The organism is Flavobacterium pectinovorum (genome assembly GCF_022802975.1).
GTDB lineage: Bacteria > Bacteroidota > Bacteroidia > Flavobacteriales > Flavobacteriaceae > Flavobacterium > Flavobacterium pectinovorum_B.
The window spans coordinates 115,344-161,612 of the sequence record NZ_JAFEVZ010000012.1 but is presented as its reverse complement, the minus strand read 5'-3'; the positions used below and the strand labels follow the sequence as shown (position 1 = coordinate 161,612).

At 33.5% G+C, this 46,269-nt stretch carries 48 protein-coding genes, 3 tRNA genes and 1 rRNA gene (1 of these 52 cut by a window edge); 26 read left to right on the top strand and 26 right to left on the bottom strand.

The features are described 5' to 3' along the window. Positions 1-203 precede the first annotated feature (203 nt). The 4 genes from rrf to pafA all read left to right on the top strand — a co-directional run bounded on the left by rrf (position 204) and on the right by pafA (position 2,570). A 5S ribosomal RNA gene (gene rrf, locus FLV_RS16440) occupies positions 204-313 on the top strand. A gap of 52 nt (positions 314-365) precedes the next feature. After that, positions 366-438 (top strand) — tRNA-Phe (locus FLV_RS16435). 9 nt (positions 439-447) lie between these two features. Further along, a tRNA-Leu gene (locus tag FLV_RS16430) sits at positions 448-533 on the top strand. Between the two features lie 420 nt (positions 534-953). Next, on the top strand, positions 954-2,570 hold the full coding sequence (gene pafA, locus FLV_RS16425) for an alkaline phosphatase PafA (RefSeq protein WP_243235303.1): 1,617 nt from the start codon (positions 954-956) through the stop codon (positions 2,568-2,570). A 116-nt stretch (positions 2,571-2,686) separates the two neighbouring features. On the opposite strand, the gene ald is transcribed toward pafA, so the two are convergent. Then, positions 2,687-3,805, bottom strand: coding sequence for an alanine dehydrogenase (ald, locus tag FLV_RS16420; RefSeq protein WP_243235302.1), 1,119 nt, complete (start codon positions 3,803-3,805; stop codon positions 2,687-2,689). A gap of 201 nt (positions 3,806-4,006) precedes the next feature. Between ald and FLV_RS16415 the strand changes: the two genes are divergently transcribed. Then, complete coding sequence (locus tag FLV_RS16415) at positions 4,007-4,465, top strand: Lrp/AsnC family transcriptional regulator (protein WP_163394545.1); 459 nt, start codon at positions 4,007-4,009, stop codon at positions 4,463-4,465. Between the two features lie 61 nt (positions 4,466-4,526). Here FLV_RS16415 and FLV_RS16410 read toward each other — a convergent pair whose 3' ends face one another. Together FLV_RS16410 and FLV_RS16405 are read right to left on the bottom strand one after the other, a co-directional pair. Next, positions 4,527-5,975, bottom strand: coding sequence for a glyceraldehyde-3-phosphate dehydrogenase (locus FLV_RS16410; protein WP_243235301.1), 1,449 nt, complete (start codon positions 5,973-5,975; stop codon positions 4,527-4,529). A 184-nt stretch (positions 5,976-6,159) separates the two neighbouring features. Then, on the bottom strand, positions 6,160-7,560 hold the full coding sequence (locus FLV_RS16405; RefSeq protein ID WP_243235300.1) for a trypsin-like peptidase domain-containing protein: 1,401 nt from the start codon (positions 7,558-7,560) through the stop codon (positions 6,160-6,162). Between the two features lie 323 nt (positions 7,561-7,883). Between FLV_RS16405 and dapF the strand changes: the two genes are divergently transcribed. The 5 genes from dapF to FLV_RS16380 all read left to right on the top strand — a co-directional run bounded on the left by dapF (position 7,884) and on the right by FLV_RS16380 (position 11,940). Beyond that, positions 7,884-8,666: a diaminopimelate epimerase gene (gene dapF, locus FLV_RS16400; protein WP_243235299.1), complete on the top strand. Its 783-nt coding sequence runs from the start codon at positions 7,884-7,886 to the stop codon at positions 8,664-8,666. A gap of 23 nt (positions 8,667-8,689) precedes the next feature. Beyond that, positions 8,690-9,223: a GNAT family N-acetyltransferase gene (locus FLV_RS16395; RefSeq protein ID WP_243235298.1), complete on the top strand. Its 534-nt coding sequence runs from the start codon at positions 8,690-8,692 to the stop codon at positions 9,221-9,223. Positions 9,224-9,233: 10 nt separating this feature from the next. Continuing rightward, positions 9,234-10,274 carry an endolytic transglycosylase MltG gene (gene mltG, locus FLV_RS16390; protein WP_243235297.1) on the top strand — a complete coding sequence of 347 codons (1,041 nt, stop codon included), beginning with the start codon at positions 9,234-9,236 and terminating at the stop codon, positions 10,272-10,274. Positions 10,275-10,276: 2 nt separating this feature from the next. Then, positions 10,277-11,194 (top strand): DUF2279 domain-containing protein, encoded by a 918-nt coding sequence (locus FLV_RS16385; RefSeq protein ID WP_243235296.1) that lies wholly within the window; start codon positions 10,277-10,279, stop codon positions 11,192-11,194. A gap of 98 nt (positions 11,195-11,292) precedes the next feature. Beyond that, positions 11,293-11,940 (top strand): peptidoglycan-binding protein LysM, encoded by a 648-nt coding sequence (locus FLV_RS16380; RefSeq protein WP_243235295.1) that lies wholly within the window; start codon positions 11,293-11,295, stop codon positions 11,938-11,940. Between the two features lie 60 nt (positions 11,941-12,000). On the opposite strand, the gene scpA is transcribed toward FLV_RS16380, so the two are convergent. The 12 genes from scpA to dnaA all read right to left on the bottom strand — a co-directional run bounded on the left by scpA (position 12,001) and on the right by dnaA (position 22,709). Further along, positions 12,001-14,139 (bottom strand): methylmalonyl-CoA mutase, encoded by a 2,139-nt coding sequence (gene scpA, locus FLV_RS16375; RefSeq protein ID WP_262916465.1) that lies wholly within the window; start codon positions 14,137-14,139, stop codon positions 12,001-12,003. A 12-nt stretch (positions 14,140-14,151) separates the two neighbouring features. Further along, a complete protein-coding gene (locus FLV_RS16370; RefSeq protein ID WP_243235294.1) occupies positions 14,152-14,442 on the bottom strand; it encodes a type II toxin-antitoxin system RelE/ParE family toxin in 291 nt (96 codons plus the stop codon). Further along, a complete protein-coding gene (locus FLV_RS16365; RefSeq protein ID WP_243235293.1) occupies positions 14,432-14,668 on the bottom strand; it encodes a hypothetical protein in 237 nt (78 codons plus the stop codon). Before FLV_RS16365 ends, FLV_RS16370 begins: the two co-directional genes overlap by 11 nt. A gap of 42 nt (positions 14,669-14,710) precedes the next feature. Then, positions 14,711-16,075 carry a methylmalonyl-CoA mutase subunit beta gene (locus FLV_RS16360; protein ID WP_243235292.1) on the bottom strand — a complete coding sequence of 455 codons (1,365 nt, stop codon included), beginning with the start codon at positions 16,073-16,075 and terminating at the stop codon, positions 14,711-14,713. Between the two features lie 11 nt (positions 16,076-16,086). Next, positions 16,087-16,416 (bottom strand): FtsB family cell division protein, encoded by a 330-nt coding sequence (locus FLV_RS16355; RefSeq protein ID WP_243235291.1) that lies wholly within the window; start codon positions 16,414-16,416, stop codon positions 16,087-16,089. A 148-nt stretch (positions 16,417-16,564) separates the two neighbouring features. Further along, positions 16,565-17,173 (bottom strand): uridine kinase, encoded by a 609-nt coding sequence (gene udk / locus FLV_RS16350; protein ID WP_110344667.1) that lies wholly within the window; start codon positions 17,171-17,173, stop codon positions 16,565-16,567. A 249-nt stretch (positions 17,174-17,422) separates the two neighbouring features. Next, on the bottom strand, positions 17,423-18,304 hold the full coding sequence (locus tag FLV_RS16345) for an SDR family oxidoreductase (RefSeq protein ID WP_243235290.1): 882 nt from the start codon (positions 18,302-18,304) through the stop codon (positions 17,423-17,425). A 74-nt stretch (positions 18,305-18,378) separates the two neighbouring features. Next, the gene (locus FLV_RS16340; protein WP_243235289.1) at positions 18,379-19,506 is read right to left on the bottom strand and encodes a methionine aminotransferase; all 1,128 of its coding nucleotides are present in this window, start codon (positions 19,504-19,506) and stop codon (positions 18,379-18,381) included. A 34-nt stretch (positions 19,507-19,540) separates the two neighbouring features. Continuing rightward, on the bottom strand, positions 19,541-19,993 hold the full coding sequence (locus FLV_RS16335; RefSeq protein ID WP_243235288.1) for an energy transducer TonB: 453 nt from the start codon (positions 19,991-19,993) through the stop codon (positions 19,541-19,543). Between the two features lie 23 nt (positions 19,994-20,016). Further along, complete coding sequence (locus FLV_RS16330; protein ID WP_243235287.1) at positions 20,017-20,730, bottom strand: SAM-dependent methyltransferase; 714 nt, start codon at positions 20,728-20,730, stop codon at positions 20,017-20,019. Between the two features lie 74 nt (positions 20,731-20,804). Continuing rightward, on the bottom strand, positions 20,805-21,272 hold the full coding sequence (locus FLV_RS16325) for a low molecular weight protein-tyrosine-phosphatase (RefSeq protein ID WP_243235286.1): 468 nt from the start codon (positions 21,270-21,272) through the stop codon (positions 20,805-20,807). A gap of 9 nt (positions 21,273-21,281) precedes the next feature. Further along, positions 21,282-22,709, bottom strand: a complete 1,428-nt coding sequence (dnaA, locus tag FLV_RS16320; protein WP_041517015.1) for a chromosomal replication initiator protein DnaA — start codon at positions 22,707-22,709, stop codon at positions 21,282-21,284. Positions 22,710-22,885: 176 nt separating this feature from the next. Between dnaA and FLV_RS16315 the strand changes: the two genes are divergently transcribed. Further along, positions 22,886-23,290: an acyl-CoA thioesterase gene (locus tag FLV_RS16315; RefSeq protein WP_243235285.1), complete on the top strand. Its 405-nt coding sequence runs from the start codon at positions 22,886-22,888 to the stop codon at positions 23,288-23,290. A 31-nt stretch (positions 23,291-23,321) separates the two neighbouring features. Here the strand turns inward: FLV_RS16315 and FLV_RS16310 are convergent, their stop codons facing one another. The 3 genes from FLV_RS16310 to ribD form a co-directional block, all read right to left on the bottom strand. Continuing rightward, complete coding sequence (locus tag FLV_RS16310) at positions 23,322-23,954, bottom strand: IMPACT family protein (protein ID WP_243235284.1); 633 nt, start codon at positions 23,952-23,954, stop codon at positions 23,322-23,324. 232 nt (positions 23,955-24,186) lie between these two features. Continuing rightward, entirely contained in the window at positions 24,187-24,789 is a 603-nt protein-coding gene (locus tag FLV_RS16305; protein WP_243235283.1) for an HAD family hydrolase, read from the bottom strand. Next, a complete protein-coding gene (gene ribD / locus FLV_RS16300; RefSeq protein ID WP_243235282.1) occupies positions 24,782-25,831 on the bottom strand; it encodes a bifunctional diaminohydroxyphosphoribosylaminopyrimidine deaminase/5-amino-6-(5-phosphoribosylamino)uracil reductase RibD in 1,050 nt (349 codons plus the stop codon). The genes FLV_RS16305 and ribD overlap by 8 nt, the downstream gene beginning before the upstream one ends. Before the next feature lie 107 nt (positions 25,832-25,938). On the opposite strand from ribD, the gene FLV_RS16295 reads away from it, so the two are divergent. Both FLV_RS16295 and prmC read left to right on the top strand, forming a co-directional pair. Next, on the top strand, positions 25,939-26,424 hold the full coding sequence (locus FLV_RS16295; RefSeq protein ID WP_243235281.1) for a GNAT family N-acetyltransferase: 486 nt from the start codon (positions 25,939-25,941) through the stop codon (positions 26,422-26,424). An 81-nt stretch (positions 26,425-26,505) separates the two neighbouring features. Then, positions 26,506-27,363, top strand: coding sequence for a peptide chain release factor N(5)-glutamine methyltransferase (gene prmC / locus FLV_RS16290; RefSeq protein ID WP_243235280.1), 858 nt, complete (start codon positions 26,506-26,508; stop codon positions 27,361-27,363). Between the two features lie 129 nt (positions 27,364-27,492). On the opposite strand, the gene FLV_RS16285 is transcribed toward prmC, so the two are convergent. After that, the gene (locus tag FLV_RS16285) at positions 27,493-28,737 is read right to left on the bottom strand and encodes an ABC transporter permease (protein WP_243235279.1); all 1,245 of its coding nucleotides are present in this window, start codon (positions 28,735-28,737) and stop codon (positions 27,493-27,495) included. A 251-nt stretch (positions 28,738-28,988) separates the two neighbouring features. Here FLV_RS16285 and hisS point away from each other — a divergent pair, with 251 nt between their 5' ends. The 12 genes from hisS to FLV_RS16225 all read left to right on the top strand — a co-directional run bounded on the left by hisS (position 28,989) and on the right by FLV_RS16225 (position 39,916). Then, a complete protein-coding gene (hisS, locus tag FLV_RS16280) occupies positions 28,989-30,416 on the top strand; it encodes a histidine--tRNA ligase (RefSeq protein WP_243235278.1) in 1,428 nt (475 codons plus the stop codon). A 333-nt stretch (positions 30,417-30,749) separates the two neighbouring features. Further along, a tRNA-Trp gene (locus tag FLV_RS16275) sits at positions 30,750-30,820 on the top strand. Positions 30,821-31,119: 299 nt separating this feature from the next. Next, positions 31,120-31,698, top strand: a complete 579-nt coding sequence (locus tag FLV_RS16270) for a nucleotide exchange factor GrpE (protein WP_243235277.1) — start codon at positions 31,120-31,122, stop codon at positions 31,696-31,698. An 82-nt stretch (positions 31,699-31,780) separates the two neighbouring features. Further along, a complete protein-coding gene (dnaJ, locus tag FLV_RS16265; protein ID WP_243235276.1) occupies positions 31,781-32,890 on the top strand; it encodes a molecular chaperone DnaJ in 1,110 nt (369 codons plus the stop codon). A 162-nt stretch (positions 32,891-33,052) separates the two neighbouring features. Further along, positions 33,053-33,997, top strand: a complete 945-nt coding sequence (locus tag FLV_RS16260) for an ABC transporter ATP-binding protein (RefSeq protein WP_243235275.1) — start codon at positions 33,053-33,055, stop codon at positions 33,995-33,997. Positions 33,998-34,073: 76 nt separating this feature from the next. Beyond that, on the top strand, positions 34,074-35,390 hold the full coding sequence (locus FLV_RS16255; RefSeq protein ID WP_243235273.1) for an ABC transporter permease: 1,317 nt from the start codon (positions 34,074-34,076) through the stop codon (positions 35,388-35,390). A gap of 107 nt (positions 35,391-35,497) precedes the next feature. Next, on the top strand, positions 35,498-36,661 hold the full coding sequence (locus FLV_RS16250) for a sigma-54-dependent transcriptional regulator (protein ID WP_243235272.1): 1,164 nt from the start codon (positions 35,498-35,500) through the stop codon (positions 36,659-36,661). Positions 36,662-36,762: 101 nt separating this feature from the next. Then, positions 36,763-37,425 (top strand): DEAD/DEAH box helicase, encoded by a 663-nt coding sequence (locus FLV_RS16245; protein WP_243235270.1) that lies wholly within the window; start codon positions 36,763-36,765, stop codon positions 37,423-37,425. A gap of 23 nt (positions 37,426-37,448) precedes the next feature. Beyond that, a complete protein-coding gene (locus FLV_RS16240) occupies positions 37,449-38,258 on the top strand; it encodes an alpha/beta hydrolase (RefSeq protein WP_243235261.1) in 810 nt (269 codons plus the stop codon). A gap of 30 nt (positions 38,259-38,288) precedes the next feature. Then, the gene (locus FLV_RS16235) at positions 38,289-38,507 is read left to right on the top strand and encodes a putative signal transducing protein (protein WP_243235259.1); all 219 of its coding nucleotides are present in this window, start codon (positions 38,289-38,291) and stop codon (positions 38,505-38,507) included. 66 nt (positions 38,508-38,573) lie between these two features. Continuing rightward, complete coding sequence (locus tag FLV_RS16230) at positions 38,574-39,377, top strand: Cof-type HAD-IIB family hydrolase (RefSeq protein ID WP_243235258.1); 804 nt, start codon at positions 38,574-38,576, stop codon at positions 39,375-39,377. A gap of 11 nt (positions 39,378-39,388) precedes the next feature. After that, the gene (locus tag FLV_RS16225) at positions 39,389-39,916 is read left to right on the top strand and encodes a GNAT family N-acetyltransferase (protein WP_243235257.1); all 528 of its coding nucleotides are present in this window, start codon (positions 39,389-39,391) and stop codon (positions 39,914-39,916) included. Between the two features lie 59 nt (positions 39,917-39,975). Here the strand turns inward: FLV_RS16225 and FLV_RS16220 are convergent, their stop codons facing one another. Next, on the bottom strand, positions 39,976-40,497 hold the full coding sequence (locus FLV_RS16220; protein ID WP_243235256.1) for a hypothetical protein: 522 nt from the start codon (positions 40,495-40,497) through the stop codon (positions 39,976-39,978). Between the two features lie 488 nt (positions 40,498-40,985). On the opposite strand from FLV_RS16220, the gene mtaB reads away from it, so the two are divergent. Beyond that, positions 40,986-42,320 (top strand): tRNA (N(6)-L-threonylcarbamoyladenosine(37)-C(2))-methylthiotransferase MtaB, encoded by a 1,335-nt coding sequence (mtaB, locus tag FLV_RS16215; RefSeq protein ID WP_243235255.1) that lies wholly within the window; start codon positions 40,986-40,988, stop codon positions 42,318-42,320. Positions 42,321-42,478: 158 nt separating this feature from the next. Here mtaB and FLV_RS16210 read toward each other — a convergent pair whose 3' ends face one another. The 6 genes from FLV_RS16210 to FLV_RS16185 form a co-directional block, all read right to left on the bottom strand. Next, positions 42,479-42,988 carry a hypothetical protein gene (locus FLV_RS16210; protein WP_243235254.1) on the bottom strand — a complete coding sequence of 170 codons (510 nt, stop codon included), beginning with the start codon at positions 42,986-42,988 and terminating at the stop codon, positions 42,479-42,481. Between the two features lie 93 nt (positions 42,989-43,081). Continuing rightward, positions 43,082-43,798 (bottom strand): 3-ketoacyl-ACP reductase, encoded by a 717-nt coding sequence (locus tag FLV_RS16205; protein WP_243235252.1) that lies wholly within the window; start codon positions 43,796-43,798, stop codon positions 43,082-43,084. A 115-nt stretch (positions 43,799-43,913) separates the two neighbouring features. Then, on the bottom strand, positions 43,914-44,501 hold the full coding sequence (locus FLV_RS16200; RefSeq protein WP_243235251.1) for a phospholipid scramblase family protein: 588 nt from the start codon (positions 44,499-44,501) through the stop codon (positions 43,914-43,916). A 152-nt stretch (positions 44,502-44,653) separates the two neighbouring features. After that, positions 44,654-45,061: a TonB-dependent receptor plug domain-containing protein gene (locus tag FLV_RS16195; protein WP_243235250.1), complete on the bottom strand. Its 408-nt coding sequence runs from the start codon at positions 45,059-45,061 to the stop codon at positions 44,654-44,656. A gap of 35 nt (positions 45,062-45,096) precedes the next feature. Further along, on the bottom strand, positions 45,097-46,044 hold the full coding sequence (locus tag FLV_RS16190) for a hypothetical protein (protein ID WP_243235249.1): 948 nt from the start codon (positions 46,042-46,044) through the stop codon (positions 45,097-45,099). Between the two features lie 2 nt (positions 46,045-46,046). Further along, positions 46,047-46,269, bottom strand: the final stretch of a protein-coding gene (locus FLV_RS16185) for an RNA polymerase sigma factor (RefSeq protein ID WP_031456157.1). The gene runs 278 nt beyond the window's last position; 223 of the gene's 501 nt are visible here — the last part of the coding sequence; the start codon falls outside the window, past its right edge — the gene reads right to left on this strand; its stop codon occupies positions 46,047-46,049.

Below are 46,269 nucleotides of genomic sequence, written 5' to 3'. Positions count from 1 at the left end.
GTACTAATAATCCGTAAGCTTATGTACACCCTTTTCTCCCGACTACGGTCGGGAGAAGAAACTTTCTAAAATATAAAAACTTTCTTTATCTCAGTATGTTAAGATATTTGCTCGACGCAAGAGCAGTCTTTTAGTCGAAAGATTAAAGTCAAAAGTCAAAAGACTTTTAAACTTTAAGACTTATGACTTTAGACTAACAACCTTAAGGTGGTTATTGCGGCGGGGCTCACCTCTTCCCATTCCGAACAGAGTAGTTAAGCCCGCCTGCGCAGATGGTACTGCATTATTGTGGGAGAGTATGTCGTCGCCTTTCTTTTAAGAATCCTTCCTGATATTTATCGGGAAGGATTTTTTGTTTAAAGTGAGGTACCTTAGCTCAGATGGTAGAGCAATGGACTGAAAATCCATGTGTCCCTGGTTCGATCCCTGGAGGTACCACTATGCAATGCTCGGATGGTGAAATTGGTAGACACGCTGGACTTAAAATCCAGTGAACAGCAATGTTCGTGCGGGTTCAAGTCCCGCTCTGAGTACTAAACAAAAAGCGTAATTACAAATGGTAATTACGCTTTTTTTATTAATCTTTTTTGGGATATTTAGCCAGTTTTGCAAAACCAATAATCTTATTGGTTGTTTTTCAAAAATAGTACGCAATTCCTTTGTGAAATTATATGCCTTTTGAATATGAGAGTATAATTTAAAGATCAAATACGTCTAGTTACCCAAAATTGCGTTAGGGATGGAAGCGGCATCCTTTTGCGGGATTCGTTTTTTCTATTATTCTAAAAAGTTCTATCGCAAAAGATACAGCGCACAGCCCGGCCCAGAGGGAAACGCCATAAGTGTTTTTATACTTTTGTTAAATTAAAGTCAATTCTGTTTTTAAATATAAGCTCGGTTAGCCTTTTTGGATTCGAATCTGTATTTTTGTTTTAAATATTTATAAGTTAACTATGAAAAAAAGTATTGTATTGTTGATGCTGTTTGTTATCTCAAACTTAATTGCTCAGCAACGTCCTAAGCTGGTTGTTGGAATTGTAGTTGATCAGATGAAAATGGAGTATTTATATCGATTTTCGGATGATTTTTCTGCAAATGGATTTAAAAGATTAATGAATAATGGATATACCTTTCAGAATATGCATTATAATTATGTGCCCACTTATACGGCTCCGGGACATGCATCAATATATACGGGGACTACACCTGCAACACATGGAATTGTAGGAAATGAATGGTTTAGCAGAACTCTTGGAAAGCAAATGTATTGTACAGATGATGCTTCAGTAAAGACTGTTGGAGACGGAACTGCAGATGAAGGAGAAATGTCTCCAAAAAACCTGCAAAGTACAACCATTACTGACGAAGTTAGAATGGCTACTAATTTTCAGGGAAAAGTTATAGGAATGAGTCTTAAAGATCGTGGTGCGATTTTGCCAGCCGGGCATTTTGCGAATTGGGCTTTTTGGTACAGTAAAACAGGTTCTTTTATTTCCAGTACTTTTTATGGAGAAAAATTGCCAGAATGGGTGTCAGAATTCAATAATGAGAAAAATTATCTGAAATACATAAATAAGGGTTGGGATTTATATAAGCCTGCTTCAACTTACAATGAAAGTCTTCCGGATAATAATCCTTATGAAGGGAAATTATATGGCAGTTCTGCTCCTGTTTTTCCGTATGATCTGAAAACAATGTATGAGAAAAATGATGCCGGAATTTTGAGAGCTACTCCTTATGGAAATGATTTATTAGCGGATTTTGCAAAAAAAGCAATTGAAAAAGAAGAGTTGGGGAAAGATAATATTACGGATTTCCTGACGGTAAGTTTTTCTTCTACAGATTATGTTGGACATTTATTAGGGCCACGGTCTATGGAGCTTCAGGATACTTATTTGCGATTAGACCAAACTATAGCTGATTTTTTAGCTTATCTGGATAAAACAGTTGGAAAAAATAATTATTTACTTTTTTTAACAGCTGATCATGCAGGAGCGGAAAATGTTATTTATTTGAAAGACCGCAAATATGATGTTGATAATTATCCATCAAAAGATTTTAGAAAGAGTTTACAGGATTTCTCAATTAAAACATTTGGAGTAGATTTACTTTTGAATTATTCTAATTTTAATATCTTTTTCAATAAACAAATTATTAAAGACAAAGGTTTAGACTTAGCGAAAGTGAAACAAGAATTTAAAGATTTTTTAATTTCTTTGCCTCAGGTAAAAAAAGCATATACAGAAGAAGAAATTTTGGCTAATTCAGGAAATGATTATTATTTGAATTTCGTGGCAAAAGGATATGATGTAACGCAGGATGGTGATATGGTTGTAATTGGTAAACCAGGTGTTATTGAATATTTGCCAACTGGTACTTCACACGGAACGGCTTATACTTATGATACTCATGTGCCGGCAATTTTTTATGGCTGGCATATTAAAAAAGGCGAATCTTATGATAAAAAGGCGATTACTGAAATTGCACCAACCATTGCTCAAAAAATAAAAGTTACTTTCCCAAATGGAACAGAAGCTAAAGTAATGCAGGAAGTATTGGATGAAAAGTAATATTTTAGGATTATAAATTTAAACCTGTCTTTTGAGGCAGGTTTTTTATATAAAAAAGGCTTTTCAATTACTGAAAAGCCTTTTTGCTGTGAATTATAAATATTATTTTAGTATAACTATGCGTTGGTTAATACTAATTCTTCATTGAAAGGAAGATTCCATGCTTCGGCAACTCCTTTGTAAAGGATTTTTCCGTTAGCAATGTTTAAACCTTTTTTCAATTCTTCGTTTTCATTACAAGCTTTTTCCCAGCCTTTATTTGCTAATTGTACAGCGTAAGGCAAAGTAGCATTCGTTAAAGCTAAAGTAGATGTATAAGGAACAGCTCCAGGCATATTTGCTACGCAGTAGTGAACAATATCATCAATAATGAAAGTTGGATTTTCGTGAGTTGTTGGAGTACAGGTTTCGATGCAACCTCCCTGATCTACAGCAACGTCAACGACAACCGTTCCAGGACGCATTAATTTTAGCATGTCACGGGTAATTAAGTGCGGTGCTTTTGCTCCCGGAATTAAAACTGCTCCAACAATTAAGTCTGCATCTTTAATTGCTCTGGTAATGTTGTAATGGTTAGACATTTCTGTGTTTACGTTTGCCGGCATAATATCGTCTAATTGACGTAAACGTGGCAAACTTAAATCCATAATGGTTACCTGAGCACCTAAACCAGCAGCCATTTTTGCAGCCTGAGTTCCTACAATTCCTCCACCTAAAACTAAAACTTTTGCAGGAGGAACACCAGGTACGCCGCCTAAAAGAATTCCTCTTCCTTTTAATGGTTTTTCAAGATATTTTGCTCCTTGCTGAATCGCCATACGACCTGCTACTTCAGACATTGGAACTAATAATGGTAAACTACGGTCTGTTTTTTCTACAGTTTCATAAGCTAAACAAACAGCACCTTTTTCTAACATTGCGTGAGTTAGTTCTTCTGAAGAAGCAAAATGGAAGTAAGTAAAAAGCAATTGATCTTTTTTAATTAAAGGATACTCAGAAGCAATTGGTTCTTTTACTTTGATAATCATTTCTGCAATTGCATAAACGTCTTCAATTGTTGGTAAAACTAAAGCACCAGCTTGGGTATATTCTTCATCAGCAAAACCACTTCCTAAACCGGCAGTAGACTGAACGTAAACTGTATGTCCGTGTTTTTTCATTTCAGAAACTCCTGCAGGAGTTAAAGCCACACGGTTTTCATTATTCTTAATTTCTTTTGGAACACCTATTATCATAATGTTATGTATTTTGTTTTTTTTATAGAGTTATGTTACAAATGTATTAATAGAGAATATATTATTGATAATTAGGGTTTAAATAAGAAAATATTATTTTATGTTGTATTTTTACAGAAAATTATTCTTTTTGGATTCCTTTTTATTTCCTTAAAAAGAAAAAATGACTGATTTTGATTAACTATAGAAAACGTTTTCGTTATGGCTTTAGATGAAATTGATAAAAAAATCTTACGTCTTTTACAGGAAAATGCTCATTACACACTGAAAGACATCGCAAACAAAATAAATTTGTCATTAACACCTGTTCATGATAGGGTTAAACGTCTTGAAAAAGAAGGTGTTATAGAGAAATATGTTTCCATTTTAAATAAGAAGAAATTAGGGAACAATCTAACTGTTTATTGTCAGGTAACTTTAACAAAACAGACCTATGATACATCTGAAGGTTTTAACCAGTCGATTTTAAATATGCCTGAAGTTGTAGAATGCAATTATGTTTCTGGAAATTTTGATTATATGTTGAAAATTATCATTCCGGATATGGAAAGTTATCATCATTTTCATCAAAAGAAATTATCGGTTTTGCCTGAAGTTTCTCTAATTAATACTGTGTTTGTGATTTCTGAAGTAAAGAGCACAACCGTACTTCCTATTTAAAATAAAAAACCACCAGAAGAATCCTGATGGTTTTAAAAAATGGTTGGTTTTGGTTTTTATATTAATAGTAAGTGAATCTTCTAACTTTGGCAATATACTTTGCTAAACGAATAACCTGATGACTATAACCATATTCATTGTCATACCAAATGTAAAGTATGATGTTTTTTCCGTCTTTAGAAACGATAGTTGCATTACTGTCATAAATTGCAGGTGCAGAAGTTCCAACAATGTCAGATGAAACGAGTTCGTTATTTAATGAATATTTAATTTGTTCTACCAATTCGCCTTCTAAGGCATATTTCTTCATTATTTTATTTACAGCAATTATTGAGGTTGCTTTTTTAACTTCTAAGTTTACTATTACCAAAGATCCGTTTGGAACCGGAACTCTAATAGCATTTGAAGTTAGTTTTCCTTCAAGTGACGGAATTGCTTTTGAAACTGCATTTCCTGCTCCTGTTTCTGTAATAACCATGTTTAAGGCAGCAGCTCTTCCGCGACGGTATTTTTTGTGCATATTGTCAACCAGATTCTGATCGTTTGTATAGGCGTGAATCGTTTCCAGATGGCCTTTTGCAATTCCTAAACTATCTTCAACAACCTTTAAAATTGGAGTTATTGCATTTGTAGTACATGATGCTGCCGAAAAAATAGCTGTCTCATCCGGATTGTATTCATTATGGTTTACGCCATATACAATATTTGGAACCCCTTTTCCGGGTGCTGTCAATAATACTTTACTGACTCCTTTTGAAATTAAATGTTTTTTTAAAGCTTCTTCAGATGTAAAAGCACCGCTGTTGTCAATAACCAGTGCGTCATTAATTCCGTATTGTGTATAATCTATTTCTTCAGGCGAATTTGCATTGATTATGTTTACTGTAGTTCCGTTAATAATCAAAGTATTGTTTTTGGAGTCTGCTGTCACTGAACCCTGGAAATTTCCATGAATTGAATCGTGTCTCAATAAAGAAGCTCTTTTCTCTAAAAGCACTGCATCTATTTTATCCCGGGTTACAATTGCTCTCAGGCGCAACTGGTTTCCTTTTCCGGTTTTTGACATTAGTTCTCTTGCCAATAAACGTCCAATTCTACCAAAGCCATATAGAACGACATCTTTAGGCTGAATTTCTTTAGATGATTTGGCTTTTTTAAGTTTATCCATTACAAAATATCTTGCATCCGGATATTTTTCTTCTTCCAGCTGATATTCATAAGTTAGTTTTCCAAGATCTAATTTAGCAGGTGGAAAATCTAATGATAAGATGACCTTTGCAATTTCAACAGAATCAAAAATGCTGATTGGCTTGCCGACAAATTCTCCTGCATATTGATGCAAATTGATAATGTCACTGACATTTTTATCCAGTAATTGATTCTTAAATAAAACCATTTCGATGGATTTGTCATACCATAGATCACTGATGACTTTAATTAATTCGACTCCGGCTCTTCTTCGGTCGACTTGTAGGGATACTTCTTTTTGGTACAATGTTTTGTTACTCATAATTGACTGAATTAAAAAAATAAAATGCTCACTATTTTAAAATTTTTGCGCAAAACTACTTATTTCAATCGATTTCGTAAGCTATTTTGTGATTTATTTTTGAAAACAAAAAAGCCATCTTAATTTTTTTAAGATGGCTTTCGGTAATTTTAGTTTCAGTTGGAAACTTATATGTGATTATTTTTTAAATGATAATTCTAAAGATTTCTCCGTTTTTATTAATCATTTCAATTCGGATACTTTGACCTTCATCTTTTTTGTTTAGAAGTTTTGAAACAGTTTCAACATTTGTTGCTTTTATGTTGTCTATGCTTAAAATAATATTCCCCTGCAATTCATTTTGATATTGCATCAAATTCTCATTGGTTATGTTTTTAATTTTTACTCCATAATCAATTTTGAATTTCTTTTTGTCAACAGCATCAATATTTTCTAATTCGATTCCTTTAAACTCGGTACTAAAAAACTCATTTTTGCTTAATGTTACGGGAACCACTTTTGATTTTCCTTCTCTCATGTAAGTCACCTGTACCACATCATTTGGTCTTTTGGTGTTGATGTATCCTGAAAGATCGGCAAAAGTCGAGATATTCTGATTGTCTAATTTTACAATGATGTCACCTTTTGTAAGACCCGCTTTTTGAGCTCCGGATTTAGGGGTAACCTTATTGATATAAAAGCCCTGTGTTTCAGAAATACCTAATTCTTTGGAAGCATTGCTATTTAATTCGCCACCTTCAACACCCAAAATTCCTCTTTGTACATTTCCGAATTCCATAATATCTTCAACAATTTTACGGGCATTGTTTGATGGAACAGCAAAAGAATACCCTACATATGATCCGGTCATGGAAGAAATCATAGTGTTAATCCCAATTAATTCTCCACGGGTATTAACTAATGCTCCGCCACTATTTCCAGGGTTTACGGCGGCATCGGTCTGAATAAAAGACTGGATTCCGCTGGTGTCTAAATTTCTGGCTTTCGCCGAAACAATCCCGGCTGTAACAGTTGAAGTTAAATTATAAGGATTTCCAACGGCTAAAACCCATTCTCCAACTTTTACGCTGTCAGAATTTGCAAAAGCAGTGTAAGGCAATTTTTCGTTGGCATCAATTTTCAATAAAGCAATATCCATTTTGGAATCTGTTCCAATTAGTTTTGCTTTATATGATTTTTTATTATTTAATGTAATTTCAATTTCGGTTGCGTCTTTAATAACGTGATTGTTGGTTACAATATAACCGTCTTCAGAAATTATAACTCCGGAACCTGTTCCAACCTGTTCTTGCTGTTGTCCTCCACCGTAGCCATAGAAAAATTCCATCATAGGATTACTAACTGTTCTGCGGGAAACATTTTTAACGTGAACAACAGTATGAATTGTTTTATCAGCAGCTTCAGTAAAATCTACTGTTTCGGCAGCCAGACCAACGTTTCTGCCAAATGAATTCGGGGCAAGAGTAACAACAGAATTTTCTCTTCCCAATAAAGAACTGCTGCCGTCAAATAATAATTTGTAAGCACCAAGAGTAGTAGCACCACTCAATAATGACACTAAAAATAAGCTTGAAAATCTTTTCATAATTAGGATTTATGTTTAAGTTACTAACGTAAAATTAAAGGAAAAAATTATTTTGAAAAATGGTTTAACGCTCTTTAACAGTGATTAACATTTTATTAATTAATAGTGTGTTAAAAATGATGCTATTTAACATATTGAGTCTAAAATTATAGGGTTTAAATGAGATGATTTGTTTTATAATTTTAAAATTGTGATATTGGAGTAAATAATACTAAAATTTTAACATTAAATTTTTCAAAGTCATTTAGTGCAAGATGATTTCATAAAATACAATAAATGGTTAATTAATAGTTCGTACTTTTGTACTTTATAATCCAACAGAAATGCAAATAGAATTTTATAAATATCAGGGCACCGGAAACGATTTTGTAATGATTGATAACCGTTCAGGTTTCTTTCCAAAAGAAGATATAAAACTTGTGGAACGTTTATGTGACAGACGTTTCGGAATTGGTGCTGACGGACTTATTTTACTTGAAAATGATGCTGAAACTGATTTCAGAATGGTTTATTACAATTCAGATGGAAACGAAAGTTCAATGTGTGGTAACGGAGGCCGTTGTCTAGTGGCGTTTGCTAATCAATTAGGTGTTATCGAAAATAAAACCACTTTTATTGCTACAGATGGTTTGCATCATGCAACAGTAAATAACGATTCAATTGTTTCATTGCAGATGATTGATGTTGATGAAGTTCAAAAGAAAGATTCCTATACTTTTTTAAACACCGGTTCTCCTCATCATGTACAAATTGTAGATGATTTGGAACACTATAATGTAAAAGAAAACGGAGCAGCAATTCGTTACGGAGAATTGTACGGACAAAAGGGAAGCAATATTAATTTTGTAAAAAAAATAAATGATTCTGAATTTTCACTTCGAACTTACGAAAGAGGAGTTGAAGATGAAACTTTAGCTTGCGGAACTGGTGCTACAGCAGTTGCAATCGCTATGAATGCAACAGGTCAGACAGATAAAACTTCCATTGATATAAATGTCGAAGGTGGAAAACTAGCCGTTTCTTTTGATAAGTTAGGAGAACATTTTACGAATGTTTTTTTAATTGGTCCTGCAAAATTTGTTTTTAAAGGAACTATAGAGATTTAATTTTCCAGAAAACTGAAGTTGTAATGATAACTCTCAAAGGCAAAACTATCTATCTACGAGCATTAGAACCTAATGATTTAGAGTTTGTATATGCTATGGAAAATGACCAGAATATTTGGGAAGTCAGCAATACGCAAACACCCTATAGCCGTTTTTTGGTTCGTCAATACCTTGAAAATGCCCAACAGGACATTTATGAAGCCAAACAATTGCGTTTGGCAATTTGTCAGGATGAAGATTTTCCGGCGATTGGTCTGATTGATTTATTTGATTTTGATCCCAAAAATAACAGGGCTGGAGTTGGTATTGTAATTCAAAATAAGGAAAACAGAAATCAAAATATTGGTTCTGAGGCTTTAGAGTTATTAATTAAGTACTCTTTTTACAATTTGAATCTGCATCAATTGTATGCAAATATTAGTGTAAGAAATGGAGCAAGTATAGCTCTTTTTACTAAATTTGGCTTTGAGCAAACAGGAATTAAAAAAGATTGGATCTTGCTAAATGGACACTATCAGGACGAAGCAATTTTTCAGTTAATTAACAAACAAATTTAAATTTTAAACTTTGAACTTAAAAAAGATTATCACGATAGTTGCCGTAGCCGTTATTTCAGTTTTAATGATTTACGGATTTATTTTAATTAGCAGAATTTTCAGCGCCAATACAAAATTTGAAGAAAAAGAACTTTACGTATATGTTCCTACAGATGCTACCTATACAGATGTTAAAAAAATATTAGAACCTTATATTAAGAATTTCGACAATTTTGAAATGGTAGCCAGTAAACGCAGCTATCCTGAAAATGTAAAATCAGGTCGTTTTTTATTGAAAAAAGACATGAACAATATTGATTTAGTTCGTGCAATGCGTTCTAATGTTCCGGTTAAACTGGCTTTTAATAATCAGGAACGCTTAGAGAATTTTGCCGGAAGAATAGGTTCTCAAATAGAAGCTGATAGTTTATCACTTTTGAAAGCAATTAAAGATTCTACTTTCTTAAAAGAAAATGGTTTTAATGAAGAGAATGTTTTTGCCATGTTTATTCCGAATACTTATGAAGTGTACTGGAATACTTCTGCAGTGAAATTCCGTGATAAAATGATTAAGGAATGCCACAATTTTTGGACAGCTGAAAGAATCGAAAAAGCTAAAAAACAAGGTTTAACACCAGTTCAGGCAACAATTTTAGCTTCTATTGTACATAAAGAATCCGTTAAAAAAGATGAAAGACCTCGTATCGCCGGGGTTTATTTAAACAGATTACGTTTAGAAATGCCCTTGCAAGCAGATCCAACTGTGATTTACGCTTTGAAATTACGTGACAATAATTTCGATCAGGTTATTAAAAGAGTTTTTTATAATGATTTAATTATGAGATCCCCTTATAATACTTATGTAAATATCGGACTCCCTCCGGGACCAATTGCAATGCCTGATATTACGGCTGTTGAAGCGGTTTTAAATCCTGAAAAACATGATTATATTTATTTCTGTGCCAGTATAGATCGTTTTGGTTATCATGAATTTGCGTCAAGTTATGAACAGCACACAATTAATGCAAAAAAATATTCAGACTGGATTGCCGGTCAGGGAGTAACAAGATAGTTTTGAATTTTAAATTTTCCCTTTTATTATCGGTTTTATTTCTGAGTTTTCAATTAATCGAAGCACAGAATAAAACTGAGAATTTTTTAAAGCCTTCAGATACTTTAAATAAAAAAAGACAAAATACAGTTATTATAACTGAGGCTGCTCTGGCCTCAGTTACTTTAATTGGTTTGAATCAGATTTGGTATGCCGATTATCCAAAATCTAATTTTCATTTTATAAATGATAATGACGAATGGCTCCAAATGGATAAAATTGGGCATCTTTATTCGGCTTATCATTTAGGAAGATTTGGTGCTGAAGCCCTGAACTGGAGTGGTGCGAGTAAAAAAAATCAATTAATTTACGGTGCAGGTGTAGGGTTCGCCTTTCTTACTGCTGTTGAAGTTTTAGATGGATATTCTGCAGAATGGGGTGCATCTTCTGGTGATTTAATTGCTAATGCAGCCGGAACTGCTTTATATGTTTCTCAGGAATTACTTTGGAATGAACAGCGAATTACACCTAAATTTTCCTTTCATACTACTCATTACGCAAAACAAAATCCTGATAAATTAGGAAGTTCTCTAAATGAACAGATTTTAAAAGATTATAATGGGCAGACTTATTGGCTATCTGTAAACCTGCATTCTTTTGCTAAGGAAACAAAAATTCCGAAGTGGTTAAATCTTGCTTTTGGATATGGAGGCGATGGAATGTTATCCGGAAATAATAAAACAGAAATTCTTGATTTTGGTCGAAATCCAGAAAATTTTCGTCAGATTTATCTTTCTTTTGATGTCGATTTAGCTAAAATTAACACAAAATCACATTTTTTGAAAACTATTTTTTCCGTTTTTAATACAATTAAAATTCCGGCTCCAACGCTTGAATATACCGCCAATAAAGGGCTTAAAGGGTATTTGATTTATTTTTAAAAACCATAAATACTTGATTATCAGTATTGTTTTGAATTTATTACCTTTGCGTCGTAGAAATTTCAAAAAGGTGACAGCGTTTTGAAGAAAAACAATTTATGATAAAGAAATGGTATTTTTATGCGGGTTTAGTCGTTATTATTACATTTTTAAGTTTGGGTTTTAAACCCTTTAATCGGGAGACCAAGTCCTGGTTTTTAACAGAAAAAACAGATGGATCAGAATACATTTTTCCATCACAAGAAGAGGATGATTATCCTGCCTTACACAAGTTAAATGTTCCATTTACAGGAAATCGTTTTATTGGTTTCAAAGAAGCAGTAGCTTTTAAAGAATCTCAGGGAAAATACCGAAAAGTAAATTCTATCGGATACATGGGAAAATACCAATTCGGATCTAAAACTTTAAGATCTGTCGGTGTTAACAATCAAAAAGCCTTTTTAAAAAATCCGGCTTTACAGGAAAAAGCTTTTATTGCGTTATTATCTAAAAATAAATGGATTTTACGTAATGAGATTGAAAAGTATGAAGGGAAAGTTATCAACGGAGTTGAAATTACCGAATCAGGAATTTTAGCAGCAGCACATTTAGGTGGAGCTGGTTCTGTAAAAAACTTTTTTAAAAACAAAGGGAACAGACATTTTAGAGATGCTTATGGAACATCTTTAAGAAGTTACATGAAAGCCTTTGGCGGTTATGATCTTTCTTATATTGAAGCAGACAGTAATGCTACAATTAACGATTAAGAATTAAATGCATAAAAAATCCCGATATGATTTCGGGATTTTTTATGCATTTAATTCTCTTTAATCAATTAGTATTTCTAAGATTTTGATTGCTGCTTCACTAATTTTTGTACCAGGCCCAAAAACGGCAATTGCTCCGGAATCAAATAAAAACTGATAATCTTGAGCCGGAATTACACCTCCAACAATAACCATAATGTCTTCACGACCATGCTTTTTTAGTTCTTCGATGACTTGCGGAACTAATGTTTTGTGACCTGCGGCTAATGAAGAAATACCTAAGATATGTACATCATTTTCAACAGCTTGTTTGGCAGCTTCAACCGGAGTTTGAAACAGTGGGCCGATATCCACATCAAAACCTACATCAGCGTAACCTGTTGCTACTACTTTTGCGCCCCTGTCATGCCCGTCTTGTCCCATTTTGGCAATCATGATTCTTGGTCGTCTTCCTTCTTGTTTTGCAAAAACGTCAGCTAGCTGCTTTGCTTTTTCAAAATTCTCGTCGTTTTTAATTGCTGCACTATACACGCCACTAATTGATTTTATTTGTGCTTTGAACCTTCCAAAAACACTTTCGAGAGCATCACTGATTTCGCCTAAAGTTGCTCTGTTTCTCGCAGCTTCAAGAGCTATTTCCAGTAAATTTCCCTGACCGGTTTTAGCACAATGAATTAATTTTTCGAGTGATTGGTTTACTTTTTCAGTATTTCTGGTTGTTTTTATTGTTGAAAGACGATCAATTTGCTGTTTGCGAACCATTTGGTTGTCTATATCTAAAATGTGCAAAGGGTCTTCTTTTTCTAATCTAAATTTATTTACACCTACGATAATATCTTGTCCGCTGTCTATTCTTGCTTGTTTTTTTGCAGCAGCTTCCTCAATTCTAAGTTTTGGAATTCCGGTTTCAATGGCTTTCGTCATTCCGCCCAATTCTTCTACTTCTTCAATAAGTTTCCAGGTTTTCTCTACCATTTCATTGGTAAGGCTTTCGATATAATAACTTCCTGCCCATGGATCGACCGTTTTGGTTATTTTGGTTTCTTCCTGTAAAAAAATCTGAGTGTTACGCGCGATTCTTGCAGAAAAGTCTGTTGGTAAGGCAATTGCTTCATCCAGCGCATTGGTGTGTAATGATTGTGTTCCTCCAAAGACAGCTGCGGAAGCTTCGATACAAGTTCGTGTCACATTATTAAAAGGATCCTGCTCTGTTAAACTCCAGCCGCTTGTCTGGCAGTGTGTTCTTAAAATTAATGATTTATCGCTTTTTGGATTAAATTGTTTTACCAATTTTGCCCAAATCATTCTTCCGGCCCTCATTTTGGCAATCTCCATAAAATGATTCATGCCAATAGCCCAGAAAAATGAAAGTCTTGGAGCGAATTCATCAATGGTCATTCCTGTCGATAATCCGGTTCGGATGTACTCTAAACCATCTGCCAGCGTATAAGCCAGTTCGATATGAGCGGTGGCACCCGCTTCCTGCATGTGATACCCTGAAATTGAGATAGAATTGAATTTTGGCATTTTTTTGCTGGTAAATTCAAAAATATCAGCAATAATTTTCATCGAAGGGGTTGGCGGATATATGTAGGTATTACGAACCATAAACTCCTTTAAAATATCATTTTGTATGGTTCCTGAAAGTTTTTCGGTTGTAACTCCCTGTTCTTCTGCAGCAACGATATAAAAAGCCATGATGGGTAAAACAGCGCCATTCATAGTCATGGATACCGACATTTCATCCAATGGAATCTGATCAAAAAGGATTTTCATGTCTTCAACAGAATCAATGGCAACTCCCGCTTTTCCTACATCTCCCACAACTCTTTCATGATCTGAGTCGTAGCCCCGATGTGTTGGTAAATCAAAAGCAATGGATAATCCTTTTTGTCCGGCGGCTAAATTTCGTCTGTAAAAAGCATTACTTTCTTCGGCAGTTGAAAATCCCGCATATTGACGAATGGTCCACGGTTTTCTAACATACATAGTTGCGTAAGGACCTCTCAAGTTTGGTGCAAAACCTGCCCCAAAATCTAAAAAATCCAATTCTTCAATATCTTTTTCAGAATAGTTTTTTTTGATTTCGATTCCTTCTGCTGTGGTAAATTTTTGAGTTATAGGTTCAGGGTTATGCGTCAGTTCGTCTAACGTTTCATTTTTAACTTCTAACTTTATGTGTTTAAGGTCTTTTCTCAATTGTTAAGGCATTTAAAAATGATTCAATTCACTATTCCTTGATGTGTGAAAAATGGATTTTATTACGATGCAATTTTCGTAAATCGAATAATGTATGGCGTATGGAAAAGTTTTGAAAAATATGATTCTTATATTGTCATATTTTATTTGAAATAAAAATGGATCTGTCTTGATGATAGCTAAGCTTTTTTTAAAGGAATCATTAAATCTGATTGCTAATTTTGGGTGTATGTTTCGATACCATAACAATGATTTTTTATAATCTATTTTAGCTTCTTCAAGGATTACTATTTTATAATTCATTTTCAATTTCTTTTAAAAAATCGTCAATGTCAGTAACATTATTAGGGTTTTTTAAATAGTTCTCAGTTCTTTCCCTAACCTGATCAATTTGCCATTGAGGGATTTTGTATTCGTCATTTTGAACAGGTAAAATAATTACTTCTACTTCATTTGCAGTGAAATCATCAGGTAAAATAACAGTTACAGAATGGTTTTTTACTGAGATTATTCGTCTTATTGCTTCCATAATTATTTAGTTTTTATCAAATATAACTGTTTCAAATTAGTCTTACTCAAATTCTAAACGTTCTTGTTCCAGTTTTTCGGCTAATCTTTTTTCTATAATTGGAGTAATTAATGTTTTTCTAGGCTTTATTTTTACAAAAGGAAACAATTCTAAATCGTGTTTCATTTTGTCTTCCGGGTTTGGATATTTATTCGTGCCTAATAAAACTTCTTTTTGAGTATCAAATAATTCCTGTTCTTTATTGGCACTTTCCTGAATTTTCTTTTTGATGGTTCCATCATTCAAAAGTTTTAAAAAACCTCCATTGGCTTCAATATCTTTAAATAAAGCAAGACTTTTTTCGGCTAGTTGAATGGTTAAACTTTCAATATAATAACTTCCATCAGCAGGATTATCCACTTTGTCAAAATAACTTTCATGTTTTAAAATCAATAATTGATTTCTTGCAATCCGGTCGCCAAATTCATTGTCTTTATGGTACAGGGAATCGTAAGGTAAATTGGCAACAGCATCAGCACCTCCTAAAATTGCCGACATACATTCTGTAGTCGTACGAAGCATGTTAACATTGTAATCGTATAGGGTTTTATTGCGTTTGGTTGGTGTAACCAATAAATGACATTCTAAATCGGGATTGTATTCGGCTGCAATTAAGTTGAAAAGCATTCGCAAGGCACGAAGTTTTGCAATTTCAAAGAAATAATTTGTTCCTACAGCTACCTGAAATACAATTGGTTTTGTCAAGTCCGAAAAGCGATTCAGATACTCGTTTGCATGTGTCAGACTGTATGCAATTTGCTGGGTTATATTAGCTCCGGCATTTTGGTACAATCCTAAATCAACGCTTAGTAAACCAAGATTAGTAGTTGCTTTTGAAATTTTTTCGAGTGTTTCAAAATTATTTTTATCAGATGTTGCAAACCAGTTTCCTTCTCTGGCTAAATGGCCAATTGGGTCTAAATTGCAATAAAAAACAGCTTTTTTTTGAATTGAAATAGTATTCAGTTTTTTTACGAAATCGATTGAAATAAAATTCAAATTAAAGTAAACGATTCGGTTTTCTAAAGGAAGATTTTCTAATAATTTTTGAATATCAGTTTTTTCGTTTTCAATCGTAAAACGTAAACTTTCAGCTCCTCTTTCAAGTGTATCTATAGCTTTTTGAATCGATTTATCTACATCGTAAACAAATATGTTTTGACAGATTTTAAAATTGGAAACCTGTGTTTTTACAGAAGCAGTGTTGAAATCTTCATCATAATGGTAAAATGGTTTTACCTGAATATCTTCGGGAGAATTCCAGATTACGGTTTTGTTGTAATCGGCTCCATCCAATTCAAACTGAATTTTTTGTTTCCATTGTTTGGATGAAATCGGACTAAAATCGTCGAATAGGGTAGTAGCCATTGGATGTTTTTCTAATTATTCTTTTCCTGAATTGTATCTCCTTCAAATTTGATAATGTATATGTCTTCGCTGTCTTTTTTCATGAAGTACTTTTCGCGGGCATATTTTTCTATTTGTTCAGGATTTTTAAGTTGTTTGATCTGTTCCTGATCTTTCTTTATTTCTTCCTGATAATAGGTTTTATTGTCTTCCAGTTCGTTAATCTGATTGTTTAAAAAACGGTGGTCGAAATACGAATAATTATCTAAAAATAGCATCCATACTATAAAAAACAGCAAAACCCAAACATATTTATTGCTTAGGAATTTGAACCAGGATTTATTTTTGTACGGATTTTTCATTTCAGTTTTATTTTTTAGCCCCGATGGATCCGGTATCCTTTTTATGACTTTTTCTGCCATAAAAAGATAAAGGCTAGAGCGGGACACGAGCGAAGCGAACTGGCAAAGCAAACAGCTCCTTATTTTTGGAATAAATTTACAATAAAAATTATGAAATTCTCTGATTAATTACGGCGCGCACTACATCTATTGCTACGGTATTGTATTTGTCGTTTGGAATTATAATGTCGGCAAATGCTTTTGATGGTTCTATAAATTGCTCATGCATAGGTTTTAAGGTGTTTTGATAACGTGTCAAAACCTCATCAATATCACGTCCGCGTTCTGAAATATCACGTTTTAGACGGCGAACTAATCTTTCGTCAGAATCGGCGTGAACGTAAATTTTAATATCAAAAAGCTCTCGTAATTCGGGATTTGTTAAAATCAGGATGCCTTCAACAATCATTACTTTTCGGGGATGTGTTGAAACAGTGTCATCAGTCCTGTTGTGTTGAATAAAAGAATATACCGGCTGATCAATCGTTTCGCCTGCTTTTAAAGCTTTAAGATGTTTTTCTAATAATTCAAAATCAATAGATCTTGGATGATCAAAATTAATCAGGGCTCTTTCATCAAACGACAAATTGTGGGTTTCTTTGTAATATGAATCCTGAGAAATTACACCTACTTCTGTATCTGGTAATTCGTTCATGATTTGGTGTACTACCGTTGTTTTTCCACTTCCTGTTCCTCCTGCAATTCCAATAATGAGCATAATTTGATGTTATAAATTTGTTTAGCAAAAATAATAATTTAACTGAATAGCGAAACATTTAATATAATTTAACCATATAAGTAATATAAGTAAATTTAAGCTGGAAAATGTTTAAACAAAATGTTACTTCACTGAATTTATATTGCTTATATGGTAAAAAACATAAAAAATCCCGAAAGTAAACCTTCGGGATTTCGTGCAATCAGTATAGATTTGATAAAATATTCTGAATTTAGTAAGCACTTGTAATTATTTATTCTTTTTTGCTTTTATCATCATTTCAAGCTGGTCCCATAGTTCTTCAGGGATTGCTTCCAGTAAATTGAATTGTCCTGCACCTTTTAGCCATTCGCCTCCATCAATTGTAATAACGTCTCCGTTTACATAAGCTGAAAAATCAGATACTAAATAAGCTGCTAAATTGGCCAGTTCCTGATGATCGCCAACACGTTTCAATGGCACTTTTTTGGCCATGTCAAATTTCTCTGCCAAATCTCCCGGTAACAATCTGTCCCAGGCACCTTTAGTTGGGAAAGGTCCCGGAGCAATCGCATTAGAACGGATCCCGTATTTTGCCCATTCTACAGCCAAACTTCTGGTCATAGCCAAAACTCCTGCTTTTGCCGTAGCACTCGGTACTACATAAGCCGATCCTGTCCAGGCATAAGTTGTTACGATATTTAAAATCGTAGCCGATGTTTGTTTGGAATCAATCCAGTGTTTTCCAAAAGCAAGTGTACAGTTTTTGGATCCTTTAAGTACAATATCTATAACAGTGTCAAATGCATTTGCTGATAAACGTTCAGTTGGAGAAATGAAATTTCCGGCTGCATTGTTCAAAAGAACATCTACTTTTCCAAAAGTTTTTAAAACTTCCTGAAGCATGTTTTCAACCTCTTCATAATGACGAACATCGCATTGAAGCGGTAAACACTTTCCACCGGTTTCAGTTTCCAGTTCTGCTGCAGTCGTTTTAAGCTTTTCTAAATCTCTTGAAGTAATCGCTACCTGAGCTCCTAATTCTAAAAAATATTTGGTCATCGCTTTTCCTAAACCGCTTCCACCGCCTGTAACCACAATGACTTTACCTTTTAAAGCATCGTCACGTAACATTTTATCTGTATAGCTCATACTTTTTATTTTTACAAAATTAATTAATTTAAATAGGATGCATGCATAATAATGTTATAAATTTTTGAAAAACTTTATATTACGCATATTTTTTTTGCTGCTGACTCGAGTGTGAAGTTGTCTTTGGCGAAACAAAAACGTATTAATTTTTGATCTTTATGGTCAGAATAGAAGGTTGAAATTGGAATGGCAGCAACACCATGATCTGTGATTAGTTTTTTACAAAAAGTAATATCATCATCATTGGAAATTGAAGCATAGGAAGCAACCTGAAAATAAGTGCCTTCACAGGGTTTTAATTCAAACCGGCTGTTTTGAAGGAGTTTTTGAAAATAATCTCTTTTTTCCTGATAGAATTTTCCAAGTAAATTAACATCGACAACATCTAAATATTCGCTTATGGCAAACTGTGAAATGCTGTTAACGCTAAAAACCAAAAACTGATGGACTTTTTTGATTTCTTTCATCAGATGTTCAGGAGCAATGGTGTATCCAATTTTCCAGCCTGTAATATGAAATGATTTCCCGAAAGAAGAAACCATTATACAGCGGTCTAAAAGGAAACTTTTGGTATGTGCCGAAATATGTTTTTCTTCGAAAGTAATGTATTCATAAACTTCGTCTGATAAAACTACAATGTCAGGATATTTTTCAAGAAGATTTTGTAGCTGAACAAAATCCGATTCGGTTAGAATTTTTCCTGTTGGATTATGCGGATTGTTGATGATCATCATGCTGCTTTTTGCAGAACAGGCTTTTTCTATTGTTTCCCAATTTGGAGTGTAATCATCATTTAGTGCCACCCGCACTGGTTTGGCTTTGCAAAGTAAAACCGGAGATTCATAAGAATCATAACTTGGATCCAGAATAATAACTTCATCGTTTTCTTTAACTAAGGCTAGAATCGTAGTAAAAATTCCCTGAGTCGCACCGGCTGTAATTAAAAGTTCTGTTTCAGGATTTATAATTCTGTTATAGGAACTCAGAACTAATTTTGCAATCTTATTCATTAATGGCGGATAACCAGCCATTGGTGTATATTGATGTACATTTTCTTTTGCTAATCGCGCTACAATATCCGTCAGTATTTCATCAACAGGGGAATTTGGAAATCCCTGCGAAAGATTAATTGCATTATATTCGGCAGCCATTTTAGACATTACCGTAAAGATGCTAGTAGTTACGTTTGGGAGTTTACTCATAATTAGATTAAAGAAAAAGGCGATAATTATAGTCTTATTTTGGTAAATAAAATACAAGTGAATATAAAGTTCTAACTTCTTTGTTATTTTGTTTTCCAGGTTTCCATTTAGGAGACAATTTTAAAACACGTAAAAGTTCATCTCCTGTACCAAAACCAATGTCGTAGACAATTTTTATATCATTTAAAGTTCCATCCTTTTCAATAATAAAAGTGGCAAATATCTTTCCTTGTAGAGATGGTTGCTTGTTTGGTTTTTTATATTTTTTACTAATAAATTGATGAAACTTAAATGTTCCTCCAGGAAAACTCGGCAGAATTTCTAGTCCGGCAGTATTATAGATATGATTTTCATCAAGAATAATTTCTTCCTCTTTGTAATTTTTTAAGTTGTCTCTTAAATCATCCGGGGACTTCTTAACTTCTTTGTGTTGAGAAGATATATTTTGTGCAAAACAAATTAAAATCAGGATTAAAAACTTTTTCATGACAACGAGATTTATAAGTAAACTTACATTTTATGAATAATAAAAATCGTAGGTCTGTTATGTAAATCTACTTTTAATTTTTTCCAATCAGAAATTTTCATCGTTTTAATGAATTCTGTTGGCAACGTAATATCAGTGGCAATACATAAATGCGTTGAAGGATTTACAATTTGTAAAATATCCTCAACTAATTTATTGTTTCTATAGGGAGTTTCAATGAAAATCTGCGATTGGTTTTTATCGTGAGATAATTTCTCAAAATGTCTCAATGCCGATTTTTTCTCGTCTTTATCGATTGGTAAATAACCATTAAAAGTAAAACTTTGACCGTTCATTCCTGAAGCCATCATAGCCAATAAAATAGAAGAAGGGCCAACTAAAGGAATAACCTGAATTCCTTTTTCATGTGCCAGTTTTACAATCACAGCACCTGGATCGGCAACGCCAGGACATCCGGCCTCGCTCATTAATCCCATGTTTTTTCCTTCTAATAAAGGTTTTATGAAATCTAAATGCTCGCTTGGTTCGGTACGTTTGTTTAAGGTAAAAAGAACTAATTCCGATTGTTTTTTCTCTGGTAAAACTGCTTTTATAGATTTTCTGGCTGTTTTGTCATTCTCAACAATATAGTGGTCAATAAGTTCTATTGTTCGTCTTACGGTTTGTGGTAAAACATCCATCGGATCGCTTTCGCCCATTGTGGTTGGAATTAAGTATAGTTTTCCGAGAAGTTTCATTTTATGATATTTTATAAATTAAAACAAAAAATGTATTTCAATTATAATTTAGGCATAATTGAAATACAAATTAGTTATGAATGTTTTTCGATAAGTTTTTGGGCAATAATTTCAGAGACTTCGTCCAGCATTTGATAAACATTATCAAATCCGTTAGCGACTCCGTAATAAGGATCTGGAACATCTACATTTTCGTCTGGGAATAATTCGTTTAGAATAAGACGAACTTTATTTTTATGTTCTGTAGTTTTGGCAAGATGAAGGACGTCGCGTAAATTCGAACTGTCCATAACATAGATGTAATCGAACTCATCAAAATCAGAAGTTTTGAATTGTCTTCCTTTTTGGTTGTCAATACATAAACCATTTTTTTGAGCTACAGCAATTGAACGTTTGTCCGGAGCGTGACCAATGTGCCAGGATCCGGTTCCGGCTGAATCAACTATAAAATTGTCTTTTGGTAATTTGGATGCTAAAATTCCTTCGGCTAAAGGTGACCTGCAAATATTTCCCAAACAAACCATTAAGATTTTTATTGGCATGATGCGCGTTTATAGCGTTAGTTTTTTGTTGATGTCTTCGACAAATTTTTTGAATTGTTTGTCTGTAGAAACTAAGTTGTCAACTGTTTTACAAGCATGTAATACAGTAGCATGATCGCGATCTCCAATTTGTGAGCCTATGTTTGCCAAAGAAGCTTTTGTGAATTTTTTAGCAAAAAACATGGCCAATTGTCTCGCCTGAACCACATGTCTTTTTCTGGTTTTTGATTGAAGGGTTTCAATATCCAACTGAAAATAATCAGACACAATTTTTTGAATATAATCGATAGAAATTTCTCTCTTTACATTTTTAACAAATTTCTCTACAACGCTTTTTGCTAACTCGATTGTTACTTCTTTTTTATTGAAAGAAGACTGAGCGATTAATGAAATAATTGCGCCTTCAAGTTCACGAACATTAGATTTAATGTTACGGGCAACATATTCAATAATATCTTCCGGCATTTCAACACCATCACGGTACAAAATGTTTTTTAAGATAGAAATTCTGGTTTCATAATCCGGTTGGTGTAATTCGGCAGATAATCCCCATTTAAAACGAGATAATAAACGCTGCTCGATATCCTGCATGTCAACAGGTGCTTTATCCGAAGTTAGGATTACCTGTTTTCCGTTTTGGTGCAGATAATTGAAAATATGGAAGAAAACGTCCTGAGTTCCTGATTTTCCGGATAAAAACTGAACGTCATCAATGATTAAAACATCGATTAACTGGTAAAAGTGAATGAAATCATTACGATTATTCTTTTTTACAGAATCGATATATTGCTGTGTGAAAATTTCGGCAGAAATATATAGAACCGTTTTTTCAGGATATTTATCTTTTACTTCAACACCAATAGCGTGTGCTAAGTGTGTTTTTCCTAAACCAACTCCTCCAAAAATCAATAACGGATTAAAGGATGTTCCTCCTGGTTTGTTGGCAACGGCCATACCGGCAGAACGGGCTAAACGGTTTGAATCTCCTTCTAAGAAATTGTCAAAACTGTAGTTTGCATTTAACTGCGATTCAATTTTTAGGTTTCTAATTCCGGGAATTACAAACGGATTTTTAAGTTCAGGATTTAAGTTTTTAAACGGAGCATCAACCTCTTGCGGTTTCATTGGTACTCTGTTGGCACTTGGCAGCTGCTCGGTAAACGGCTGTTTGTTGCCATAAGTGTTCTCCATTTTAATTTTATAGAGTAACTTTGCGTTTTTTCCCAGTTCTTTGGTAAGCGCAACTTTCAATAGTTTTACGTAATGCTCTTCGAGCCATTCGTAGAAAAATTTACTTGGTACTTGAATATATAATGCGTTATCGGTTAGCTCAACTGATTTGATTGGTTCAAACCAAGTTTTGTATGCTTGATCTTGAATATTGTCTTTTATAAAGGACAAACAGTTTTCCCATACCGATTGAGCAGTTTTAGTCATAGATTCAAATAAATTTTTTTATTATTGATAAAGATTCTCCTAATAAAAGGGAGCAATTTTATTCCGTATTTCGGGATAACAAATATGTGAACAAATTTCTGTAAAAAAAAATATTTTGATGTCTAATTTTATAAAAAAATATTGTAAGGCAACTTAACTTATCTAATCTTTAAACAATGAAAAATCATCAAACGCAAGTGCGTGTTCGTTACTCTGAAACAGACCAAATGGGAGTTGTATATCATGGAAATTATGTGCCTTATTTTGAAATAGGACGCGTGGAATGGCTTAGAAATAAAGGGATTTCGTATAAAAGCATGGAGGAAAGCGGAATTGGGTTGCCAATAGTTTCAATGCAGATAAATTATAAAAAATCGGCGCGTTATGATGACCTTTTAACAATTCATACCACTTTCAAAAGTCAGTCTTCTGTCAAGATCGAATTTGACTGTGCGATCTATAATGAAGCGAATGAGTTATTAACAACAGCGGTGTTTATTTTAGTATTTATTTCGTTAAAATCAGGTCGTCCAACAGCCCCTCCGGATTATATTTTAGAATTATTTAAAACACTGATATAATTGTTAAAATGAGGTGTGTTTTTATATCAAATTATATAATTTTGATATCGATTTCAAACATTAAATCAAAAATGTCGAATACTGATTCGGCATTTTTTTTTCGTGTTTTGGTCATTATTTTGCCAATTGGTAGTCCGGAATCTTCGTTGATTTCCATTTCCTGAGAAGTTATTTTCAGCTTTTTTTCCTTAATTACCCGCATCACTTTGTTCATGTTTTTATAATCAAAAGAGATTAAAAAATGTACGTCGATCGTTTTTTCGACAATTTGGCAAACTTCAAGTGTCATTTGAGCGGTAGTTTTATAAGCAGCTATTAATCCGCCTACACCTAATTTTATTCCGCCAAAAATTCGAACTACGACAACAAGAATATCGGTTAATCCAAAAGATTGTATTTGTCCGTAAATTGGTACTCCGGCGGTATTGCTGGGTTCTCCGTCATCATTTGCTCTATAGGAAATTTTTGGGGCAGTACCTAATTGATAAGCATAGCAATAATGAACCGCATGCGGATGCTGTTTTTTTAAGTTTTCGATGATTGGTTTTACTTCGTCTTCATTTTCTATCGGGAAAGCATAGCCAAAGAACTTGCTGCCTTTTTCTTTAAAAAGGATTTCTTCTGATTCAAAAGTAATGGTTTGATACGTATCTGGATATTCCAAAGTAAAATTCTTAATTATGCTTACTATTTTTTTGTCATTCCCTGTAGTTTGGAATAAAAAGATTACATCGATTTTTGTTTCTTCTTTTTTAAATTTAGGGTTGCGCTTTTTCTCCCGCAGATTCTGCAGATATTATAAATGAGTTCTAAAACAAATCTGATTGATCTGCAGCATCTGCGAGAAACAAAAAAACATTTTAATCTATAAATCTGTGGCAAAAATAATAAAGTGACTACAATATTTTTTTATCAAATAAATCGACAACATCTTCCTGTCCAACTTGTAGGTTCCAGACATGAAAGCCCAAAGAAGCTGCTGAATCGGTGTTTTCTTTTTTGTCATCTACAAACAATGTTCGTTTTGGGGACAGTTCATGCTTGTTGATTAAGTATTGAAAAGCATTAGCGTTTGGTTTTCGCATTCCGATTTCAAATGAAAAATAAACTTTTTCAAAGCATTGGTAAAAATCGCTGTAAAATGAAATCCCGCTTTTATTTTCGAAAGTTTCAATATGAATTGAATCAGTATTGCTTAATAAAAATAAACGGTATTTTTTAGAAAGCATTTGAAGAAATTCTAATCGATAAAGTGGGAAATCTGCCAAAATAGCATTCCATGCTTCCAGAATTTCTTCTGTTGAAGCGTTTGGAAGTTCTTTTTGAAAACCGCTTATAAAATCTTCATGCGAAATATCTCCGGTCTCGAATAAAAGATTCAGTCGGTCAAATTCGGCATTCCATTCCGTCATGCCTAATTTTTGTAATCCTGAAATGGTGGCTTGTTTGTCTAAATTGATAAAAATATCGCCAAAGTCAAAAATTATAGTATCAATCATGATTTCTAACGTATATTAATTCGTCGTTTTGAATGTAGGTTTTGCTTGCGTTTTTCTTTTGAATAACCGGGGCTTTTGTTCCTTTGTTAAAAGTGGTTTTTCCTGTAAAAATACGGGCTTCATCCCAAATATTCTGGTCAATGAAAGTTTGTAAAGTTTTTGAACCGCCTTCTATAATAATCGACTGAATTTGATTTTGATACAAAACAGTCAAAATTTGCGGTATAGTATTTTGATTAAAATTAATTACTTCAAAGGTAGTGTTTTCTGCTGAAAGGTTTGTTTCAGATTTGGTAAAAACAATGGTTTTGATACTGTTATCAAAAATAAAGCTGTCTTTTGGGATTCGGTTGTTTTGGTCTAAAACTACTCTTACCGGATTATTTCCTGACCAGTCCCTGATGTTTAATTTAGGGTTATCATCAATTACGGTTTGAGTTCCCACTAAAATTGCCTGCTCTTCGCTTCTCCATTTATGAACCAGTTGTCTGGAATATTGATTGGTAATCCAGATTGGCTGGCGTTTTTGATCTGTTTGTTTTTCAGGAGCCAGAAAACCGTTCTGTGTTTCGGCCCATTTTAATATAATATAAGGTCGTTTTTTTTGATGAAAAGTAAAAAAACGTTTATTGAGTTCGTTGCATTCTTTTTCAAGTACTCCAACGGTAACATTTGCTCCGGCAGCTATCAGTTTTTTAATGCCGTTTCCTGCGACTTTTTCGTTGGGATCTACAGTTCCTACCACTACATTCGGTATTTCGTTTGTAATAATCAAATCACAGCAAGGCGGTGTTTTTCCAAAATGGCTGCAGGGTTCTAAACTGACATAAATAGTAGCTTTTTTAAGTAGCGATTTGTCTTTTACAGAACGGACAGCATTGACTTCAGCGTGAGGTTCTCCGGCTTTTTTGTGCCATCCTTCACCAATAATACTGCCTTCGTAAACAATCACACTTCCTACCATCGGATTTGGATACGTAGTTCCGAAGCCGTTTTGGGCTAGTTCAATGCAGCGTCTTATGTATTTCTCATGTATATTCACAGTGCAAAAGTAGTCATTTTTTGAGTTTTCAGTCGAATGTTAACACCGTAGTTAAGGAACAATACGAAAAGTATGTTTATTTTTGTGAATATAGAATGAATGCAGAAATGAAAAATTGGATCATCAGAGAAATTAAAAAAGAAGACAATCAGGCAGTTGCTCAATTAATACGATCGGTTTTTGATGAAATGGAGATTCCGAAAACAGGAACAGCTTACGAAGATCCATATTTAGATTTAATGTTTGAAGAATATAATAAGCCAAAATCGGTTTATTTTGTGGTTGATAATGAAGGTGAGATTGTTGGCTGTTGCGGAATTGCGCCTTTAGAAAATGGTGATCCAAAGATTTGCGAATTGCAGAAAATGTATTTTTTGCCTGAAACCAGAGGTTTAGGAATTGGTACTGAAATGATGGATAAATGTTTGGAGCAGGCAAGAAGTTTTGGCTTCGAAAAATGTTATATCGAAACAATGCCTTTTATGCATGCTGCTCAAAAATTATATAAAAAGGCAGGATTTGAGTATTTAGATGCTCCTATGGGCTCTACCGGGCACACGTCCTGTCCAGTCTGGATGCTGAAAGAATTGTGAACTTAAATTGTAACAAATTGAATTTTGTAATACTTATTTATAGAATGTGATTGATTAGTTAAAAAATGCCCCAAACAGAAAATGAAAATCAAACAATACAGAACTCAATTTATAAAGGAACTTTCTTCTTTGTATGATGCATACGAAGCAGAGAGTTTTTTTTACTTGATATTAGAAAATAAGCATAAACTTAGGCAAATTGATTTGGCACTGAATCATGAATTGTCATTTACAGATACTGATTTTGAAGTTTGGGATTCTTTGTTGAAAGAATTAAAAAAAGAAGTTCCGATTCAGTATTTACTGGGGAAAACGAATTTTTATGGTTTAGATTTTGAAGTAAATGAAAATGTTTTGATTCCGAGACCTGAAACCGAAGAACTGGTCGAGTGGATTATTAATGAAAATAAGATTACAGATAAGACTAAAAAGCTGAAAATTCTGGATATTGGAACCGGAAGTGGCTGTATTGCAATTTCACTGGCAAAGAATCTTCCAAATGCTGATGTTTATGCTATGGATGTTTCGAAGAAAGCTATTGAAACAGCCAAAAAAAATGCGATTTGTAATAATGTCAAGATAACTTTTATACTTAAGGATGTTTTAGAATTAGAGATTCTGAAATCTAATTTTGATCTTATTGTTTCGAATCCGCCTTATGTTCGCAATTTAGAAAAGCTCGAAATTAAAAAGAATGTTTTGGATTACGAACCGCATTTGGCACTTTTTGTAGATGATAACGATGCGTTGGTTTTTTATAGAAAAATTGCTGCATTGGCTCAAAAAAATCTTTTAGAAAACGGACAATTGTATTTTGAAATCAACCAGTATCTGGGGCAGGAAATGACTGATTTGCTGGAGGCAATGAATTTTGAAAATGTTGAACTTCGAAAAGATATTTATGATAATGACAGAATGATTTCCTGTAGAGTTCTCTGAGAAACAATACCTCTAATTTAGCCCCGATAGAAGAGGAAAAGCTTTTGTGCCGGGGTTCGGCGCAAAAGTTTGTAACGGATAGCGGGACAATTGGTCTTTTGAAATGAGTGAATTCTGCTTCAAATAAAACTATTCATAACGCAGCGCTTCAATCGGATCTAGTTTTGAAGCTTTAATCGCCGGATATAAACCGGAGACAATGGCAACCATAAAGCTTGTTGCGAAGGCTGCGAAAATTGCCATCCATGGAATTACAAAAGGAAATCCCATTGCGGTTGCAAAAGCAAATCCGACTAAGAGGCCTAAAATTATTCCGATTACACCGCCAATTTGTCCAATTAATAAGGTTTCGATGAAGAATTGTGTGGCGACGGTTGTTCTTTTGGCTCCTAATGCCTTTCTAACGCCAATTTCGCGTGTACGTTCTGTAACCGAAACAATCATAATATTCATTAAAGCGATCGAAGATCCTAAAATAGTGATGATGCTTATTATCCAGGATGCGTATCCTAAATATTTAGTGATTCCGAGAATTCTGTTGATCAAATCGTCACTTCGGCCCACTCCAAAATTATTTTCCCGAACAGGGCTTAGTTTTCGGACTCTTCGCATGGTACTTATCGCATTGTCAACCGCTTCGTCCAGAAGTTCCTTTTTTGCAACCATTACACTCATGGTATAATTGATGTTTGGTGCAGTAAATAAAGAACGCGCCACCTGAATAGGAATTAAAACCCGTAAATCCTGACTGTTTCCGAAAGTAGAACCTTTTTCTTTTAAAACACCAATTACCTTAAACCGTGCGCCTCTGATTGAAATAATTTTGTCAATTGGATTGACGTCTTTCAATAAACCTTTTTCAAAATCAGAACCTACAACGCAGGAATAGGTGTTGTTGTCTATGTCAAACTGATTAAAGCTTCTTCCAAAATTAATTTCTAAACCGGAATTGCCTATAAAATGCTCGTCAACGCCAACAATAGTGATTTCCGGATCTGTTTTTTGATCTAAATATTTGACTTCGGCTTTTGAAGTTGCGGTAAACGAAAGTGAAGTTTCTGTAAAAGGGTATTTGTATTTGTTTTTGAAAGCAATTGCTTCAGGGTAAGAAATAATAGGGTTAACGATTTCTCTTTCGTTACCGCCACGATTTTTAACGTTGTTTTCGTATTGGTTGATATTGAAAGTATTGGCTCCCATTGATGCAAAATTGGTCGAAATTTTATTCTCCAGAGCTGTTACAACCGTTAAAATCCCTACTAAAGCGGTGATTCCGATGGCGATAATTAATACAGTAAGAATGGTTCGCAATAATTGTGTTTTGATAGAACCAAAAGCAATTCGGATATTTTCTTTAAATAATTTTAGCATCATGACCTATTTGTCACGAAAATACGGTTTTTGTTACAAGTTTGTTTTCGAACCGCTATTATTTATTTTAAAAAGTAAGATATTTGCAGCCTTAATTAAGTCGAAAGTTGGAAAGTCATAAAGTCATAAAGTCGAAAGTCTAAAAAAATCAACTATCAAAAAGAAAATCTAGAAATAAATTAATTTTAAAGGTTTTAGATTTTAGATTTCTTTGAGATCTAAAATCTAAAATCTAAAATCTAAAATCATAAATAATGGCTTCAAAACCAAGTATACCAAAAGGAACCAGAGATTTTTCGCCAGCCGAAGTGTCAAAACGTCAATATATTATTCAGACCATAAAAGCTAATTTCGAAAAATTTGGTTTTCAGCCAATCGAAACACCTTCGTTTGAAAATTCAGATACCTTGATGGGAAAATATGGAGAAGAAGGCGATCGTTTGATTTTTAAAATATTGAATTCGGGTAATTTTTTCTACAATAAAAGTAAAATTGAATTACCGGAATCAATTGAAGAATTGCAAATCAATTCTGCTGAAAAAATAAGTTTAGAGCAAAGAATAGAGCTGAATAAATTTACAGGAAAAATTTCTGAGAAAGCCTTGCGTTACGATTTGACAGTTCCGTTTGCAAGATACGTTGTACAGCACCAAAGCGAAATTGAATTTCCTTTTAAAAGATACCAAATTCAACCCGTTTGGAGAGCTGATAATCCGCAAAAAGGCCGTTTTAGAGAATTTTTTCAATGTGATGCCGATGTAGTGGGTTCAAAATCCTTATGGCAGGAAGTAGAATTGGTTCAATTATACGATACCGTTTTTACATCTTTGGGTTTAGAAGGTGTTACGATTAAAATCAATAACAGAAAAATTTTATCCGGAATTGCTGAAGTAATCGGTGCTTCGGATAAATTAATTGATTTTACGGTTGCGCTTGATAAATTAGATAAAATTGGAGAAGACGGCGTAAAGAAAGAAATGATCGAAAAAGGTATTGCTGAAGACGCTTTGGTAAAAGTACAGCCACTTTTTAGCTTTTCAGGAACTTTTGCAGATAAAATTAAGCAGCTTTCAGAATTATTAGTTTCTTCTGAAGAAGGAATGAAAGGTGTTGAAGAGCTTAAATTTATATGTGACAATGTTGCCGATTTAGGTCTTTCAACAGCAACGTTAGATTTGGATGTGACTTTGGCTCGTGGTTTAAATTACTATACCGGAGCTATTTTTGAAGTTGCGGCACCCAAAACAGTTGCAATGGGTTCTATTGGCGGTGGCGGAAGATACGACGATTTGACGGGTATTTTTGGTTTGAAAAATATGAGCGGTGTTGGGATCTCTTTTGGATTGGATCGAATTTATTTGGTTTTAGAAGAATTGCAATTGTTTCCGGAAACTGTTGCTGCGACTTCAAAAGCGTTGTTTATTAATTACGGAGATAAAGAAGCTTTATATGCTTCAAAAGCCATTCAGAAATTAAGAAAGGAAAATATAAAAGTTGAATTGTATCCTGATAATGTAAAAGTGGGAAAACAGTTTCAATATGCAGACAAACGTTTGATTCCGTTTGCGGTAATTGCTGGAGATCAGGAAATTGCTTCGAATTGTTATGCGCTTAAAAATTTAGTGACAGGAGAACAAATTACCGTTGATTTTGAAGGATTGAAAAAGGCTTTGTTAGCATAATTTGATGTTAAAGTTTTTTGCCACAGATTATACAGATTTAAAAGGTTTTTTTGTTTCACGTAGATTAGGCAGATTTTAGCAGATTTAATTAGATTTTTATATAAAATAATCTGCTAAAATCTGCCTAAATCTTTTTTAAAATCTGCGTGAAATAAAATTTTTTAGTGATAAGCGAATTGATTTTGAGGAATTGAAAAAACTTTATTAAGTTAACTGTTTGGAATGGAGGTTTTTGTCTCAGATTGCTAATGTTTAAAGGATTTTCTTTTCAAATCTCTGGATAAAATAGTTGGTAGAGAAGAAAAAAAACTTTTAATTTGCCGACCTTAAGTTACGGGCGTAGTTCAAGGGTAGAATAGCGGTCTCCAAAACCGTTGATGGGGGTTCGAATCCCTCCGCCCGTGCAAAAAAACATAAAAAAAAGCTTCGTCAATTAGGCGAAGCTTTTTTTAATATAAGGTAAACTTGAATTAATAATTTATATAAGCCGAGGCTAACCCTTAAATTCAAACTTTGATAGGTAATACTGATTTGGTTTACAGGCTCAAATATATAACAAACGAAAACGTAATAGTCTTAAAATTATACTAAATTTTTCTTTAAGAAATTTTAAGTTATAAGTTCATTGTGTAATAAAAGTGACAATTTGACATTTTGAAAAGATTTGGCAGTACTTTTGCAATCCAACAGAAAGAAATTGAAAATGAAGTTTAAGAATATTTTTAAAAATACAAATAATATGACTACTGAAAATACAGAATTCGATCAGGAATTAGATGATGTAACGTTAGAAAACAATGCAAACGGAGAGCAGTTAATTGTTGAAGAATTAAGTGTTGAAGAGCAATTGGCTCAAGACTTGGCAAAAGAAAAAGATAAGTTTTTGAGATTATTTGCCGAATTTGAAAATTATAAAAAAAGAACTTCAAAAGAGCGTATGGATTTGTTTAAAACAGCAAACCAGGAAGTTTTGTTAGCCATGCTTCCTGTTCTGGATGATTTTGACAGAGCGAATGTAGAAATCAACAAATCTGATGATGAAAATTTGAAAAAAGGAGTTGAGTTGATTCATGAGAAACTAAAAAGCACTTTAGTTTCAAAAGGTTTAGAGCAGGTTGAAGTAAGAGCAGGTGATGCTTTTAATGCTGACTTTGCTGAAGCAATTACCCAAATTCCGGCTCCGTCTGATGAATTAAAAGGAAAAATTGTTGATGTTATTGAAAAAGGATACAAATTAGGAGATAAAATTATTCGTTTTCCTAAAGTAGTTATCGGAAACTAAAAAAATGCAAATAAGATTCTGAAAATCAGTTTTTTTTTAAAATTGAAATTTGGAATTTATGATTTGGAATTTAACCTAAATTATGAAAAAAGATTTTTACGAAATATTAGGCATTTCAAAAGGTGCTGATGCTGCCGAAATTAAAAAAGCTTATCGAAAAAGTGCACTAAAATATCACCCGGATAAAAATCCAGGTGACAAAGAGGCAGAAGAAAACTTTAAACTTGCGGCAGAAGCTTATGAAGTTTTAAGCGATCCACAGAAAAAAGCAAAATACGATCAGTATGGACACCAGGCATTTGATGGTTCCGGCGGATTTGGCGGTGGTCATGGCGGTATGAATATGGATGACATTTTCAGTCAGTTTGGTGATATTTTTGGTGGTGGATTTGGCGGTTTCGGCGGAGGCGGAGGCGGTCCTCGTCGTGCTAAAGGAAGCAATCTTCGAATTAAAGTGAAATTGACTTTAGAAGAAATTGCAAATGGAGTTGAGAAAAAAGTAAAAGTAAAACGTAAAGTTCAGGCAAAAGGTGTAACGTATAAAACTTGTTCTACTTGTAATGGTCAGGGACAGGTAATGCGTGTAACCAATACCATTTTAGGAAGAATGCAATCTGCATCTACTTGTCCTGCATGTGGAGGTTCCGGTCAAATTTTAGATAGAAAACCTTCTGAGGCAGATGCTCAGGGAATGGTAGTAGAAGACGAAACAGTATCGATAAAAATTCCTGCCGGAGTTGTAGACGGAATGCAGTTGAAGGTTTCTAACAAAGGGAATGATGCTCCGGGAAATAGTATTCCTGGTGATTTAATTGTTGCCATTGAAGAATTAGAACATGAATTTTTGAAGCGTGAAGGCGAAAATATTCATTTTGATTTATATATCAGTTTTCCTGAAGCAGTTTTAGGAGTTTCTAAAGATATTGAAGCCATCAACGGAAAAGTTCGTATTAAACTGGAAGAAGGAATTCAGTCAGGAAAAATACTAAGATTAAAAGGAAAAGGTATTCCTAGTATAAACGGTTATGGAAACGGAGATTTATTAGTTCATGTAAACGTTTGGACTCCTAAAACATTAAACAAAGAGCAAAAGCAATTCTTTGAGAATGCTTTAAATGATGAACATTTTGTTCCAAGTCCTGAAAAATCAGAGAAATCATTTTTTGAAAAAGTAAAAGATATGTTTTCGTAATCTAAGCTTTTTAGAAATGTTTAAATAAATATAAAACCCATTCTAACATAAAATTAGAATGGGTTTTTTGCATAATACGACGAAGATTAGCTTCTAATTATTTACTTTTACAGTCGCTTACGCCAGAATGGTAAAAGCAAAGCAGAAAATCTTAAGAACAGCATGAGCAACTTACTCGAAGTGCATAAAGTCGTAAAACAATATGGCGATTATGTAGCGCTTAACGAAGTTTCATTGAATGTACCAAAAGGCAGCATTTATGGACTATTAGGCCCAAATGGAGCCGGAAAAACTTCTCTTATCCGAATCATCAATCAAATTACACTTCCGGACACTGGAGAAGTAATTTTAGATGGCGAAAAGTTACAGCCAAAACATGTGCAGACCATCGGTTATTTGCCAGAAGAAAGAGGTTTGTACACTTCTATGAAAGTGGGTGAACAATGCCTGTACCTGGCGCAAATGAAAGGGCTTTCTAAAGCTGAAGCCAAAGCACAGTTAGAATATTGGTTTGAGCGTTTGGGAATTCAGGGTTGGTGGAACAAAAAAATTCAGGAACTTTCAAAGGGAATGGCACAAAAAATTCAGTTTGTAGTTTGTGTGTTGCATAAACCCAAATTATTGATTTTTGACGAGCCTTTTTCCGGTTTTGATCCGGTGAATGCGAATATTATCAAAGATGAAATTTTGGCACTGAAAGAACAAGGAGCTACCATTATATTTTCGACACACCGAATGGAAAGTGTAGAAGAACTGTGCGATCATATTGCTCTAATTCATAAATCGAATAAATTGATAGAAGGAAAGGTCAGCGATGTGAAACGTCAGTTTAAAACCAACAGTTTTGAGGTTGGAATCCTGACAAACAACGTTGAAGGCCTGATGTATGATATAACACAAAAATTTACGGTTTCGACGGCAAATTTTAAATCCTTAAACGATGATTTGAAATTAGAAATCCAAATTGGAAATGCAACGCCAAACGAATTATTGCATATATTGACACAGCGTGGACAAGTAACTCATTTCGTAGAAAAGATTCCGAGTGTAAATGATATTTTTATTCAGACAGTTACAGAAAACACAAAATTAAATTCCAATAATTAAATTCCAATAATTAAATTCCAAATTTGAAATGAGAGTTGGAATTTGGGATTTAAAATTTGAAAATTAAAAATATTTTATGAGCATCATTTTGTTGATTATAAAAAGAGAATTTATTGCCAAAGTCCGCAATAAATCTTTTGTTGTCATGACTTTTTTGAGTCCGCTTTTGTTTGTGGCAATTGCCGGATTTATTGGTTATTTGAGTTCGATGAAAGCAGATACCAAACGCATTGCCATTCATGATGAAACTGGTTTATTTGCTGTCGATTTTTTAAGAGAAAATAAAAAAGGAGCTGAATTTAAATACTATAATTTATCTGAAATTGGTGTAAATGCTTTAAAGGACAGTATTACAAAAGAAAATTTCAGCGGATTAATTGTGATTCCAAAAACAAATAAGCTTAAAGATTTAGAAGGTAAAATTGAATTTATTTCGAATAGCAGTCCAAGTATTTCTTTTATAGAAAACACACAGGATATCATTGGAACAAAAATTACAAAACTAAATCTGGAAGAAGCTAAATTGGATACTCTGGCAATTCAAAAAGCACAGTCAAATGTCAATATTCATTTGGTTAAAGCTTCGGGAGAGGAAAGTATAAAAGGTTTAAATGAGATCAAAATTGGAATTGGAGGCGCATTTGGTTACTTAATTATGATGTTTATTATCATTTACGGAAACATGGTAATGCGTAGTGTCATTGAAGAAAAAACAAACCGTATCATCGAAATTATTATTTCATCAGTAAAACCATTTCAGTTAATGATTGGTAAAATTGTTGGAACGTCGCTTGCAGGAATTCTGCAATTTATGATTTGGGCAATAATTGGTTTGGGATTGATGTTTGCGGCGTCGGCATTTTTTGGAGTAAATGTTGGTCCAACGGCTAGAATTTCTCCTGAGTTAATGCAATCTGCACAACACGAGCTTTCAGGTTCAGCACAAATGTATATAGCTGAATTATGGAATCTGCCAATCGCCAGTATTATAATTGGTTTTGTAATTTATTTTATTGGAGGATACTTTTTATACAGTTCATTTTATGCCGCAATTGGTGCTGCAGTTGATAACCAAACTGATTCGCAGCAATTTCTTTTGCCAATTATAATGCCGCTGATTTTAAGCGTTTATATAGGTTTTTTTACTGTTGTGAATGATCCGCACGGGACTATTGCGGTGGTGTTTTCAATGATTCCGCTTACATCGCCGATAGTAATGTTAATGCGTATTCCGTTTGGTGTGCCTTGGTGGCAAATTGCAATTTCGGTATCATTATTGTTTGCTACATTTTTCTTTGTAGTTTGGTTTGCTGCAAAAATTTACCGCGTAGGTATTTTAATGTACGGAAAAAAACCAACTTGGAAGGAATTGTATAAGTGGCTTAAATATTAATTTTTTTTAAGCTGCTAAGTGGCTAAGATTTTAAGATGCTAAGTTTTTTAGCTATCAAAGAAAAACTTAGAAGCTTAGCAACTTAGAATCTCAGAAACTTAAAAAGAATGAGTAAAATACTAATTATAGAAGACGAAGCAGCGATCAGAAGAGTTTTGGTGAAGATTTTATCAGAGGAAAATGATTCTTATAAAGTTGATGAAGCCGAAGATGGCGCAGCAGGTCTGGAAAAAATAAAAAACAACGATTACGATTTGGTTTTGTGTGATATCAAAATGCCAAAAATGGACGGTGTTGAGGTTTTAGAAGAAGTGAAAAAAATCAAACCAGAGATTCCGATGGTCATGATTTCCGGTCATGGTGATATGGAAACGGCAATTCATACGATGCGTTTGGGAGCTTTTGACTATATCTCAAAACCGCCGGATTTAAATCGTTTACTGAATACGGTTCGAAATGCTTTAGATAAAAAACAACTGGTAGTTGAGAATAAAATTCTAAAGAAAAAAGTGAGCAAGAACTACGAAATGGTAGGGGAGAGTGAGTCTGTCAATCATATAAAAGTGATGATTGACAAAGTAGCTCCCACCGAAGCCAGAGTTTTGATTACGGGACCAAACGGAACCGGAAAGGAATTAGTGGCACATCAGTTACACGAAAAAAGTGAGCGTGCCAATTTTCCTTTAATTGAAGTAAACTGCGCAGCGATTCCGAGTGAATTAATTGAAAGCGAATTGTTTGGGCACGTAAAAGGAGCTTTTACATCGGCGGTGAAAGATCGTGCAGGGAAGTTTGAAGCAGCAGACAAAGGAACAATTTTCTTAGACGAAATTGGTGACATGAGTCTTTCGGCACAGGCCAAAGTTTTGCGTGCGTTGCAGGAAAATATGATTACAAGAGTTGGAGCCGAAAAAGATATTAAAGTGGATGTTCGTGTTGTGGCTGCAACCAATAAAGATTTAAAAACAGAAATTGCCGAAGGTCGTTTCCGTGAAGATTTATACCATCGTCTGGCTGTAATTTTGATTAAAGTTCCGCCATTAAACGAAAGACGTGATGATATTCCGGCTTTGATTCATCATTTCACAGAGAAAATTGCTTCGGAACAAGGAAACGCGGTGAAAGTATTTTCGGCGCAAGCCATAAAATTATTGCAGGAATACGACTGGACAGGAAATATTCGTGAACTTCGTAATGTGGTTGAAAGATTGATTATTTTGGGAGGAAACGAAATCTCTGAAAATGACGTGAAAATGTTTGCAAGCAAATAAGTGCTTTGCACAATAGGCTTTAAGCTTTAGGCTTTAGGCAATTAAAATTATAAATAATTTTTGCTTAGAGCATATAGCTTAAAGCTTAAAGCATTAAAAAAATGAAACTAAAAAAAATAAACGAAAAGTTACAGGACGGCTTAATTGAAAATGGTTTAACGGAAGCAAATGTTTTGCAGATGGAAACTTTTTCGACGATAAAAAGTGGAGCAGATGCCATCGTTGTTTCTCGAAAAGGAAGCGGAAAAACTACTGCGATCGTATTAAATGTGATCCAGCAATTGGCTGGAAAAACAGAAGAATCACCGCGTGCCCTTATCATTGTTGAAGACAAAGAAAAGGTTTTGGCAATGGAAGAACTTTTTGAAAAGTACGGAAAATATACCAATCTTGAAGTTTACGGAGTCCATGACAAAGGCGATATGGATTACGATAAAAACTACATTTCTACCGGAATTGATGTTTTAATCGGAACCCCAAATAAACTGAGCGATATGTTTACTACAGCAGGTTATAATGTTAATCGTTTGAAAATGTTTATTCTGGATGATGCAGATCCAATTTTGAAATTGCGTCACGAAACTAAGATCATGCGTATTTCAAACAGTATTGCGAAGACACAGCGTTTGATTTTTACTGAAAATTTAACAGAGCGTATCGAAATTCTTGCTGATAAAATGCTTTTAGAACCTTATTTGTTTGATATGGATGAAGAAGGTGAAGAGGAATTGGACGAAGAAGAGGATGATATAGAAGAGGAATAATCAGTTTTAGAAATTACATGGAAATGATAAAGACACTTAAATTTTTAACGATCGTACTTTTAGTATTTTTCGTTGTTGTTTATGTAATCACTGTTTCTTATGTATATTTTAATCAAACTGGAATGATTTTTCAAAGCTCGTCTCTTCCAAAAAACTATCAGTTTGAATATCATAGTAAATTTGAAGAATGTAATATTAAGTCCTTTGATGGTGTAAATCTTCACGGACTTTTATTTAAGGCAGAACATTCCAAAGGTTTGGTGTTTTATCTTCATGGAAATGCAGGAACACTTGAAACCTGGGGAAGTATTTCTAAAATTTACACTTCATTAGGATATGATATTTTTATTTTGGATTACCGAAGTTTCGGAAAAAGCGAAGGTGAAATAGAAAACGAAGAACAGTTAAATAAGGATGTCGCGACAGTTTATAAAACAATGAAGCAAAGATATTCAGAAGACAAAATTACCATTGCAGGTTATTCCATTGGTTCAGGGCTGGCCACAATTTTAGCTTCTGAAAACAACCCAAAAGCCTTAATTTTACAATCTCCTTATTTTAGTTTTACTGAATTATCAAGCAGGAAAGTTCCTTTTTTTCCTAATTTTATGAAGAAGTTTCGTTTAGATACTTTCATGTATTTGCCAAAAGTAAAAGCACCGGTTTATATTTTTCACGGAACAGACGATCAATTAATTTCTTTTGATAATTCTGTTCGGTTAAAAAAACTTTTAAAATCAAACGCCAATTTTTATCCACTGCAAAATCAGGGACATATTGGTGTAAATGAAAACGATGATTTTCAAAATCAGTTAAAAATAATTTTACAATAAAGAATAAAATAATAATAAAAAATAAATGTCATGGGATTAATGAAGGCGTTTTCAGGAAGTGAAGTATTAGCCATTGCTCTGCAGGAAAGATTAGAGAGAGCAGGAATAGAAACAGTAAAAAAAGATAATATTCAGTCGGCTCGTTTAGGAGGTTTTGGAGGAACTGATCTGGCTGTTGAAATTTTTATTCAGGAAACTGATTTTGCAAAGGCAAATCCGGTAATTGAAGAATTTAGGATGAGTATTTAAAAAAGTTTTCAGACTTATTATCTATTACTTATAAAGATTAAGGGCTAACAAATAAGAACCAAAAAAATGCAATATAAAATGTTAGTGCTCGACATGGATGACACCTTGTTGACAGACGATCATAAAATTTCGGAATTAAATAAAAAAGTACTTCTTGAAGCTCAGGCAAAAGGAGTTTATGTGGTTTTGGCTTCGGGTAGGCCTACATCTGCCATGACTGCTTATGCTAAAGAATTAGAATTAGACTTAAATGATTCTTATATTATTTCGTTCAATGGTGCTGTAATTAGTACGGTAAAAGATGATATCGTATTATTTGAGCAATGTTTAACAACGCAACAAATTCATGATTTATATGATTACAGCGTAAAAATGAAAACGCATATCATTACTTATCTTGATGGAGAAATTGTGAGTGAAACTGATTCTGAGTATATCGAAATCGAAAAAGAAATTACAGGATTACCACACAATAAAGTTTCCGACTTTAAAGCTGTAGTTACTAAACCAGCTGTAAAATGTATTTTGCTGGAAGATCCTTCTTATTTAAAAGAAGTAGAACAAGATTTGAAAGCTGCAATGCCTCATTTGAGTGTTGCGATGTCTAAGCCTTTCTTCCTTGAAGCTGCCCAATACGGAATTGATAAAGCGGCAAGTATAAAAATCTTAGCAGAGAAATTAAATATTCATCAAAGTGAAATTATTGCTGTAGGGAATGCAGGAAACGATTTAACCATGATTGAATATGCAGGTTTAGGTGTTTGGGTTGATAATGTAACGCCAGAATTGCGTGACAGAGCAAATGTAATTGTAGCATCAAATAATGATGATGGTGTTGCGGAGGTTGTGCAGCGCTATATTTTAAACTAAATTATTTTTTGATGAAAGATCCAATTGAAACGGAGCGTTTGCTTTTGAGGGAATTACTTGAATCTGATGCAGAAAAAATGTTTGAAATGGATTCTAATCCAAACGTGCATATTTTTGTGGGTAAAAAACCTTTAACACATATTGATGAAACCCATGAACATATCCGACTTATTCAGCAACAATACAAAGATTTTGGTACAGGCCGCTGGGCAGTAGTTCTAAAAGAAACAGGTGAATTTATTGGATGGTCAGGAATTAAATTCATAACTAATGAAATTAATAATCATAAAGATTTTTATGAAATTGGGTATCGTTTCATAGAAAAACATTGGGGAAAAGGATATGCAACTGAATCAGGAAAAGCTTTTATAAATCACGCTTTCAATATTATAAAAGTGGATGCAATATATGCTTACGCCGATGCAGGAAATGAAAATTCAAGAAAAATTCTCGAAAAGCTAGGTTTGCAATATGTTAATTCATTCGAATATGAAGAAGAAACAGAAGTCTGGTATGAAATAAAAAATCCCAAATTTTAATATTAAAATTTGGGATTTTAGCTATTTATAAGCTTATATTTTTAGAATAATTGTATCAATTATTTTTTAGCTACAGAAACGAAATATTTATTTCCGTCTCCCATTGTTAATTTTACACGCTCATCGCAAAGATCGATTGCAAAATTATCACTTTCATAACAGCTGCAGGTTGTGTTTTTGTCTTTTGACATTTCGGTTTTACAGTTGTTGTTTTTAAAAGTAGCTAATTGAGGAGTATATAAACTTACCAAATCTGTAGAGGCGGTAACCAACGAAATAATACTTGCAGAATTGGTATTCGTAATTCTATAAACTATTCTGTCGGTATAATTTACTTCATTAACTACTATTTTTCGAATGTATGTATAAGCAGTAGATCCTTCACCCGGTTCTTTAACTTCAAATTTAAATCCGACAGCACGAATAGCAATGTCAAATTTTTGTTGAGAATTAAAACTTGCCCACGTAGTTAGTGTGCTGATTGTTGGAAACGAATTTGAATTTGCAGCAGCATTTGTTTGAGCCTGTGTGCTGAAAATTGTTAAGAAAATTAAGCAGATTGTGGGGAAAAATGCTTTCATATATTTTTTTAATTTTAAAATTTGCCTACTCTAAATTGGTTTTCGGCTTTCCCATTGTCTCAATATTTTGAAAATTTTAAAACGTTGCAAATCGAATAATCTTAATATAAAGATTTGATTTTTTTTATCAAATTTCGATGTGTGAATTTAGCTTTAATATTAATTGCAGCAAAGAAAAATGTAAGAAAATTTTAATTTTGCGATTTGTTTTATGTATTTAGTCGGATTTATTTGCTTTTTGTCGATTTTTTCTGTCATTTTTTGAAATTTTTAATTTTAACCGTGATGAAAAAACTACCTGCATTAGTATCGTTCTATTTTTATTCAATTACTTTGTTTTAAGTGAAAATAAATATAGCTGCGATTCAATGTATTGGTTTATAATGTTTTATTGATTTTATTTTAAAGAAATTTGTGTGTAAATTTGCAAACTCTTCACTTGAAGATGTAAATATAATATCTTACTACTTAAAATGTAGTGTATTCCTATGGAAAATAGAAAAAAAGTTGCTTTTTATACGCTTGGATGCAAACTGAACTTTTCGGAAACATCAACAATTGCCAGAAACTTTAATGACGAAGGTTTTGACAGAGTTGATTTTGAAGAAGTAGCAGACATTTATGTTATAAATACTTGTTCTGTAACTGAAAATGCTGATAAACAATTTAAGCAGGTTGTAAAAAAGGCAATGAAACTTAATGAAAAGGCTTTTGTAGCCGCTGTTGGTTGTTATGCGCAATTAAAACCTGAAGAACTGGCAGCAGTTGATGGTGTTGATTTAGTTTTAGGTGCCACAGAAAAATTCAAAATCACAGATTATATTCACGATTTGAGCAAAAACGACATGGGTGAGGTTCACTCATGCGAAATTGCCGAAGCCGATTTTTATGTTGGAAGCTATTCTATTGGTGACAGAACCCGTGCTTTCTTGAAAGTTCAGGACGGTTGTGATTATAAATGTACGTATTGTACGATCCCGTTAGCCCGTGGAATTTCAAGAAGTGATGCTTTAGAGAATGTATTACAAAATGCAAAAGAAATCTCGGCTCAGGACATTAAAGAAATTGTTTTGACCGGAGTAAATATTGGGGATTACGGAAAAGGTGAATTTGGAAATAAAAAACACGAACATACTTTTTTAGACTTAGTTCAGGCTTTGGATAAAGTAGAGGGTATCGAGCGTTTGCGAATTTCATCTATCGAACCTAATTTACTAAAAAACGAAACCATTGAATTCGTTTCTAAAAGCCGCACTTTTGTGCCGCATTTTCATATTCCGCTGCAATCCGGAAGCAATGATATTTTAAAGCTAATGAAACGCCGTTACTTGCGTGAAGTATATACAGAAAGAGTTAATAAGATTCGTGAAGTTATGCCGCACGCCTGTATTGGAGTTGATGTTATTGTTGGTTTTCCGGGTGAAACAGATGAACACTTTTTAGAAACTTACCATTTTCTGAACGAAATGGATATTTCTTATTTACACGTATTTACGTATTCTGAAAGAGATAATACAGAAGCTGCTGAAATGCCGGGTATTGTTCCTGCAAATGTAAGGGCGAAACGAAGTAAAATGCTGCGTGGGCTATCCGTTAAAAAACGCCGTGCTTTTTATGAAAGCCAGTTAGGCTCTAACAGAACCGTTTTATTTGAAGGTGAAAATAAAGAAGGTTACATTCATGGTTTTACAGAAAATTATGTAAAAGTAAAAACACCGTGGAATCCCGAATTGGTTAATACTTTGCAACAGATTAATTTGACTAAAATTGATGAAGACGGGAGCGTTCGATTAGAGTTTTTAAATAAGTTAACTGAAGCATAATTCACAATATTGTCATTTCGACGAAGGAGAAATCGCACAAGAAGTTCCATAAAGCTTGGCTTCAATCTTTGTCGAATCCCACGTGTGATTTCTCCTTCGTCGAAATGACAAAAATGAAAAAGTCCTTAATCTAAGGACTTTTTTTGTGCTTATAAATCTTATTTCTCGTTTTCTTCCGAAACCAATTTCAATGAATTGATATAATCCGAATCAAATTCGATTACCCTTATTTTTTCAGGATTAAAGCTCAGTTCGCCTCCAAAAAAACCTCTGATGTCCAGAAAATCAATGGTTAGTATTTCTTCGTTTACTTCAATAAGTTTGCCTAAATAAACTGATTTTGGTGATTTCTTTACAATCTGAAAAATACCATATTTGTTTTTGATATAATTCAGAATCGTACTCAAATCCCTAATCGGAATAATATCTTCGGCATTCGTTTTTAAACCTTTCAGGCGGATTACCTTTTCGTTAAATGCGAGTTCTTCATCTCTTTCGATAGCTTCGATGTTTTTATTTTTTAAAATAACAAAACCATCAAGTATAAAATCGATAGGATTGTTTTTAAGTAAAATCCAGTCATCTGAATAATCAATCAGAAATCCGGTAAAGATTTCTTTTTTATCAGTAAATGCAATTGAAACCAATTGTCTTAAATATTGTTCCATCATAATTAATTTAAAAATTTCAATGCTAAAATTCCAAATTCCAATTTTTAAACAGTTTGGTATTTGGAATTTAATTTTTGAGATTTAATGTTTTTAAGGATTAGTAGACCAAATACTGCTGTTTTTTATAAACACCCTGCGATTTAGTTTGAGCTGCGCAATAATTAATTCGGCAATGTCCTCAGATTGCATTACTTTTTCAGGATTACCGTCAGTTAAGTTTAATTCTTTTGCCATATCAGTTGCTACCGTACTTGGAGTCAAAGCCGTAACACGAATATTATGTTTTCTCAATTCCTGCATTAAGGAATCTGTTAATCCCAAAACAGCAAATTTAGAAGCGCTGTAAGCACTCGTTAAGGCATTTCCGTTTAATCCGGCTGTAGAAGAAATATTGATGATATCACCGGTTTGTCTTTCAATCATGTTTGGTAAAACGGCGCGGGTTGTATAATACGTTCCCATTAGGTTTACCTGAATAATTTTTTCCCATTCGGTAGGTTCTAATTCCAGAAATTTTCCAAACGAAGCTATTCCGGCATTGTTGATTAAAATGTCAATAGTTTTAAATTCTGCCAAAGCTTTTTCTACTGCAGTATTTACCGAATTAATGTCTGAAACATCTGCGGTTAATGCTAATGATTTAACCCCGAAATTTTCAATTTTAACGGCTAATTGTTCAACATCTAATTGTGTTCTGGAAACCAAAATTACATTTACGCCTTCTTTGGCTAAAGCAATGGCAATCGCTTTTCCAATACCTTTTCCGGCTCCTGTAATCAGGGCATTTTTATTTTTTAAGTCTGTCATGATTTTATTGTTTAGAAATGCAGAAAGCATCATTCGTGTTACACAAAAATACAGTTTTTGCGTACGAAAATGATGCTTTTTTATGTTTTCTTAATGTAAGTTTAACAGCTTATTTTTATTCCTTTAAAACCATGTCAATACACATTACGGCTGCCAGGATTAATTGTCTGAGTGTAGAATCAGCTGGAACTGTCTCTTCAATTTGCAAAATATAATTATCTGCACTGGTAAAAAATTCTTTACCTAATCCTGCCCATTTTTTATTTACTTGTGCAAGCTGTTTATTTTCATGTGTAAATTTAAAATCCCAGCCCGTCCATTTTCCCTGAAGTGTTGCGACAGGCTTTTCATTTTTGTCCAAAATTTCGAACTTTCCTCCAATAGAAAAGAATTTCTGTTTGAAAGTTCCAATCAGCCTGTCTTTCTCATCAAATATTTCTACAGTAGATCGAAAGATTGCAATGCCACGTTTTACTGAAATTAATTTTTCGCCGCTTGCTGTAGTGATTTCAACATTAAAAGGTGTTGCTCTTTTGTAATCTGTAAAACGAAGTATTTTTGTAAAAAAACCAAGATTGTTCTCGCGACAGTTCATAATAATCTGATTGCTTTCCGGATTATAAATATCGTAATAGTTTGAAGCTTTAAACATTCCGATATGTTCTTTGACTAAAAAAAGATTTTGGCTTAAAATTGGGTTCATGAAATTTTGCTTGAAATTTGATTGATAATATACTTTTGAATATTTTAGTTTTGATTTCTTCAAAGTGATTCAAATGTAAAAATAATTTTGTTAATGAATCAATATTAGATCTGTATTAAAAATGTTCTGTTGAACTTATTGAAACAAATTTATTATTCCTTTTCTTTAGTAGTAATAATAACAACTCCGTTTATAGCCCGACATCCATAAAGTGAAGTCCCATTAGGATCTTTTAGAATTTTTATTTCTTTAATAGCATTCGGATTTAGTTTAGAAAACTGTTTCGAGTTTATGATAACTCCGTCCAAAACATACAAAGGTTCTTTTAAAACAGATCGGGAAGGTGCGCAGATTCTGATTTGATTAGTAGTAACAGGCTGAACAGGATTTAAAGCAACCTTTGCAACAGAAATTGTGTCTTTTGATTTAGTGAAAGTTTTGGGAGGTATTGCTGCAGTTTCAACAGAACTGTTTTGTTTATCCGGTGTTTGTTCCTGCGCTTTTAATACGAAAGATATAAGCATAGAAAGGGCTAATGAAATAAGTTTTACGTTTTTCATGTAAGTGAATTTTAAATTAAAAAAGTGTTTTTTAGCTAGTTTTTTGAAGCAGGTTTACCAGTTTTAGTCGTAATAATCACAACTCCTTTTTTACCTCTTTCGCCGTATTTTGAAGTTGCTTCCAAATCCTGCAGAATGGTTATGGTTTTGATTTCCTGTTTGTTTAAAGGAGCGTAAGGACTTGTTGGAGGTGTTCCAAATAAATCATTTTCAGAGTAATAAACACCGTCAATAATGTATAAAGGTTCATCTAAAACAACCAGCGATTCTACATTTTCGGGATTTAAATTAGGAAGTTCATCCTGCATCATTTTATCTCTTTTTGCGTCATTGCTGTGAGAAATTGCATTTCCGTTAAGGACAACCAAAGGAGCAGCTTTTTTAGTTTTTAGTTCTTGTTTGTCAGCAAAGGCAACTTTGGCAGATTCTCTTTCTATTGTTTTTGAATAATCAAAACTTTGGTTTTCCTTGTCTGTTTCTGTAAAATCTTCATCTTTTGAATCTTCGGTTTTAGCCTTTACTGCTGGAGCCAGCAAATAAACTTCATTAGAAGATGTTACAACAACTTCGTTTAAATAACCTTTTGTTTCATTAACAACTACATGTTGCTGTTTCTTGATTTGATTGTCTAAAATTCGGATGGCTTTCGTTTTCGAAATGATCTTAGAATCATTTTCAACAACAGCGTTGTTTTTTATTTGATTGTGAAGAGTCTCTTTTTTAATTTCATTTACAACCGCCTTTGGTGTTTGAATTACAGTATTTTTATCTGATTTTAAAAACTGAGAACCCAAAGAAATTAGTAATAGAAGTGAAGCTGCAACAGCAATTTTCTTCCATAGTGAAATAGCTTTTTTGTCTTGTTTTTTGTCTAATTTATTTTCAACGCGTGACCAGACTTTTTCCATTCCCGGAAAATCTTTGAGTTCTGAGTTTTGAGCGGCTGCTGCAAATTTATCGAATATTTTATCCTGATTGTCCATGACTATTTTGCTTTTTGATAATACAATTTATTTACTAATTCCTTTAATTTGGTTTTTGCCGCATTGAGCTGTGATTTTGAAGTGCCTTCAGAAATGTTAAGCATTGCTGCAATTTCTTTGTGACCGAAACCTTCAATGACAAAAAGGTTGAAAACCGTTTTACAGCCTTCGGGAATATGGTTTAATAAATTGAGTAAATCTTCTTCTTCTAATGTATTGATCTCA

Excerpts from the sequence above, each read along its gene's own strand:
- pafA (WP_243235303.1), top strand. The coding sequence starts at position 954 with ATGAAAAAAAGTATTGTATTGTTGATGCTGTTTGTTATCTCAAACTTA.
- ald (WP_243235302.1), bottom strand. The coding sequence starts at position 3,805 with ATGATAATAGGTGTTCCAAAAGAAATTAAGAATAATGAAAACCGTGTG.
- FLV_RS16415 (WP_163394545.1), top strand. The coding sequence starts at position 4,007 with ATGGCTTTAGATGAAATTGATAAAAAAATCTTACGTCTTTTACAGGAA.
- FLV_RS16410 (WP_243235301.1), bottom strand. The coding sequence starts at position 5,975 with ATGAGTAACAAAACATTGTACCAAAAAGAAGTATCCCTACAAGTCGAC.
- FLV_RS16405 (WP_243235300.1), bottom strand. The coding sequence starts at position 7,560 with ATGAAAAGATTTTCAAGCTTATTTTTAGTGTCATTATTGAGTGGTGCT.
- dapF (WP_243235299.1), top strand. The coding sequence starts at position 7,884 with ATGCAAATAGAATTTTATAAATATCAGGGCACCGGAAACGATTTTGTA.
- FLV_RS16395 (WP_243235298.1), top strand. The coding sequence starts at position 8,690 with ATGATAACTCTCAAAGGCAAAACTATCTATCTACGAGCATTAGAACCT.
- FLV_RS16380 (WP_243235295.1), top strand. The coding sequence starts at position 11,293 with ATGATAAAGAAATGGTATTTTTATGCGGGTTTAGTCGTTATTATTACA.
- FLV_RS16370 (WP_243235294.1), bottom strand. The coding sequence starts at position 14,442 with ATGAATTATAAAATAGTAATCCTTGAAGAAGCTAAAATAGATTATAAA.
- FLV_RS16365 (WP_243235293.1), bottom strand. The coding sequence starts at position 14,668 with ATGGAAGCAATAAGACGAATAATCTCAGTAAAAAACCATTCTGTAACT.
- FLV_RS16360 (WP_243235292.1), bottom strand. The coding sequence starts at position 16,075 with ATGGCTACTACCCTATTCGACGATTTTAGTCCGATTTCATCCAAACAA.
- FLV_RS16355 (WP_243235291.1), bottom strand. The coding sequence starts at position 16,416 with ATGAAAAATCCGTACAAAAATAAATCCTGGTTCAAATTCCTAAGCAAT.
- udk (WP_110344667.1), bottom strand. The coding sequence starts at position 17,173 with ATGCTCATTATTGGAATTGCAGGAGGAACAGGAAGTGGAAAAACAACG.
- FLV_RS16345 (WP_243235290.1), bottom strand. The coding sequence starts at position 18,304 with ATGAGCTATACAGATAAAATGTTACGTGACGATGCTTTAAAAGGTAAA.
- FLV_RS16340 (WP_243235289.1), bottom strand. The coding sequence starts at position 19,506 with ATGAGTAAACTCCCAAACGTAACTACTAGCATCTTTACGGTAATGTCT.
- FLV_RS16335 (WP_243235288.1), bottom strand. The coding sequence starts at position 19,993 with ATGAAAAAGTTTTTAATCCTGATTTTAATTTGTTTTGCACAAAATATA.
- FLV_RS16330 (WP_243235287.1), bottom strand. The coding sequence starts at position 20,730 with ATGAAACTTCTCGGAAAACTATACTTAATTCCAACCACAATGGGCGAA.
- FLV_RS16325 (WP_243235286.1), bottom strand. The coding sequence starts at position 21,272 with ATGCCAATAAAAATCTTAATGGTTTGTTTGGGAAATATTTGCAGGTCA.
- dnaA (WP_041517015.1), bottom strand. The coding sequence starts at position 22,709 with ATGACTAAAACTGCTCAATCGGTATGGGAAAACTGTTTGTCCTTTATA.
- FLV_RS16315 (WP_243235285.1), top strand. The coding sequence starts at position 22,886 with ATGAAAAATCATCAAACGCAAGTGCGTGTTCGTTACTCTGAAACAGAC.
- FLV_RS16305 (WP_243235283.1), bottom strand. The coding sequence starts at position 24,789 with ATGATTGATACTATAATTTTTGACTTTGGCGATATTTTTATCAATTTA.
- FLV_RS16295 (WP_243235281.1), top strand. The coding sequence starts at position 25,939 with ATGAAAAATTGGATCATCAGAGAAATTAAAAAAGAAGACAATCAGGCA.
- prmC (WP_243235280.1), top strand. The coding sequence starts at position 26,506 with ATGAAAATCAAACAATACAGAACTCAATTTATAAAGGAACTTTCTTCT.
- FLV_RS16285 (WP_243235279.1), bottom strand. The coding sequence starts at position 28,737 with ATGATGCTAAAATTATTTAAAGAAAATATCCGAATTGCTTTTGGTTCT.
- hisS (WP_243235278.1), top strand. The coding sequence starts at position 28,989 with ATGGCTTCAAAACCAAGTATACCAAAAGGAACCAGAGATTTTTCGCCA.
- FLV_RS16270 (WP_243235277.1), top strand. The coding sequence starts at position 31,120 with ATGAAGTTTAAGAATATTTTTAAAAATACAAATAATATGACTACTGAA.
- dnaJ (WP_243235276.1), top strand. The coding sequence starts at position 31,781 with ATGAAAAAAGATTTTTACGAAATATTAGGCATTTCAAAAGGTGCTGAT.
- FLV_RS16260 (WP_243235275.1), top strand. The coding sequence starts at position 33,053 with ATGAGCAACTTACTCGAAGTGCATAAAGTCGTAAAACAATATGGCGAT.
- FLV_RS16255 (WP_243235273.1), top strand. The coding sequence starts at position 34,074 with ATGAGCATCATTTTGTTGATTATAAAAAGAGAATTTATTGCCAAAGTC.
- FLV_RS16250 (WP_243235272.1), top strand. The coding sequence starts at position 35,498 with ATGAGTAAAATACTAATTATAGAAGACGAAGCAGCGATCAGAAGAGTT.
- FLV_RS16245 (WP_243235270.1), top strand. The coding sequence starts at position 36,763 with ATGAAACTAAAAAAAATAAACGAAAAGTTACAGGACGGCTTAATTGAA.
- FLV_RS16240 (WP_243235261.1), top strand. The coding sequence starts at position 37,449 with ATGATAAAGACACTTAAATTTTTAACGATCGTACTTTTAGTATTTTTC.
- FLV_RS16235 (WP_243235259.1), top strand. The coding sequence starts at position 38,289 with ATGGGATTAATGAAGGCGTTTTCAGGAAGTGAAGTATTAGCCATTGCT.
- FLV_RS16230 (WP_243235258.1), top strand. The coding sequence starts at position 38,574 with ATGCAATATAAAATGTTAGTGCTCGACATGGATGACACCTTGTTGACA.
- FLV_RS16225 (WP_243235257.1), top strand. The coding sequence starts at position 39,389 with ATGAAAGATCCAATTGAAACGGAGCGTTTGCTTTTGAGGGAATTACTT.
- FLV_RS16220 (WP_243235256.1), bottom strand. The coding sequence starts at position 40,497 with ATGAAAGCATTTTTCCCCACAATCTGCTTAATTTTCTTAACAATTTTC.
- mtaB (WP_243235255.1), top strand. The coding sequence starts at position 40,986 with ATGGAAAATAGAAAAAAAGTTGCTTTTTATACGCTTGGATGCAAACTG.
- FLV_RS16210 (WP_243235254.1), bottom strand. The coding sequence starts at position 42,988 with ATGGAACAATATTTAAGACAATTGGTTTCAATTGCATTTACTGATAAA.
- FLV_RS16205 (WP_243235252.1), bottom strand. The coding sequence starts at position 43,798 with ATGACAGACTTAAAAAATAAAAATGCCCTGATTACAGGAGCCGGAAAA.
- FLV_RS16200 (WP_243235251.1), bottom strand. The coding sequence starts at position 44,501 with ATGAACCCAATTTTAAGCCAAAATCTTTTTTTAGTCAAAGAACATATC.
- FLV_RS16195 (WP_243235250.1), bottom strand. The coding sequence starts at position 45,061 with ATGAAAAACGTAAAACTTATTTCATTAGCCCTTTCTATGCTTATATCT.
- FLV_RS16190 (WP_243235249.1), bottom strand. The coding sequence starts at position 46,044 with ATGGACAATCAGGATAAAATATTCGATAAATTTGCAGCAGCCGCTCAA.